This window comes from Rahnella sp. P4_A8, from assembly GCF_056402435.1.
On the sequence record NZ_JBFUHK010000003.1, the window covers coordinates 1 to 57,671 of the forward strand.

A 57,671-nucleotide genomic window follows, 5' to 3' on the forward strand; every position below is an offset into this window, starting at 1 on the left:
AACTACCTCTTTTATAGACTGACTATAACTGCAAATATTAAATACCAGAAACAAAGCATCACAGATATATCCGATAGCCAAATACGGTCATAATCATCTATTGTTGTTATGTATAGATAAAAGGAGCGTACATGACCACAGCACTGCTGATTTTAAATGGAAAAGGTGCAGCCATCGAAGAACTGCGCGAAGCGGTGAACGCGCTGCGTGCCGAAGGCGTGAAGCTGGAAGTACGGGTCACCTGGGAACACGGTGATGCGGCGCGTTATGTCGCTGAAGCCATAGAACTGGGCTGTGAAACCGTGATCGCCGGTGGAGGTGATGGCACCATTAACGAAGTGGCAGGTACGCTGGCGCAAATTGACGGTGTCAGACCGGTTCTGGGGATTGTGCCACTGGGGACGGCGAACGATTTCGCCACCGCCTGCGGTATTCCCCCGACGCCGGAACAGGCGTTACAACTGGCGGTAAAAGGCCGGGCCGTCGATATTGATCTGGCATGCGTCAACAGCCAGCATTTCTTCATCAACATGGCGACCGGCGGCTTTGGGACGCGTATCACTACGGAAACACCGGAAAAACTGAAAGCAGCTCTGGGTGGTGTTTCCTATTTCATCCACGGACTTTTACGCCTGGATACGCTCAAAGCTGACCGCTGCGAAATTAAAGGCCCTGATTTTCAGTGGGAAGGCGATGCGCTGGTTATCGGCATCGGTAACGGCCGACAGGCCGGTGGCGGGCAACAAATTTGCCCGGACGCGCTGATCAACGACGGCCTGTTGCAGCTACGCCTTCTGACATCAGAAGAGCTGCTGCCTTCATTCCTGCGCAGTCTGCTCAGCAATGAAGAAAATAAAAACATCCTTTCTGCCAGTCTGCCGTGGCTCGAAATCACCGCGCCGCACGACATGACCTTCAACCTCGACGGCGAACCGCTGACCGGCAAACAGTTCCGTATCGAAGTGTTGCCTGATGCCATCCAGTGCCGCTTACCCCCTCAGTGCGAACTGCTCGGCTGATATTATCCCTTCTCATTGTTCATTCTCTGTACTGTGATCCATCTTGCAGTACAGAGGAATTCTGCCCTTATTTTTGTGATCCCATCCGATAAAACCCACTTCACATACTTGTATGGTAGAGGTGCATTACCTAATTTTAATCTGCCGATGTCGCTGAATAATTCATTCATGAATTTTTTGCGGGCAAAAACGACGTATTTCTTTTTACGACTCTTATTTATCCGGTGACGGAATGCAGGGGTAGTATGATTAATCACGATAAAGAAAGACCGATATCGGTAAAAAATATGCTGGCTTACGGCGGAGGAGATTTCTTCGGCGGCGGTTGTTTTGCGGTTTTGGGTCTGTGGATAATGTTTTTCTATACTACCTATGCAGGATTAAGCCCCGCAGAGGCCGGTGCCGTTATTGCGACAGCACGTCTGCTGGATGCTTTTTTCGATCCGCTTATGGGGTATGTCACGGATAATTTCTATCGTAATCCGCTGGGTAAAAAATACGGCCGCCGCGGTTTCTTCTTCTTATTTGGTGCTCCGCTGATTATGGTGACCTACATTATTATGTGGGTCAGCGGCATGGGATTCTGGTACTACCTTTTCACTTATATTCTATTCTATGCTGCTTATACGCTGGCAATTGTGCCTTATGAAACACTGGCAGCGGAAATGACATCCAGTTTTAAAATGCGCACCAAACTGACTGGCGTCAGAATGTTCTTCTCTACCGGTGCCGCGATATTAGCGGCCTGGTTACCCGGCCGGATCATTGCCTATCTCGGTGAAGATTCATCGTCATCATTTCTGATTATGGGGGTGATTTTTGGCGTGCTGTTTGCCGTGGTGATCCTGATGCTTTACTTCTACACCTGGGAGCGTCCGATCCTGGTTGACGTCGCTGCGCCGAAACTTTCTTTCCGCCGTGACATGAAACATCTGTTTAAATCCCTGATTTCGACGATGAAAGTCCGCACCTTCCGTCAGCATGTCGGGATGTATCTTGGCGGTTATGTCGCCCTCGACGTGCTCGGTGCGGTGCTGGCCTACTACATTATTTTTGTCCTCGGGCAAAACGCCGTGACCGCGTCGAATGCCATGACGTTAATGACTCTGGTGCAGTTTGTCTGCGTCGCCTTGTTTATTTTCCTGTGTATGAAATTAGGCAACGGGGCTTCTTACCGCATCGCACAGCTATTTATGCTGGGCAGTGTCGGGTTATTTTTAGCCATTCATTTATTACAATTGCCTTTTAATATGGCGCTGCTTTATCTCTCCGTCATTTTAATGGGCGTTGGCCGTTCGGGTACCAGTTATGTTTGCTGGAATATCTACAGCTTTATTCCCGATGTGGATGAAATGCTGACCGGAAAACGGCGCGAAGGGATATTCGCCGGGGTAATGACATTTGTACGCAAAGCCGTTCAGGCGGTGGCGTTATTTGGAGTTGGCCTGTTATTACAGCATTACGGATTTACACCGAAAAGCGCAACGCAACCGGTCGAAGCTGTTTACGGCATCACGCTGGTATTTGGCGCAGGTTCCGTCATTTTCCTGCTGGTAGGGTTATACAGCTCAATGAAATTCCGTCTCACCCGACATAACCATGCGTTGCTGGTCAGTGAAATTGAGCGGCTGAAAGCCGGCGGCAGTAAATACGATGTTACACCAGAAGCCCGTTTAGTTGCCGAGCAACTTACCGGCTGGCCGTACGAAAAATGTTGGGGTGATAATAATATTCTTATCCAGACAGAAGAATTATCCCCTCTGACGCCTGATGATCTCTCAACCGGAGCCAACCATGCCAAGAATTGAATTCAGCATGATGCAACAGACCATCTTCCGCGCCCTGCAAAAAGCCGGTCTGGATGAAGAAAGCGCACATACCTGTGCACGAATCCACACAGAGTCCAGTTGCGACGGCATTTCATCCCATGGGCTGAACCGTGTGGCGCGCTTTGTCGATTACGTTAAAAAAGGCTGGATTGATATTCATGCCAAACCAGAGCTGGAAAAATCCCTTGGCGCCATCGCCATCTACAACGGTAACCGCGGGATCGGCATTACCAACGCCCTGTTTGCCGTCGAAAAAGCGGCGGAGATGGCAAAAGAATACGGCGTCGGCATTGTCGCACTGAAAAACAGCAGTCACTGGATGCGTGGCGGAAGTTATGGCTGGCATGCGGCAGAACAAGGCATGGCGGCGATTTGCTGGACGAATACTGAATCCTGTATGCCTGCGTGGGGCGGCAAAACCCCCCGTGTGGGCAACAACCCGTTCGTGATGGCCGTGCCCCGGGCCAAAGGCCCGATCGTGCTGGATATGGCGATGTCACAATATTCCTACGGTAAATTGCAGGTCACGCGGCTGAAAAAGGAAAAACTGCCGTTCCCCGGCGGCTACGATAAAGAGGGGAATCTCACAGACGATCCTGGCCCAATCGAGGCCTCCATGCGTATTTTACCGACGGGTTACTGGAAAGGCTCCGGCCTGGCAATTGTGCTCGATGCTATGGCCGCGCTGTTGTCTGCCGGATCGCCCACCAATGAGATCGACAAAATAGGCAAAGGCAGTTGTACCGGCGCCAGCCAGATTTTTATGGTGTTTGACCCGACACAACTCGGTGGTGCCGAATTCACCGAACGCATGGCCGACAGCGTTGCAGACTATGTGAATCAGTCCGACCCCGCCGAAAACAGCCGCGATGTCCGTTATCCGGGCCAGACTGCCGCTTCCAACCGCGAAGAAAACCGCCGTTTTGGCATCCCGGTCGATGAAGCCGTATGGGATGAAGTGGTACGGCTGGCGGAATAGTTGCCGCTCTTTCACGTTAAATCACGCCTGTTAATAGCAGGCGTTTTGTTTTTAATCCCCGCAACATTTCCCTCACAAAGTGTGATCCTCTCCGGCAAAAAACGATAAACATACTTGTATGGTAGTTAGGATGAGGCGTATTTATAACCACAGAAAATGCATCCTACTTTTACTGCAGAAGGTCGTAACCGATGAAAATCGTGAATGCTGAAGTTTTTGTCACTTGTCCGGGACGCAACTTTGTTACGTTGAAAATCACCACTGACAGCGGACTGACTGGCATTGGTGATGCCACGCTGAACGGCCGCGAGTTACCGGTCGCGTCATATCTGAAAGATCATGTGTGTCCGCAACTGATTGGCCGTGATGCGCATCAGATTGAAGACATCTGGCAGTTTTTCTACAAAGGCGCTTACTGGCGTCGCGGCCCGGTCACTATGTCGGCGATTTCTGCCGTGGACATGGCGTTATGGGACATCAAAGCCAAAGCCGCCAACATGCCGTTGTACCAGTTGCTCGGCGGTGCATCCCGCACCGGCGTCATGGTTTACTGCCACACCACCGGCCATTCCATTGATGAAGTGCTCGACGATTACGCCAAACATAAAGAGCTCGGTTTCAAGGCGATCCGCGCACAATGCGGTGTTCCGGGCATGAAAACGACTTACGGCATGGCGAAAGGCAAAGGTCTGGCCTACGAACCGGCGACGAAAGGTAACTGGCCGGAAGAGCAGTTGTGGTCGACGGAAAAATACCTCGATTTCACGCCAAAACTGTTCGAAGCCGTGCGTGATAAATTCGGTTTCGACGAACATCTGCTGCACGACATGCACCACCGTCTGACCCCCATCGAAGCAGCGCGCTTTGGCAAAAGCATCGAAGAATATCGCCTGTTCTGGATGGAGGATCCGACCCCCGCTGAGAATCAGGAATGCTTCCGTTTGATCCGCCAGCACACAGTGACCCCCATTGCGGTCGGCGAAGTGTTCAACAGCATCTGGGATTGCAAGCAGCTTATCGAAGAACAGCTTATCGACTATATCCGCACCACACTGACGCACGCTGGCGGTATCACCGGCATGCGCCGCATCGCTGATTTCGCTTCGTTGTATCAGGTGCGTACCGGTTCCCACGGCCCTTCTGACCTTTCGCCGATTTGTATGGCCGCAGCCCTGCACTTCGACCTGTGGGTGCCGAACTTCGGCGTGCAGGAATACATGGGTTATTCCGAGCAAATGCTGGAAGTCTTCCCGCATAACTGGACGTTCGACAACGGCTACATGCACCCGGGCGAAAAACCGGGGCTGGGCATTGAGTTTGACGAAAAGCTGGCCGCGAAATATCCGTACGAACCGGCGTATCTGCCGGTGGCCCGTCTGGAAGACGGCACTTTGTGGAACTGGTGAGGGAGCGAAAAATGAACAGTGTCGTTATTCAGAAACCTGGAAAGTTAGTCATCGAGCAACGTGCTTTGCCGGTACCTGCCGCCGGTGAGGTACGAGTTCGGGTCAGTCACGCGGGCATCTGTGGTTCAGATGTTCATATTTATCACGGTCACAATCCGTTTGCGAAATATCCACGGGTAATCGGCCATGAGTTTTTCGGCCACATCGACAGCGTCGGTGAAGACGTAGACGTCAAACGTATCGGCGAGCGCGTGGTTATCGATCCGGTCGTCAGCTGTGGACATTGTTATCCGTGCTCGATTGGCCGCCCGAATGTCTGTGCAGAACTGCAGGTTATCGGCGTCCACCGCGACGGCGGTTTCAGTGATTACGCCTGTGCGCCAGCGAAAAACGCTTATGTGGTGCCGGAAATAATCCCGGACAAACTCGCCAGTATGGTCGAGCCGTTTACTATTGCGGCCAATATCACGGCGTTTCTACAACCGACGCCGCAGGATACCGCGCTGATATACGGCGCCGGCCCGATGGGGCTGACGGTGATTCAGGTGCTGAAAGGCGTTTATGGTGTGCAGAAAGTGATTGTCGCTGACCGTATCGACGAACGGTTGCAGATGGCGCAGGCCAGCGGCGCAGACTGGATCATCAACAATAGCGAACGCAGCGTGGCTGATGAACTGGCCGCTGAAGGTGTGCGACCAACGCTCATCGTCGATGCCGCCTGCCATCCGGCGATTTTGCAGGAAGCTATTCTGCTGGCGTCTCCGGCAGCACGTATCGGTATGATGGGTTTCTCCGGCGAGCCCAGCCTGGTCACGCAGCAAAGCATTACCAGCAAAGAGATTTCACTGTTTTCTTCACGCCTGAACAGTCACCGGTTCCCCCAGGTGATTGAATGGATGGAGCAGGGAAAAATCGCACCCGAAAAACTGGTGACGCACTGGATGCCCGCCAGCGAAGTGGAAGCGGCATTAACGCTGTTTGAGAAAGATCAGCGTTCCTGCTGCAAGGTTTTACTGACATTCTGATTTTTTGATTTTTTTTATACAAGACGGGAAGATCTCAAATATCTTCCCGCCTCCCGTACCTCATATTCTACCTATAAAAACGCAACACTATTAAAACGACACCTACAAGTGGAGCATACATTTATGTTTAAGAACCTACGCTGGATCATCGTATTCTTGCTGTTCTTGGTTTACATGATCAATTACCTCGACCGCGTTGCGCTGTCGATTACTGTGCCTATGATAGAAAAAGAACTGACCATTAATCCCGAACAATTCGGCATGATATTTGGCAGCTTCTTCTTTGGTTACGCAATATTTAACTTTATCGGTGGCCTGGCCGTGGATAAATTCGGTCCGACGCTGGTAATGGGATTAGCCGTCGGCTTATGGTCAGTATTTTGCGGCATGACCGCTATCGCGACCGGTTTTTATTCCATGCTTATTTTACGGGTATTATTCGGCATGGCCGAAGGCCCGATCTGCGCCTCAGCAAATAAGATGATTAACGGCTGGTTCCCGAAGAAACAGGCGGCAACCGCGATGGGCTTGCTCAGCGCCGGTTCTCCCCTCGGCGGTGCAGTGGCCGGGCCGATTGTCGGGTATCTGGCGATTTCCTTCGGCTGGCGTCCGGCGTTTATGGTCATTGCCAGTATCGGGATCGTCTGGATGGTCGTGTGGTTCTTTACCGTTGCCGATAATCCGCTGAAAAGTAAACGCGTTTCACCGGAAGAATTGCGTTTAGTTGATGAAATGAAGAACGAGCATTTAAGCGAAGAAGAGAATATGGCGCAGGCCGCACATGGTCTGGGCTATTATTTACGTCAGCCGATTATTCTGGTTACGGCATTTGCGTTCTTCTGCTACAACTATATTTTATTTTTCTTCCTCAGCTGGTTCCCGGCTTACCTGGTTCAGGCACATGGCCTGAATATCAAAGAGATGAGTCTGACAACGGTTATTCCGTGGATTGTCGGTTTTGTCGGCCTGGCATTGGGCGGTTATATTTCTGATAAGATTTTCAATATTACCGGCCGTTTGTTATTGTCGCGTAAAATTATATTAGTGGTCAGCCTGTTAGCCGCGGCTATTTGTGTCGCCCTCGCCGGTATTGTCACCAGCGTGGTGCCAGCAGTCATTCTGATGTCAGTGTCTATTTTCTTCCTGTATACCACCGGTGCGATTTACTGGGCGATTATTCAGGATGTGGTGCATAAATCCCGCGTCGGCGGCACCAGCGGATTTATTCATCTGGTCGGCAGCGTCTCGGGCATCATTGGTCCGGTCGTGACGGGTTTCATTGTGCAAAACACCGGACGTTTTGACAGTGCCTTTATTCTCGCTGGCGGCGTCGCCGCACTGGGTGCAATGCTGGTGTTCTTCGTGATTAAACCGCCAAAACACCTGCCCGACTCCACTCTGTCTCACAACTGATATTCTGAATACCAATGCTGCTCCCTGCCACAGGGGAGCGGCATTTTTCCCTATTTGCTGATTGTAATCTTACATTAACGCGATGCTGTTCATTCCGGGAGCGCCCTTTCCGCCATCTGCACAATCTGTACCCGGTACGCCATGCTTGCCATACTGCCCATCACTCAAAAGCCGTCAGAGCACATTTCAGGCGTAATGCATGAATCTTTGTAACACTGCGGTATTATTTTGATGGCAAAGTAAATTCCTTATTCTTCCTGACGCAACTGAGGGTGTTATGGCTTATATCATGGTGTTTTTGTCTTCGTTATTTATGGTGGGCTCAGTTTATGCGGCATCGGTGCCGGCCACAGCGATCTCTTCTCTCACAACGGCGATGAACGAACGCATGGTGGATATGAAAGACGTGGCGGCTTATAAAGCGGCAAATCATTTACCGGTCGAAGATTTGGTGCGTGAAAAGAAGGTTCTCTCTCTCGCGCAGACTGAAGCGGAAGAGGCAGGACTTGACCCGCACTCGGTGCTTCCTTTTATTCAGGCGCAGATGGACGTCGCCAAAGCTATCCAGTACCGCTATTTTGCTGACTGGTTATCGCAGCCCGATATGGGGGACAAACCGAAAAGCCTCGATAGGGTCAGGGACTCCATCTCTGCACAGGATAAGCAAATTTTGAGCGCCATTAGTCAGCGCCTGTTGGCCGGCGGGTTCAGTGAGGAAGATAAATCAGAGATTATGATTCTGCTGCATGCGCCGCAGCTAACCGAAGTGGATAAAGCGCGTCTGGTCCAGGGGTTATCCGGGATCAGACGCGTGAAACAGGCTGAAGGATGACGGTTTTATTCGTCCACCCAAACCCGCATCTCTCCTTCCCCACGATTCGCCCAGGTAAAGTACGGCACAAAGGTTATGGTTTGCGGTACCGTTTGTTGCGCTGGCGGATTGTAACGATACAGTGGCTGCTGACTGGCCTGAACGGATGTCCGGCGTTCGCCCTGTGTCTGCAATAAGGTTTTACCGGCGAACAATCCGCTGCCGGAAATCAGACGGAATTGCGCATCACCCGGCAGGCGGATGTTATGCAGTTCACTGCCGTTGTCAGCCTGCTCAAGGCAATACACCAGCGGCCCGCGCTGCACTGCCACTTTCCCCGCAACATGCCGCAACAGCGCGTTGCCTTTCACCCGCATCACCGGCATCGGCAGCATCATTTCAATGCGATCGCCTTTCTGCCATTCCTGCGTCAAACGCAAATATCCACGTTGCGTCAGGCTGGTCAGTTCAAGCGGGTTGCCATTGAGCGTGACCTGCGGACTGGCGCACCAGTCAGGTAAACGCAGCGCCAGCGTGGCTTCCAGTGGCTGATCGGTATCGATTTCAATCAGCACGCCTTCTGCCCACGGATAACCGCCGGACTGTTTCAGTCGCAACGCCTTTCCGCCGATGGTCGCTTCGACATCACTGCCGATATACAGATTGATATCCACACCGTCCGGGCGCTGGGTATAGATATAATGGCCGAGCGACGCCAGCAGACGCGCAATATTCGGCGGACAGCAGGCACAGCCGAACCAGCGCTGACGTACCGGTTTTACGTGGTCATAAATATGGTTGAACGGAATGCTTTTCGGATGCACTTCCAGAGGATTCACATAAAAGAAATGTTTGCCGTCGAGCGCCATACCGGCCAGCACGGTGTTATAAAGCGCACGTTCCATCACATCGGCATAACGGCTGTCAGAATCCATCTGCAACATACGGTTGGCGAACATCATCAGGCCAATCGATGCGCAGGTTTCGGTGTAAGCCGTGTCGTTGGGTAAATCATAGTCGGAAGAAAACGCCTCACCGCTGCTTTGCGAGCCGATTGAACCGGTGATGTACATCTGCCGCTGGGTCATGTTTTCCCACAATCGCTGGCACACCTCGCGTTTTTCCTGATCCTGACTCAACCGCGCCAGATGCGCCACACCGGCATACAGATACACAAAACGCACCGCGTGCCCGATGGCCGTTGTCTGCAAAGCCACCGGTACATGCGCCTGACTGTAGGCCTTATCTTTCACCATCCACGCCGGACCGTAAGTATTCCAGTGCGAGGTTTTTCCACGTTTCTCATATTCGATATCGTAGAAATGCGGCTGTGTGCCGCGCTGTTCAACAAAATAGCGGGTCAGTTCGAGATATCGCGTTTCGGCAGTTTGTTCATACAAACGCATCAGCGCCAGTTCAATTTCCGGATGCCCCGGATAGCCATGCAGTTGCTGTTCGCCCGGCCCGAAAACGTCTGCAATGTGATCCGCCAGTTTGCAGACAATCTCGAGTAACCGGGTTTTGCCGGTCGCCTGCGCATAGGCCACACCCGCTTCAATCAGATGTCCGGCGCAGTAAAGCTCATGACATTCAGCCAGATTGGCCCAGCGTTGTTGTGGCTCTTTGACGGTGAAATACGTGTTCAGATAGCCGTCAGGTTGCTGCACCGCGCCGACCAGCTCGATCACCTGATCCGCCGTTGCTTCCAGCGCAGGATCCGGCGTTTTCGCCAGCAAATACCCCACCGCTTCCAGCCATTTAGCCACGTCGCTGTCCTGAAAAACCATGCCATAAAACTCGCCATCGCTTTGCCCGGCGGCAATCCGGAAATTTTCAATGGCATGGCTTGGTTCGGCGTCGGCGACGTCATCGTTGAGCGCTTTCCACTGATACGGCACCACCACATCTTTCACCAGTCGCTGATATTCCAGCCAGAACGCATCGGAAACATTCACTTTTTGCAAAGGCACTTCTAAAGAATCAACCGGAGAAAACGGCATACAACCTCCTGAAAAACAGTAAATTAGATTTTTGCGGCCAAATCGTGCGACATCCGCGACAGCAATTTGTTATCGAGTTTGCAAAACATCAGCGTTCCCGCCAGCAGCAGATGCATCGCCGCAGGCAACAATGTTTCCAGCAAAGTGATCCCGCCGAGCGACGCTGCAGTCTGATGCTCTGCGCCAGCCTGATAAGAGACCATAATGAAGACCAGGCTGATGATCCCGGCACTTGATGCCCAGGCCAGTTTGATAAAGAACAGATTGAAGGCAAAGTTCATGCCGGAGGAACGGATACCATTTTTCCAGTGCCCGTAATCGTCGGCGAACGCCATGATGGAAAAGTGCAGCGGCAAGGTGAACCCGAGGATCACACAGTGTACAAAGATGATACCCAGCCACAGCGTCTGATAATGTTCACCGGCAGGGACAAACCACAGCATCAGGGAAAACACCGCCAGTACCAGATTAGTCAACATATACAGCCGCACGCTGTCGATAAATTTGGTCAGCTGATTGACGATCACCGCGCCAAGAATGGATGCCAGCGTTACCATGCCGAAGAACATAGAGGCGTAGCCCGCCCCGCCTTTCAGCACATAAGTGATGAAATACATGTAGCCGCCGCCACGCAGATTGAACACGTTGATCAGCAGGAAAGACATCAGTAAAACCAGCAGCAACTGATCGTTTTTCAGCATCCCGCGAATGTGTTCCTTAACGCTGAATTGCCCGAGCAGTGCAAGGGGCAGGCGTTCGCGTACCGTGAAGAAGCACCACAGGAACATCACCACAGCAACCGCGCAAAGCAACCCTACGCCCTGCTGATATCCCACCGCCGCATTGCCTTTACCCAACACCTGCACCAGCCACGGCAGCCCGACGGAAACCATAAAGCCCGCCACGCCGCACAGTACAAAGCGCCACGACTGACAAGACATCACTTCGCGATGATCAGTGGTCATGGTGTTAATCAGCGCGCAGTACGGCACGTTGATTGCCGTATAGGACACGGAGAGCAGGAAATAGGTGAAGAAGGCGTAGGCAATTTTGGCATCGCCACTCAGGCCGGGTACCGTAAAAGTGAGAAATCCGACCACGCCAATAGGCAACGCGATCCATAACTGCCAGGGACGAAAACGTCCCCAGCGGCTTTGCGTGCGGTCAGCCAGAATGCCCATCAGCGGATCGGAAATCGCGTCAATCACACGCAGCGAAATAAACAGCGTACCGACAATCGCAGGTGTCAGCCCGAAAACATCGGTATAAAAGAATGTCAGAAAACTGGTGATAAGACAGGTAATTATCGTGCCACCGGCATCACCTAATCCATAACCGATTTTTTCACTGACAGAAAGTTTGGCATTAGCAGAAAGTATTCTGTCCTCACCGTTTACCGGTGCAGAACCTGTATTAACTGAATCTGTTGGCATTATCTTTCCTCGCTTTTATATCGTTATTTATAAGCTGTAGGAACACAATGAATAAGGCTAATTATTCGTATCAGCCCTGAGATGAAATAAGGTACGCCATAAATCTGGCATAGGGTTCTCATGCCAACAAGAGGAGAGAAAAGTAGTTAAACGGGACAATTCCGACTCACATCCAGAATCTGTGAAGCAGATCAAAACCTCTTCATGCCCGGCTGGTGGTGCACGTTTCCTGTGCTACTGTCAGGCAAAACTTGCCTGATGAGTGCCTTAAAATGCCTGAAATGCTTACGTTCTCCGTAAATTACCCGGTTAAAGTGCAAAACGGTGGCCTGTTCATTTCCAGAGGAATTGGCACACATCCGACCCGACGCCTGAGTTCGCACGAATTAATTTATGTCGTCCGTGGCTCGTTGTCTTTACAGGAAGAAAATACGCGTTTTGATTTGCATACAGGAGAAAGTTTACTGTTATTTCCCGGCAGGGAACATAAAGGCGTCACAACCTTTGATCCCGATTTAAAATTTTACTGGCTGCATTTTGATATTGTGGAAGATATAGCAATCATTAAACCACAGCAAAATAGTCCCTCTTTACAGCTAAATATTCCACAGCATTGTAAAGTCAGGGACAGTGAAACCCTGTTAACGCTGTTCAGATTATTTTTATATGAACAGGAACGCGGCGGTAATTCTCTTGAGCTGTTCCTGATTTTGCTGTTAGAGGAAGTCTCGCGCGCCTGGCCGGAGAATATCGAACCCGGCGGCCCCGGCGTGGCGCTGGCCTACAAAGCCCGTCAGCTGATCACCACACAGTTTCATCTGCCACTGGGGGCCTCTGAGCTGGCGCAGCGGCTGCACTGTAATGCCGATTATCTCGGGCGGGTTTTCCGCCTGACCTTTCAGATGACGCTGACGGATGCGCTGCATAAACAACGTGTCGCTGCAGCAGAAAAGCTGCTACTGGCCAATACCGGCAATGTGGCGGACGTGGCACGCCTGACGGGGTTTAACGATGTGGCGTATTTTCGCCGGGTATTTCGTAAACTGCTGGGTATCACACCCGCGGCCTATAAAAAGCTGTATTGCCGGGAGCATATAAACTCCCAATAATTTGATGAAAGCTTGCGCTAACAATCTCAAAAACATCAGAAAACTCATGTTAGTATTGTCGTTTCCCGACTTTAAAGACAACTTTTGCCCATGACAGACTCCTTTGAATTTCTCAGTAATGTGCCGGTTAATCAGCAGATTTATCGCACCTTGCGTCAGGACATCGTCACCTGTGCCATCGCGCCGGGGGCATTCCTGTCGGAGAAAGAGATTTCCACACGCTTTAATGTGTCCCGCCAGCCGGTTCGCGAAGCTTTTATCAAACTGGCCGAAGCCGGGCTGGTTCAGGTTTTACCGCAACGCGGCACCTATGTAATGAAAATTTCCTCCAAGCGGGTTGCCGACGGACGCTTCATTCGCGAAGCAGTCGAAACCGCCGTGGTACGCCGTGCAGCCATGGTCGCCACCGATAAAGATCTGGCCTTGCTCGAACATAATCTTGAGCGTCAGACGCTGGCGGCAAAGAGTCAGCAAACGCAGGAATTCCTGTTGCTGGATGATGAGTTCCACCGCACGATTGCGCAGATCATCGACTGCCGCCTGGCATGGGAAACCGTCGAGCACATCAAAGCGACAATGGATCGCGTGCGCTTTTTGACACTCAGTAAAGTGTCACCGCCGGAAAATCTGATTGCACAACATTATGCGATTTTTGACGGGCTGAAAGCGCATGACCCGGACGCCGCTGAAAAAGCTATCCGCATTCATTTGCAGGAAATGATTTCCACCATTACCCCGATTGCCGAACAGAACAGTGACTGGTTTGATGCCGAGTAAGTAAAAGGACGTTGTAATACACAAACAGTGAACGACAGCGATCAAATTTTGCGGGTTATCCCTAAAATCTGTATGACAACTTGGTGTAAGCTGTAAACCACATCAATATCGTGGATACTTTTATGCCAGCCGCAGCCGCCCTGAAAAAAAGCTACTACAGTGCCGATCAGTCACTGTCCCTCTCCCAGCTCGATAACGAGAAAATCACCCAGATAGTTCATGATCTGGACGTGGCAGAAAGCGAAAAAGAACATTACGTCACGGGCTGGATGGGACAGAACAGCGTGGTACTGGTGAGAAATTATCAGGACAAACGGGGCACTTCCAGCGGCCTGGTGATGTCACGTGGCAACCGTTACAAACTCACCGTTCAGGCCATCACTTTCCGCATCCCCAAAGTACTGCTGTGGGTCACATTCCGCCGTAAGCCCCGCACCATGACCGTTATTGCCTATAACAAGCTGGGTGATCAGGCGACCGGCCTGCAACAGTTCATGCATGTGCAGGATCCTGAACTCAGGGAGAAACTGGAACAGGACTGGCGTGAACTGAACGATTATCTCGGCATGGCCTGCTGGCAGATGGATAACAACCGCCCGCAGTGGCGCCAGTTGTATGCGGATATCACGCCGCAAGCCCTCCTGACGCTGGCTGAATCACCGTGGTTCAGTGGCAAAAAACTGCAAAAGGATGGCGAATTTGAAGGGCTGTGGTCACACGGACAATTTATTGGCCGCCGCAGCGGTGAGCATGCGGCATTGCTGCTGTCGTGGCAGGACGAGGAGAACGACGATATTGCCAGCTATCTGTTTGAACGGATGTCAGCAACTAAAATCCGCGTCATGCTGCGCCCGCGTAAAGAAGAAAAATTCTATCCGCTGAACCCGTTTGATGCCGTTCATTTGCAACAGGCGCTGACGAAATTTCATCAGGTTGAACAGGCGCTGAGCGAAACCCAGCACCAGGCATAATCCGCGGTTACCACCAGCGGTGGAAATGATGCACAGGCCCGATACCGTGGCCGACTTCCAGTGAGTCGGCCTGCATCAGCGCCTGCTGTAAATAGGCTTTGGCTTCGCGTACCGTATCGGCCCAGTTGTGATGACGCGGACGTAACGCGGCCAGCGCGGCCGACAGCGTGCAACCGGTGCCATGAGTATGTCGGGTATTCACACGCGGCGCAGTAAACCGCTCGCGGGAACCGGTCACAAACAACCAGTCAGGGCTTTCCTCATCACTCAGATGTCCCCCTTTCATCAGCACGGCACCACATCCCATCGCCAGTAAGGCTTCTCCCTGCTCACGCATTTCGGTTTCATTCGCCGCCACCGCACATTCCAGTAACGCCGCCGCTTCGGGCAGATTTGGCGTAATAATGGAAGCCTGCGGGATCAGCAAACGACGCACGGCATCCACGGCCTCCGGCAGCAGTAACGGATCGCCACTTTTCGCCAGCATCACGGTATCCAGCACCACAAACGGCGGCTGATAATGTCTGAGTCGCTCCGCAACCGCCTCCACAATCTGACTGTTCGCCAGCATGCCGATTTTCGCACTGTCGATCCGCACATCGCTCAGTACGGAATCGAGCTGCGCTGAAACGAAACCGGGCTCAATGTTATAGACCGACTGCACACCACGGGTGTTCTGCGCCACCAGCGCGGTGATCACACTGGTGCCGTACGCACCCAGCGCCGAGAAGGTTTTCAAATCCGCCTGGATCCCCGCCCCGCCACTCGGATCTGTGCCTGCAATCGTCAGTGCATTAATACGTTTCATTGTATTTCCTCGCCATTCAGCCATTCCTCGCCCATTAAATACAGATTATCGAGGTATTCAGGCGTGAAACTGCCCGGCCCCTTCACGACCGCACAGGCGCGCTCGCCGGCACAGGACATCACCCGGCAGGCGGCGGCCACGTTATCCAGGCGATCACCCGGCAAAGCCACAAAGGCCGCCACCACCGCAGATAATGCGCATCCGGTACCCACCACGCGGGTCATCATCGGATGTCCGCCAGCCACCGCCCAACTGCGCATCCCGTCGGTGACGTAATCGGTTTCACCCGTCACGGCCACTACCGCACCGGTCTCCCGCGCCAGTTGCTGTGCGGCAGGTAAGGCAGAAAGGGAATCATCACCGCTGTCCACGCCGCGCCCGGACGCACTGAGGCCGCTGAGAGCCAGGATTTCCGAGGCATTACCGCGGATTGCGGCAGGTTTAAGTGTGATGATTTCACGACAGAATTCTGTACGCCAGCTCAGACCGCCGACAGCAACCGGATCCAGCACCCAGGGCTTTCCGGCCTGAGTGGCTGCGTGAATAGCCGCCCGCATCGCATCGGCATGGGGATGTGTCAGCGTGCCGACGTTCACCAATAAGGCATCGGCAATGGCGCCAAATTGCGCCGCTTCGGCGGGATCAACCACCATCGCCGGAGATGCACCCAGCGCCAGCAGGACATTGGCGGTAAAAGATTGCACCACGTCGTTGGTCAGGCAATGAACCAGCGGCGCTGAAAGGCGGAGTTGTTTGAGAGAAGTGGCGGCTAAGGCGCCGGGCAAGAAGGTAGGTCGGGTATTCATAAATCTCCCCACCGGCACTCAGGAAGGCGGTATCAGGAGAGATACCTGACTTCCCTACGCTGGCATAATCCAGATCAGGTAATACGGGTAAAATCTCAGCCCTGCTTTGCAGCGGGCACCCCGAGTCAAGGGAACATTATTGGCGGCGGAGGTCAGAAGATCAATCAGGAAATGCGTTAAAAAAACCGATCAGCCAACGTAATTGAACTCACTCCGCTTCACTGGCAGTATCAGGAAACAGACATGAACAACACACGTTGATGAAAAATTTCCTCAGGAGTTTTACTTGTCCTCATCACTTATTGTCCGTCCTTATGAAGAAGCAGACCGTCCGTTTTTACGCACGTTGTATCTGGCCTCACGCAAGCATACCTGGACATGGCTGGAAGACGATTTTCAGCTGGAAGATTTTGACCGCGCAGTGATCGGCGAGACGATTCTGGTGGCAGAACGTGACGGACATTTACTGGGATTCGCCTCAATTTTCACTCAGGAAAATTTCCTGCATAACCTGTTTGTTGATCCGCAATATCAGGGAACCGGCGCAGGTTCAGCATTGCTTCAGGCTGCGGAAGAAACGTTTACCCGTCAGGGGTCGTTGAAATGTTTAGTAAAGAGTAAAAAATCAGTCGCTTTTTATCTGTCAAAAGGCTGGAACATCATCTCTACGGGGGACAGTCCAAAAGGTGAATACTATTTGTTTCATTCATCAAAAAAATAATTAAGGAAGAAATGATTACCTCACAGAACCGTATTTTCGCGATCCTGATGAATATCAATTTTTCTTTGTCGTTAAGAGGTTAAATTCCGCAGCGGTGCTATACATACTTGGTCTTCCTTAAAATATTTCGAGGGTACGAATGAAAACAATAAAACTGATGCAGATCGCCGCAGTGACTGGCGCACTGTTCCTGGCCGGTTGTACCAGCCACATTACCAAGACGGAAAAATACTCAGGTTTTTTAGGCGATTATTCCGGCCTTAAGGAAGTGAAAACGGCTGGGGGAAATCCGGTTCTGCGCTGGATCGATCCTTCGTTTAAGAAAGAAAATTATTCTTACATCAAATACGAACCGATTAAATTCTACCCGGAACCGCAGCCTACGGCGCAGATCGACAAAACCACCTTGCAGGGGGTGCTGGATTACGCCAACAGCCGCATGAAACCTGCACTGGCAGAGCGCCTGCCACTGACAGATCACGCAGGGCCGCGCACATTGATTTTCAAAGGTGCGATCACCGGTGTGAACACGTCGGCAGAAGGTTTGCAGTTCTATGAAGTCGTCCCGGTCGCGCTGGTTATTGCCGGAACTCAAACCGCGACAGGCCACCGCACGCGTGACACTGAAGTGTATTTCGAAGGTGAGCTGATCGACGCCAGTACTGGCAAACCGGTGATCAAAGTCGTGCGTAAAGGATTCGGTAAACAAGTTTCTAATGATAAACAGAAAGTTACCGCCAACGATTTAAAAGTTGTGGTAGATAGCCTGGCGAATGATACCAAGCTGTTCAACGAATAAGTTCCGGTTTTCCGCACCGTCAGACACAGGCAGTCGTAAGGCTGCCTTTTTTCAGACTGAATCAGCGATAAACTCACGCAGCCACTGATGTGCAGGATCACGATGAGCGCGCTCGTGCCAGACCATGTACATCTCGAACCCCGAAACATCCAGTGGCGGTGTAGTAACCTGCAAAGCAGGATTTCCACGTACCAGACGTTCCGGCAACATCGCCACCAGATCAGTGGTCATCAGCACCTGAACGACAAACAGGAAATGCGGCACTGACATGACGACGCGGCGCGATAATCCAGTGGCCGCCAGCGCGATGTCGGTATTGCCATAGAAACCCCCACCATCAGGTGAAACGATCACATGTTCCAGTGCGCAAAACGCTGAACGCGATATCTCGCCTTTAACCTGCGGATGTCTTTTTCTGCTCACCAAAACATAACGTTCAGCAAACAATAATCGGCTGTGCAGGCCATTCATCACCGCCTCGCCGGTATGGAATGCGAGATCCAGCGTACCCTGCTCCATTTTGCGGATAATCCGCGCAGGTGACGTTTCAAAAATAGCCAGCCGTGCAGAAGGTGCGGCTCTACGTAATGCCCGTAACGCGGGCAGCACAATGGTCGATTCGCCATAATCTGCCGCCCCCAGATTCCAGGTATTCTTTGCCGTCGAGGGGTCAAACACTTCACCCGCAGACACGGCCTGCTCCAGCGCGGCCAGTGCCCGTCGCAGCGGCTCACGTAATTCATCAGCACGCGCGGTCGGCCGCATCCCCCGTGGTCCCGGCAGCAGCAAAGGGTCATCAAAAAATTCCCGCAACTTCGCGAGCTGAACGCTGACTGAAGGTTGTGAAAGATTACGGCGTTGCGCCGTACGCGTGACGTTTTGCTCGGCGAGCAGGACATCCAGCGTCAGCAACAAATTGAGATCCAAACGGCCGAAATTACTCATCGCTATACCTGCTATATGATCAATTCATTTCAACTATACCTGACAACAACCTACTCTGCGTTTACCACTTAGCGGAGAATTCGTCATGAATGTATTGATCGTCTATGCCCACCCTGAATCACAATCACTGAACGGCTCGCTGAAAGATTTTGCGGTCAGTCATTTGCAGGCCGCCGGGCACAATGTGCAGATATCGGATTTGTATGCCATGCAATGGAAAGCCGCGCTGGATGCCGGAGATAACACCGAGCCTTCACCAGGGCCTTTTCAACCTTCGCAGGATTCACAGCGCGCTTACCAGAATGGCACGCAAAGCCATGACATTGCCGCCGAACAGGAAAAATTACAGTGGGCTGATACCGTGATATTTCAGTTCCCGCTATGGTGGTTTTCAATGCCCGCGATTATGAAAGGCTGGGTGGAACGCGTTTATGCCTACGGATTTGCTTACGGCGTCGGTGAACATTCCGACACGCACTGGGGCGACCGTTACGGAGAAGGCAAAATGGCCGGTAAACGCGCCATGCTGATGGTCACGACCGGTGGCTGGGAACCGCATTACAGTGCGCGTGGGATTAATGGCCCTATCGACGAGCTGCTGTTCCCGATCCATCACGGCATCCTGCACTATCCGGGCTTCAGCGTACTGCCGCCGCTGGTGTTCTACCGCACCGGACGCATGGATGAAACCCGCTATGCGCAAATTTGCGCGGAGATGTCTCACCGGCTGGATACATTAGAAAGCGCGACACCCATTTCATTCCGCCAGCAGAATGGCGGCGATTACGCTATTCCGTCACTGATATTGAAACCGGAAATTGCGCCGGAGAAAAATGGGTTTGCGGCGCATTTGAAATAACGATCTGAGAGAATTTCAGGCATAAAAAATGCCAGTGGATAATTTAATCACACTGGCGTTTTGTGGATTTTAAATAGCAGATGTCTCTAAAACTTATTCCCATTTGATCGCTATTTTCTCAATGCGCTTTGCCGTTTTTGGCTAAATACATGGCGTTGTCGGCATATTCGAGAAGCTGACGTTCATCGTTACCATGCTCCGGATAGAGTGCGATTCCGATACTGGGCGTGATGGTCAAACTGTGGCCTTCCAGGGTAAAAGGAGGATTGAAAGCGTCACGGATTTTTTCTGCTACCCGAGCAGACGCGGGTAAGGAAACCCCCTGAAGCAAAACCACAAACTCATCGCCGCCGACACGAGCGACGGTGTCCGATTCGCGCACACACAACTTCAGGCGCGCAGCGGCCCCCTGCAGCAGTAAATCCCCAATACCATGGCCAAGCGTATCGTTAACCTGTTTAAATTTGTCGAGATCAATGTACAACAGCGACAACTGACCTTGCTCCCGACGTGCTGTTGAGAGCGCGACTTTCAGGCGGTCATGTAAAAAACCCCGGTTCGGGAGGTCGGTCAGTGGATCATACTGCGCCATATACTGCAGCCGAGCCTGCATTTGCTGACGCTCAATGACAGTCGCAATTTGAGTCGAAACGAACTGCAGCAACTCCTGATCCTGTTCGTTGTAGCACACACCCCCCGGGTAGCTTTTGACCATAAGCACGCCAATCGTGCCCTTATGCGACTTGAGCGGAACACCCAGCCAGCAGAATGGATTCATGCCAAAAGAGACCCGCAATTCTTCCATGCGGGCAACCATCGTTTCAGGTGTGAGCAGCAGCGGCAGACCGGTATGAATAATCTCTGCGTAGAACGTACCTGGGATCAGGGTAAAGGGGTCTGGCCTCGGCAGAAACTGATCCACATGATAAGGGAAGCTAAGTTTACCGGTTTCATCATCGTAGAGCGTCACCGAGAAATTATCGACGGGCAGCAGCGTGCCGACGATCTCATGAATGCGCTGGAATAACTTGAGTAAATCTTCGGCGGTATGTGCAGCTTCAGAAATAGAATAAAGCGCAGACTGCAACAATTCGGATCGTTTGCGTTCGGTAATATCTCGGGCAACCCCAATGCGCAATTGATCAGCCGGTGACCAGCGTGCCGTCCACATGATGTTGACTACTTGTCCATTCTTATGAATGTAACGGTTCTCAAAATGAAACTGAGGATTGCCAGACATGATCCCCACCACCGAGTTTCGGGTTATTTCCCGATCTTCAGGCAGCATCATGTCAAACATGTTTTTGCCGATCATTTCTTTCGGCGTATAGCCAAAGATACGTTCGCATGATGCACTCGCAAAAACGATATTGGCATGGGCATCAACCGCAAAAACAGCATCCATCATGAGATCAATAAAACTGGCCAACGGCGCGTGAGGATTCGATTCCATAGAGAAACTATAAGGCCTGAATATAAGAGTGAGTACGACTACCTTTACGATAGATATCCGTCGTCCATTAGCACTGCATCGTTTTGCACCACCGGTTAAAGATAGTACAGGTACAGTTGAATAAACTCAGGAAAGAATCACATGATAAGGTTGAAACAGCCGTCTGATATCTGACAGATATCAAAAAGCCCGCATTTACGCGGGCTTAGAGGTGTTTATTGCTTTAACGTGCAGGCTGTTGCCAGACGCGAAATCATTCCCACTCAATCGTTGCCGGTGGTTTGCCCGAGATATCATAGACAACGCGGGAGATACCGTCGACTTCGTTGATGATGCGATTGGAGCAGCGGCCAAGGAAATCGTACGGCAGGTGTGCCCAGTGCGCGGTCATGAAATCGATGGTTTCTACTGCACGCAGGGAAACGACCCAGTCGTATTTACGGCCATCGCCCATCACACCAACGGAGCGGACAGGCAGGAAGACGGTGAAGGCCTGGCTGACTTTGTTATACAGGTCGGCTTTATGCAGTTCTTCGATGAAGATAGCATCGGCGCGACGCAGCAGGTCGCAGTATTCTTTCTTCACTTCGCCCAGCACGCGAACGCCCAGACCCGGGCCCGGGAACGGGTGACGGTAAAGCATGTCATACGGCAGGCCGAGTTCCAGACCGATTTTACGTACTTCGTCTTTGAACAGTTCTTTCAGCGGCTCAACCAGACCCAGTTTCATTTCTTTCGGCAAACCGCCCACGTTGTGATGCGATTTGATCACGTGCGCTTTACCGGTGGCCGAGGCTGCGGATTCAATCACGTCAGGGTAGATGGTGCCCTGCGCCAGCCATTTCACTTCATCCTGCTTGCAGGCTTCTTCATCGAACACTTCAACAAAGACGCGGCCGATGATTTTACGTTTGGCCTCAGGTTCATCAACGCCTGCCAGCGCAGACAGGAAGCGCTCTTCCGCAGCGACATGAACGATGTTCAGACCGAAACGGTCACCGAACATTTCCAGCACCTGATCTGCTTCGTTAAGACGCAGCAGACCGTTATCGACGAATACGCAAGTCAGACGGTCGCCAATGGCGCGGTGCAGCAACATGGCGGTCACGGAAGAGTCAACGCCACCGGACAGGCCGAGGATCACATGATCGTCGCCAATCTGCACACGCAGACGTTCAACGGCATCTTCAATGATTTTTGCTGGCGTCCACAGTGCTTCGCACTCGCAGATATCCATGATGAAACGTTCAAGCATACGCAGGCCCTGACGGGTATGCGTCACTTCCGGGTGGAACTGCACACCGTAGAAGCGTTTTTCTTCGTTGGCCATAATGGCAAACGGGCAAGTCTCAGTGCTGGCAACGGTCACAAAATCAGACGGGATGGCCGTCACTTTATCGCCGTGGCTCATCCAGACGTCGAGCAACGGTTTGTTGTTCTCGCTCAGGGCATCCTGAATGTCACGGATCAGCGCACTTTCAGTCTGAACTTCAACCTGCGCATAACCAAATTCGCGCTCGTTAGAGCCTTCAACATGGCCGCCTAACTGCATCGCCATGGTTTGCATGCCGTAGCAGACGCCCAGAACCGGTACACCGGCTTCGAAGACATAGTCTGGTGCACGCGGGCTGTCATGCTCGGTGGTACTTTCCGGGCCGCCGGACAGGATGATCCCGTTCGGATTGAATTCGCGGATTTGGGCTTCGGTTACGTCCCAGGCCCAGAGTTCGCAATAGACACCCAGTTCACGCACGCGGCGCGCAACAAGTTGGGTGTACTGGGAGCCGAAATCGAGGATCAGGATACGGTGCTTGTGAATATTTTCGCTCATGAGGGGGCGTTTTCCAGAAAGCAATAAAAGCGTTAAAACAACAGGTTAAATTTTCTAACAATCTTAAAAGCAGACAGCGAGCCTTTAGCTCGCTGTCTTTAGGGTCAGGATCCCATGCGGTAGTTCGGTGACTCTTTGGTAATCGTCACGTCATGTACGTGGCTTTCCTGGATCCCGGCACCGCTGATGCGGACAAACTCAGCCTTGGTGCGCAGGTCGTCGATGGTAGCACAACCGGTCAGCCCCATACAGGAGCGCAGACCGCCCATTTGCTGGTGGATGATCTCTTTCAGACGGCCTTTATACGCCACACGACCTTCAATACCTTCCGGTACCAGTTTGTCAGCAGCGTTATCAGTCTGGAAGTAACGGTCTGAAGAGCCTTTGGACATCGCGCCCAGAGAACCCATGCCGCGGTAAGATTTGTATGAACGGCCCTGATACAGCTCGATTTCGCCCGGAGATTCCTCAGTGCCCGCCAGCATCCCGCCGACCATCACACAGCTTGCGCCGGCAGCGATAGCTTTAGCGATGTCGCCGGAGAAGCGGATACCGCCGTCAGCGATAACCGGAATACCGGTGCCTTCCAGCGCTTCAACCGCGTCAGAAACGGCGGTAATTTGCGGAACACCCACGCCGGTCACGATACGGGTGGTACAGATGGAGCCAGGACCGATACCGACTTTCACCGCGCTCACGCCTGCTTTCGCCAATGCCAGAGCACCTGCGCCAGTCGCAACGTTACCGCCAATGATTTGCAGATCCGGGTATTTTGCGCGGGTTGCGCGGATACGTTCCAGAACGCCTTCGGAATGGCCGTGAGAAGAGTCGATCAGCAGAACGTCAACACCGGCAGCAACCAGCGCATCGATACGTTCTTCGTTGCCCGCACCTGCGCCAACCGCTGCACCGACGCGCAGGCTGCCCTGCTCATCTTTACAGGCATTCGGTTTACGTTCGGCTTTCTGGAAGTCTTTTACGGTGATCATACCGAGCAGATGGAATTGCGCGTCAACCACCAGCGCTTTCTCTACGCGTTTTTCGTGCATTTTTTGCAGCACGACTTCGCGGGCTTCGCCTTCTTTGACGGTGACCAGACGTTCTTTCGGCGTCATGACCGCAGTGACAGGCTGTTCCAGATCGGTCACGAAGCGCACGTCACGACCGGTAATAATACCGACCAGTTCGTTTTCTTCAGTCACGACCGGATAACCGGCAAAACCGTTAATTTCAGTGAGTTCTTTAACCTGACGCAAAGTGGTCGATGGCGTGACGGTTTTAGGGTCAGCAACAACGCCGCTTTCATGCTTCTTCACGCGACGGACTTCTTCCGCCTGACGCTCAATAGACATGTTCTTGTGAATGAATCCGAGGCCGCCTTCCTGCGCCAGAGCAATCGCCAGATTCGCTTCAGTCACGGTATCCATCGCTGCGGACAGCATAGGGATATTCAGACGGATTTTAGCGGTCAGTTGAGTACCGAGGTCGGCAGTATTAGGCAAAACTGTGGAGTGGGCTGGAACAAGGAGAACGTCGTCGAACGTTAGTGCTTCTTTTGCGATACGTAGCATGGGCAATATCTCACCAAGGTGGATGCGGAAAAGATAAAATATTGCAGCGGGAGTATACAGGTGAGTAGGCATTTCGACCAGAACTATTTCAAAAACTTCTTGATTACCTTTTGCGGGCATGTAGTATCGTTCGATTAAGTCTCTGTTTTTGAATTTGATCTGGATCACATGTCGCTACCTTCTTCGCCTCCTATTTTTACCGTAAGCCGCCTGAATCAGACGGTCCGACAGTTGCTGGAAAACGAAATGGGTCAGGTCTGGCTCTCCGGTGAGATTTCAAACTTCTCTCAGCCGTCCTCCGGCCACTGGTATTTTACGCTCAAAGATGACCGCGCTCAGGTCAAATGTGCCATGTTCCGCAACACGAATCGCCGCACAACGTTCCGCCCGCAAAATGGCCAGCAGGTATTAGTCCGCGCGACCATTACGCTGTATGAGCCACGTGGCGATTATCAGCTGATTGCCGAAAGTATGCAGGAAGCTGGCGACGGTTTATTGCAGCAAAAATTCGATCTGCTGAAACAGCAACTGGCCGCCGAAGGTCTGTTTGATGCACAGTTTAAACAACCGCTGCCCTCGCCTGCTAAATGCGTGGGTGTGATTACTTCCGCCAGCGGCGCCGCGCTGCATGACGTGTTAAATGTCTTAAAGCGTCGCGACCCGTCGTTACCCGTCATTATTTATCCGACGTCAGTTCAGGGCGCGGATGCGCCGGGGCAAATCGTCCGCGCCATTGAGCTGGCTAACGCTCGGGAAGAAGTCGATGTCCTGATTGTCGGGCGCGGTGGCGGTTCGCTGGAAGATTTATGGAGCTTTAACGATGAGCGCGTGGCACGGGCGATTTTTGCCAGCCGCATTCCGATCGTCAGCGCCGTCGGCCACGAAACCGATGTGACGATTGCCGATTTTGTTGCTGATTTACGTGCGCCGACGCCATCTGCTGCTGCCGAACTGATCAGCCGCAATCAGCTGGAATTGCTGCGCCAGATCCAGTCGCAGCAGCAGCGCCTCGAAATGGCGATGGATTATTATCTCGCACAACTGACGCAGCGCTTCACGCGTCTGAATCACCGCCTGCAACAGCAGCATCCACATTTACGTCTGGCGCGTCAGCAAACCGCCTTGTTCAAACTGCGCCGTCGTCTTGATGAAGCCATGCAAAACCAGCTGCGTCAGATGCTGCGCCGCACCGACCGTTTGCAGCAACGCCTCACACAACAGCAACCGCAGCCGCGCATTCACCGCGCCCAGCAGCGGGTTCAGCAGCTTCAGTACCGGCTGCAACAGGCGATGTCATCGCAACTGACCGAAAGCCGTCAGCGTTTCGGTACTGCCTGTACGCAACTGGAAGGGGTCAGTCCGCTGGCGACACTCGCCCGCGGCTATAGCGTGACGACCACGCCGCAAGGCGCGTTGCTGAAGAAAACCACGCAGACTGCACCGGGCGATACACTGAAAACACGTCTGGCCGATGGCTGGATTGAAAGTGAAGTGAAATCGATTGTGGTAGAGAAGAAGGTGCGTAAACGTGCGGTTAAATAAGCGTTAGGTTTCCCCCATCCTCCCCCTTCGCAGGGGGAGGAGATTGAAAAGCTTACAGATTATAGTTATTTGTCTTCACGCCATTCACCCAAACTTCACGCGGTTCGCTTTGCGGCAGCACAATGCTCAGGGTTTTCCACGCCGGTTTGAAATCGCCGCGCTGCGTCAGCGTGATGTTGATTCGCTGATCGTCACTGGCGATATCCCAGTTCAGCCACAGCGCATGATTCTGCTCCCAGCGATGGCTTTCGCCGTCATCTTCAAACAGCATGCCTGACGATGTCACCTGACCCGGTGCCGGATACACATGCAATTCACGCAGCATATCTTTACTGGCCTCAACATGCGCCAGACGGCAAGATTGCGGCAATGCAGCACCGGCGCGCACCAGCAGCGGCAATCTGTCCAGCGGTGCGTCGAGGGTGATTGTCTGCCCGCCCGCAAACCATTCGCCGGTATAGAAATCGCACCAGCCCATTCCGTTATCAGGCAGATAAACATTACGCTCACGCTGCCCCTCATCCACCACGCTGGCGACCAGCAAATCACGTCCCATCAGGAAGTCATCGGTTTCCGCGAAGGTGTTTTTGTCGTGCTCGTGGTCGAGGAATGTCGGGCGCAGCATCGGCTCGTCATCCGCATGAGCCTGCCACAGCAAGGTGTAGAAATAAGGCAATAAGCGATAACGCAGACGGATGGCATCACGAATAAGCGGCGTCACCTGCGGATACATCCACGGCTCATTCACCGTGTGATCATCATTCCAGGAATGAATGGTGAAACGTGGATGCATCACGCCGTTTTGCACCCAGCGGACAAACAGTTCGGCATCCGGCTTATCCCCTGAGAATCCGCCGACGTCGTGCCCGACGTTATACAAACCGGATAAACTCATGCCGATGCCCATGCGGGTGTTGTAGCGCAGCGTCTGCCAGTTAGTGCGGTTATCACCGCTCCACGTTTGCACGTAACGCTGCATGCCGGAACAACCTGAGCGGGAAATCAGATACGGCCGGATTTCCGGCGCAAAGTTTTGCTGTGCTTCAAACGACGCACGCATCATCAGCAGCGGCATCACCGGACGGATATGTTTGATGGCGATGGATTTGCCGAAACCGTGGCAGCGCGCATCGCTGTCCCAGACTTCATACTCGTTGTTGTCATTCCACGTCGAGCCGATGCCTTTTTCAAGCAGCTGTTGTGTCACGCCTTTCTGCCACCAGCGCACAGCGGCCGGATGAGTGAAATCGAGGTGGGAACCTTCGTCATCCCAGAATACTGAGCGTTCCGGCACGTCGCTTTCGCTGTCACGGATAAATAAACCCTGCTCAGCAACCTGTTCATATTGCGGGTGATCCTGCAACAGGCAAGGTTTGATATTGGCCGCCAGACGGATACCAGCGTCAAGAAACGCTTTCGACATCACTTCCGGCTCAGGCACTTTGTCGTAGTTCCAGTTAAAGACGTAGCGCTTGTTGCCGATCGAGGTGTAACCCGATGATAACTGGAATGAATCACACGGAATTTCATGCTGTTCGCACAGCGTGATGAATTTCATCAGCTGTTGCTGGGCATCCGGCGCATCGGTGTAATACATGGTCGAGCCACTGTAACCGAGACTCCATTTCGGCCCAAAGGTAGTTTTACCGGTCAGGCGCACCAGCTTTTTGGTGACGTCGAGTGACGTCGGGCCGACAAACAGGTAGTAATCCAGATCGCCCGCTTCGGCACTGAAACGACGGTAAGGCAGATGGTAATTATCCAGTTCATTGCCGAGATCAAGCCAGACATTGCTGAGATTGTCGTAGAAAACGCCAAAACTGACACCATTGCGCCGCGTCAGGGTAAACGGGATATGCTTATACAGCGGATCGGTGCTGGCGGCGTTATAACCCATCGCATCCAGATTACGCATTTCAAAGCGGCGGCCGCTACGGTTGAGATCACCGGCTTTCTCGCCCAGTCCGTACACGCCATCCTGCACCTCACGCAGCTGATAGTGCGCCGATGCTTCGTTTTTCACGCCGAGCATATACGCACCGGTTTTCCGATCTTTTACCAGCGGCTGCCAGACACCGGCCTCATTTTTATATTCCCACTCCAGCCACAACGGCTGATGCACCGTGACGCGCAGCGCCTCAGTGGTCAGTGTCAGTGTCAGGCAATCGTCGCCCTGTTCGAGCTGATAACCCGGCACTGAAAAACCTTCGTTGCTCAGACGGTCACGCCCTTCCCATGGTGCATCATTTTGTGGTGCGATACTCCAGGTACGATCCAGCGCAAGCTCGCCGTTTCGCTGGATGAATACGCGGATTAAACCCTGTTCCAGCACACGCAGAGAAAACAGATGTTTACCATCAACCCGCAAATCCACGCCTGCTTCATCCTGCCCGGCAAGCTCCCAGTGTTTTAACGTCTTCATAGACTCTCCCTTTTTGCCGGATTGCGGCGTTCAGCGATCAGAGCAACCAGGAAGACTGCGCCGATCAAATCAAAGAAACCCATCGCGATAAACAGCGGATTGAAACCCATTTTGTCGGCAACGGCGCCGATCAGCAGTGAAAACAGGAAACTGGCGATCCACGCCGAAGAACCGCGCATGCCGTTAACTGTCGCCACCTGGCTCTTATCGAATGTCTCCACCACGACGGCACTCAGCATGCAGGAAATCACCTGATGACCGAAACCGCCGATGGAAATCAGGGCGATGGCGGCATACGGGCTTTGCGTCAAGGCGACCAGCGCCAGCGACAGCATCATAAATGCGCCGGTGACGGAGCTGGCGACGATGGAGTTAATGCGGGTGCAGCCAAACACTTTGCGGTACAGCGTAGTGAGATAGCCGCTGGCAATACTGCCGAGGTCRGCGGCCAGGAACGGCAGCCAGGCAAACATCACAATGTGTTTTAAATCCATCCCACGTTCATTGGCGAGATACAACGGCACCCAGAAACTGAACACCGCCCACGCAGGCTCAGCCAGAAATGCCGGAATGGCGATACCGTAGAATTTCTTGTTTTTACAGACAATTTTCAGCGATTTGATAAACGGCAGACGCGTTTGTTGCGGCTCGTTATCTGAACGGATCAGCGCCAGTTCATCTTTGCTCAGGTTCGGATGCGTTTCCGGTGAATGGTAGAACTTCCACCACAGCAGAACCCACAGCATCGACAGCACGCCGCAGAACAGGAACGCACCACGCCAGCCAAATGACACGTGCGCGACCAGGATAATCGGCGGGGCCAGCATGGCACCAATCGAGAAGCCTACGCCTGCCCAGCCCGCGGCAACCGGACGCTCTTTACGCGGGAACCAGTCGGAAATCGCTTTGGCGTTGGCCGGAGTCGCCGCCGCTTCGGCACTGCCCATAAAGAAGCGCAGAACGGCGAGTTGGATCCAACTGCCCGCCCCTGCATGCAGCATACAAACCACCGCCCAGATTGAGGCGCAGATCAGAAAGCCCAGCTTCAGGCCAATTACATCAATCAGCCAGCCGCACAACGGCTGGAAAATGGTGTACGCCGCCTGAAACGCCGCGACGATGTAAGAATATTGTTCCGTGGTCATGTTCAGGCTGGTTTTCAGTTCAGCCGCCAGTAACCCCAGAGAATTTCGGGTGACGTAGTTGACCGTCACGCCGAGCAGAAACAGCGCCAGCATCCACCAGCGTAAAGCCTTTATCTTTCTGCGTCCTGCAACCGCAGCTGTCCCGGTATTTATTTGAATTGTCATGTCCGTTCTCCCACCCGTCGGCCTGGCCGCAGATGATGTGTCATGTGAGGTACTTCTGCAGAGTAGGCAGCCGGATTTGTGAGGGAAACGTGATTTTTTGCAAAAGCTTTCACGCTATAACTGGACGGGGAAGTCAGGGAGGATAAAAGCTCACGGGAAGCACATCTTCTGATATGAAAATTTTTGCATGGACGATTTTGAAGGAGATCACAGTTTGAAAGGAAAGTTAAATATCCAGCAAATTGCCGACCAGACAGGGTTGTCGATCAGTACCGTTTCACGGGTTTTAGCCGGAAAAAATAACACCAGCAGCAAGGCGCGCGACAGCGTGCTTGAGTGTGCCAAATCTCAGGGCGTTCTCGATGGCCTTTCCACCGGCAGGCTGATGCTCAACAACATTTTGATTTTCGCTCCCGCCCGCGCCTTTGATGTGCGCAGCGATATTTTTTACTACAAGGTGATCCAGGGCATTCTGGCTGCCACCGCCCATCATGAAGTGCGCGTCCGTTATTGTGCGATGGAAGAAGAAAACGCCGATGCTGCGCTGTTCATCGCCAAAATGACCGATCCGCAAACCGAAGCCGTATTACTGGTCGGTATCGACGATCCTCACATTCATCAATTGGCCGCTGACATGGGCAAGCCCTGCGTGCTGGTCAATTGCCATGACCGGCATATGCGCCATGACAGTGTCAGCCCCGATCATCAGACGATGGGCGATTTCGCCTGCGACTATCTCTTTTCTCAGGGCCACACACATATCGTGACCGTGCAGTGCCTGCGACGTCATACGATGGAACTTCGGCTCACGGGGATTAAACAGGCGTTCACGCGCCATCATCAGGTTTTCAGTGACAGCCAGCATTTGCTGAATACCTCAGGATTCGGTGCCCAGGAAAGCGAACAGGCGCTGCTGGAATTTCTGGATGCCTTGCCGCCCGGCCAGCCGCTGCCGACCGCAATCCTGGCCGGTGGCGATTTTATGGCTTCCGGCGCGGTAGCAGCGCTGGCTAAACGCGGCTTTTCCGTGCCCGGGGATATCAGCGTTATCAGCACTGACGGATTCAATCTTGCAGAAATTCACGATGTGCCGCTGACAGCGGTGCATGTGCCGCGCGATGAACTCGGTGCCGAAGCGATTTCCCTGTTGCAACGGCGCATGCTGCGCCCCGATGCGCCTCACACAACGCAGCTGTTGCAGGGAAAACTGGTGGTGCGCGAATCGGTCAGAAAAGCCAGCGGACGCGCTGTGATTTGTCATTCGCATACGTTGTATGACCCGCAGCCGGACAGATAAATCTCATCTTTAACAGGCTTAACGCTCAGCAGTCCTATACTGACGGTGATGACTATTCATTAGCCGGCTTTCAGTATCAGACGGTCAGAACACCTTGTTTTCACCTTCGGGTGACTCTTGATAAGGAGATTCATGATGAATCACAGTTCAGCAAAGCGTTACAACAGCGTTATCCCGCCCTACATGCTTAACCGTATTATTGAACACGGTTCAGAGCCCCAGCGCAGATGTGCCAGACAGACGCTGGTACATGTGAATACCCTGATGGCACAGCCCTACGCCAAACCGCAGAAGATCGTGACAGCCAAAGCGGGTCAGGTTGAGCGTGATATTTATGACGCCAAAAATACCACCCGACTACCGGGGGAATCCGTGCGTAAGGAAGGTCAGCCAAGTAACGGCGATGTGTCGGTGGATGAAGCCTATGATTATCTTGGCGTGACCTATGATTTCTTCTGGCAGGCCTATCAGCGAAATTCCCTTGATAACAAAGGGCTGGCGCTTCTCGGCACGGTGCATTATGACAAAGGCTATCAGAATGCCTTCTGGAACGGGCAGCAGATGGTGTTTGGTGACGGTGACGGCGAAATCTTTAACCGCTTCACGATTGCTATCGACGTTGTCGGGCACGAGCTTTCCCACGGGGTCACCGAAACGGAAGCAGGTCTGGAATATAACGGCCAGTCCGGCGCGCTGAACGAATCGATGTCGGATGTGTTTGGTTCGCTGGTGAAACAATTCCACCTGAAACAAACTGCCGATAAAGCCGACTGGATTATTGGTGAAGGCTTGCTGGCGAAAGGCATTAACGGTTCCGGCCTGCGTTCTATGTCTCATCCCGGCACCGCTTACGATGACCCGCTGCTGGGTAAAGATCCGCAACCGGCAGACATGAAGGGTTATGTGAATACCCGCGATGACAACGGCGGTGTGCACATTAATTCAGGCATACCTAACCGCGCGTTCTATCTGGCAGCGACTAAACTGGGTGGTAACGCGTGGAAACGTGCAGGTTACGTCTGGTATGACACGGTTTGTGATGAATCCCTGCCCAAGAATGCAGACTTTGTCACGTTCGCCCAACTGACGATTCAGCATGCGGAAAAACGCTTTGACGCTTCCGTTGCACAAGCGGTTCGTGAAGCCTGGGAGCAGGTCGGAGTGATGTAAATGAAACCTTTAGATTCGCTGGAAAGTAATGCGGTCATTGAGATTTACCGCGAAGGCGGCATTGCGTTTATCCCGAAACTCAGCGGGCCGCGACGGGTCGAACTTTCAGGTATGAGTGATGATAAGCGGCGGGAAATTTGCCAGCTCATCAACAAAGCCCTGCCCTATGCTCAGGAAAAAGAAAACGCCGGTCATGGCGACCAGCGTTATTTCCGGCTGGAGATTTACTATGCATCGGAAGCGCATTCGGCCAGCCTGGTGGTGATTATTCCTGAAACCGAAACGCCCGAGGAACTGGTGAATTTATGGAAGCAGGCTCCCCCTGACGATCACTCTGCGGAATAAGGCGAATACGTAAACTGTACCCTTTTTTTAGAAATCATCCCGTGCCCGTTTTGGCAGAAGTAATCTACCGCGCCGCAGGCTTTCAGCTCCTGCAACGGTTGCTGGCAATCCGGGCATAATGCGATTTGCTGATAGTCGCCATGGCCGGCGTCACAATGAAAGTGACCACTTACCCAGCTCATCGGCTGGCTGCAAACCGGACAAAGTGCATCCATCGTCTATCCCTCTAAATAACACCCAGCGTCCGCAGTAAATACAGACCCAGTGCGGTAGTGAAAAATGATCCGAGCGTGGTGACGGCAATAATATTCGCCGCCAGCGTCGCGTTGCCGCCCATTGCACGGGTCATCACGTAGCTGCCCGCTGCGGTCGGTGTGCAGGAAAAGAGAAATATAACGCCGAGCGCCGCGTCGCGAAAGCCAAACAGCCATGCCCCGAAGGTCATCAGCGCAGGCACAAATATCACACGTGACGCGGAAGACCAGGCTGCCACGTGAGAACTGCGGAACATCGCCTTCACGTCAAGACTGGCACCGGCACATAACATTGCCAGCGGCAGCGCCATCCCTGAAATAAACTCACCGGTGCTGGCAATGGTCGCTGGCATCGGTAAATGGCTGTACTTAAACGCCAGCCCGAGCACCAGACCAATAATCAGCGGATTGGTGATAATACCGCGCAGAATCGGCTTCAGCCCGATGCTATTCCCCTGCCCGCCTTTCAGGCTACGGGTTAGCGTAATCACGGAAAGCACGTTGAAGAGGATCACTGTGACCGCCAGATACATCGACCCCAGCGCAATACCTTCGCTGCCAAAGGCCAGCGAGGCATAAGCAAGACCCGCGATGCCGGTATTGGCGCGGAATCCTCCCTGAACAAAAATACCGCGCTCACGCGGGTCTTTCACCAGTTTTATCGCCACCAGTTCCAGCAACAGAAATGAAGCGACGGTGCCAAGGCCACCATAAATGGCGAGCGGCAGATTTGAGCCTGAGGAATCATGCCCTTGCGCCACGCTGAAAAAAAGCAGGCAAGGTAAGGCGATATTGAACACCAGCCGGCTGGCTTTCTCGTTAAAACTGTCGTCCATCAGGCCAGTGCGGCGCAAAAACACGCCCAGCAGCAAGATCAATAAATTGGGAACCGTAACGCCAAACGCAAAACTCCAGGTCTGCCAGAACATCCAGCCAGCTCCTTGCGGGGAAATTAAGACGAAAAAAAGGGGTACATTTTCATGCACCCCATTCGTTTAGGATTTGTTTTTCAGGTGCTGCATCAGACGTCGGCGCTTGCGCTGCTGGTGAGGAGAAAGCGAGTTTTTCTTGCCTTCATACGGGTTCTCACCTTCTTTGAACTGAATGCGGATTGGCGTTCCCATCACTTTCAGTGAACGACGGAAATAGTTCATCAGATAGCGTTTATAGGAATCAGCCAGGTCTTTCACCTGATTACCGTGAATCACCACGATTGGCGGGTTATAACCCCCGGCGTGAGCATATTTCAGTTTCACGCGGCGACCATTGACCAGCGGTGGCTGGTGATCGTCAGCCGCCATTTGCATGATACGGGTCAGTAAGGAAGTGCTCACACGCGTGGTTGCACAGGTGTACGCTTCGTTTACTGACTCAAACAGGTTACCAACGCCGCTGCCGTGCAGGGCAGAGATGAAGTGAATGCGGGCAAAATCAACGAAACCAAGACGCAGATCCAGCTGATCTTTAACCTGAGCACGTGCTTCTTCGCTCATGCCATCCCACTTGTTGACCACGATAACCAGCGAGCGCCCGCTGTTGAGGATAAAGCCTAACAGCGAGAGATCCTGATCGGAAATGCCTTCGCGGGCATCGATAACCAGCATCACTACGTTGGCATCTTCAATCGCCTGCAGGGTTTTGATTACCGAGAATTTCTCCACGGTTTCAGTCACTTTGCCGCGCTTACGCACACCGGCGGTGTCGATCAGAACGTATTCACGCTCGTCACGCACCATCGGGATATAAATACTGTCGCGGGTGGTGCCCGGCATGTCATAAACCACGACGCGCTCTTCACCCAGAATACGGTTAGTCAGTGTGGACTTACCTACATTCGGACGTCCGACGATAGCCAGTTTGATTGGCAGAGACTGCGGGTCGAAATTATCTTCTTCGTCTTCAGGGATTTCATCACCGGTGGCTTCCTGCTCGGCCCAGTAAGCTGCGTTAGCTTCTTCCTCGGTCAGTTCGACTTCTTCCGGCTTTTCACCCACGAACGGGATCAGTACGTGTTCGATCAGTTGCGTCACGCCACGGCCGTGTGAAGCCGCGATAGCATACACATCGCCCAAACCGAGTGAGTAGAAATCACCGGTTGCGCTGTCCGGATCCAGCCCGTCAGTTTTGTTGGCGACCAGGAAAGTGGCTTTTTCACGGCTGCGAAGATGCTGGGCAATGCCCTGATCGGCAGGCATCAGGCCCGCGCGCGCATCCACCATGAACAGCACGATATCCGCTTCTTCGATAGCCAGCAGAGATTGCCCTGCCATGCGGGTTTCAACGCCATCTTCGGTACCGTCAATACCGCCGGTATCCACGATGATGAATTCATTACCCTCAATTTCGGCACGACCATACTTGCGGTCACGCGTAAGCCCCGGGAAATCCGCCACCAGCGCATCACGCGTCTTGGTTAAACGGTTAAATAAAGTGGATTTACCCACATTCGGGCGCCCAACAAGCGCAACGACAGGTATCATTTTGAAGCCTCAGTGTTTTTATAGGTGGTGCTAAACGCAAATAGCTGGCCTGCTGAATTTCATTGCAAACCACTATAATTCAATTTGTTACAGCGCAATCTCTCATTTGGGATTACGCGGATTTCAGAATACGAAACGGCCCCTGAGCAATTCAGGAGCCGTTTTAAAGCCCGGGGTCAACCGACCTCAGGGCCAGATGCCGGTCGCAGTATTAGCGGGTGAAGGAGTAAACCTCGCCACCTTTCGCCTGCACAACCAGCTTGTCGCTTGCCACAATCGGCGCACTCAGGAAGCCATCGCTGTCGACTTTCTGCTGAGCAACAAAACGACCATCAGTGGTGTTGATCCAGTGCAGATAGCCTTCGGAATCGCCGACCACAATGTAACCATTATACAGCACCGGTGCCGTCAGGTTACGGTGCAGCAACTCACTTTGGCGCCACACGCTGACACCACCCTGAGTATCGAGCGCCATCACGCGGTCATCCTGGTCAACCATATAGATATGGCCTGCGTCGACAATGATGTCATTCACAGAACCAACATCACGTTTCCACATAATCTGACCAGAACGCAGATCCATCGCCACCAGATTGCCATTGTATGCCAGCGTATAAACAACGCCATCAACGATAACCGGCGTGGTATCCACATCGCTCAGACGGTCGATTTCAGTCGTACCGGTAGTCTGAGAAATACGTTGTTGCCAGATCAGCTGACCTTCTTTCATCAGTACAGCACTGACGCGGCCATTATCACCACCGACGATTGCAGCACCAAAGGCTACTGCAGGCGCTGATTCACCACGCAGAGACAGCGTTGGCATATCGAGGTTAGCGGTCCATTGAATGGTACCGTCGGATTCATTCAGACCCTGCAACATACCATTGCCGGTGTGAACCAGAACCAGACCATCGCTGACAACCGGACGGGACAATGCTTCCCCCGCCACTTTGGTCTGCCAGGCGATTTTACCATCAGTGGTGTTCAATGCATAAACGATAGCTTTTTCACTGCCAACGTAAACGTGATCACCTGAAACTGTCAGGCCGCCAGACAGCTGTGCAGAAATATTTCGGGAGAGGAAGCCGGTCTTTTCAGACAGGTTGACGCTCCATTTTTCTTTACCACTGTCAGCGTCGAGTGCTTTAACCAGACCAAAACGGTCAGCCGCAAAAATGGTGCTGTCCTGCCAGGCCGGACGCAGATTGGAGTAGAATTCGCCAATGCCGTCGCCTACGGATTTGCTCCACACTTGCGTCGGTGTGAATTGGTTCTCAACTTTTGGCAGAGGAGACATTTTGACCACGTCTTCTTCGCTGTTAAACAATGAACAGCCACTTAGCAGGGCAACAGAAACCCATCCTACCAAGAGTGTTTTACGCAATTGCATCGGGGTTCCCCTTAGCTGGCTAAGTTGTTCAATTTCATACGCAGCACGGTTTGCAGCGTTTGAGAGGGTTTAGAATCAAGTCCTTTGCTGTAGGCTTCACGAGCACCTTTTGCATCGCCTTTGGCAAGCAAAACATCACCACGGATGCCTTGTTGCATAGCCGTCCAGCCTTCACCCTTCACGCCGTCTAACGTTTTGAGTGCATCATCAAATTTGCCTTGCTGCATCTGGACACGCGCCAGACGTAAGTTCACCAGCGAACGTAAATTATCTTCTTTGGCCTGACCTTGCGCCTGCACTAATTGCTTTTCAGCATTGGCGAAATCACTGGTTCCGACAAAATGATCAGCCAGTTGCAGGGCGGCAAATACGCCGTAATTATTGTCATTGCTCTGAGCAAATTTTTCGAGATCAGCCACGCCTTTCGCGTTATTGCTGGTCAGCGACTGATTAGCTTGCTGGAAAGACGCAGAAGCTTCCGTCAGGGCAGAGTCCTGGTGACTCTGCCAGAAACGCCAGCCGCCCAGGGCTGCAATACCCAGAACAACGCCGATGGCCAGCGCTTTACCGTTTTCGGCAAAGAAGCGACGTACAGCATCAACCTGTTCATTCTCAGTGGTATAGACTTCCACAGTGTCCTTCTCCTTAACCCAACATCGAAGCCAGACGCGCGACGATTTCGCTTTGCGCCAGCGTTTCTTGCGTTCCACTCTGCAGGTCTTTTACGACGACCTGCTGGTTAGCGACTTCAGTTTCGCCTAGTACCAGGGCAACACGCGCACCCCATTTATCAGCACGGGCGAACTGTTTCTTGAAATTGCCGCCACCGTAGTTAGTCATAACTTTCAGCTCAGGCAGCGCATCACGCAGTGTTTCAGCCAGTTGCATAGCCACGCTTTGCGTGCCAGCACCGGATGAGATCACGTAGGTGTCGACGGTTGCCGGTGCTTTGAAGTCCGGGTTTACGGCCTGAACCAGTAATACCAAACGTTCCAGCCCCATGGCGAAACCGACACCCGGTGTTGCACGACCGCCCAGTTGTTCGACCAGACCGTCGTAGCGGCCACCCGCACACACAGTACCTTGTGAGCCTAAGCTGCTGGTTACCCATTCGAACACGGTGCGGTTGTAATAATCCAGACCGCGCACAAGTCGCTGATTAACCGTATATGGGATACCAGACTGCTCTAAAAGTTCACACAGACCTGCAAAGTGTTCTCTTGATTCTTCATCAAGATAATCACCCAGTTCCGGTGCATCATTTAATAACGTCTGAATATCGGGATTTTTGGAGTCCAGAACACGCAGCGGATTGCTGTACATGCGACGTTTACAGTCTTCATCCAGCTTGTCTTTATGTTGCTCCAGGAAAGCCACCAGCGCATCACGATAGTTCGCGCGGGCTTCCAGTGAACCGATAGAGTTCAGTTCCAGCGCCACGTGCTCAGAAATCCCCAGCGCGCGCCACCAGCGGGCGGTCAGCAGAATTAATTCGGCATCAACGTCCGGCCCTTGCAGACCAAAGACTTCTACACCCAACTGATTGAACTGACGATAGCGACCTTTTTGCGGGCGTTCGTAACGGAACATCGGACCGATGTACCACAGACGTTGTTCCTGATTGTACAGCAGACCATGTTCAATACCGGCGCGCACGCAGCCCGCCGTACCTTCCGGACGCAGCGTCAGGCTTTCGCCGTTGCGGTCTTCAAAGGTATACATTTCTTTTTCCACGACATCAGTCACTTCACCGATAGCGCGTTTAAACAATGGGGTCTGCTCTACAATCGGCATACGGATTTCACTGTAGCCGTAACTGCCAAGCACTTGTTTCAACGATCCTTCAATACGTTGCCACAGGGCTGTGTCTTCTGGCAGGTAGTCGTTCATGCCGCGAATGGCCTGGATATTCTTTGCCACGTCAGTTCTCTATCGTTTTATAAAAAATGAACCCGATTATAGGGGCTTTGTGGCTTGTGGTTCAACGCACAGACGCCATTACCCCAGTCGGGTTCAATATAATAATGCAGATGTACGCTGACACCTGCAACCGATGTTACTTTTCAAGATGATTGATAACGATACGTTTACTCTCATCCATAATCGCCGCTTTGGCGCGAATTTTTGCTTCTAACTGGTCGATCATATCATTGTTATCAAAACGCTCTCTCTGACGGACACCATCTTCATAGAAACCGCTTTTGTTATGACCGCCGGTGACGCCCATGGTAGAAACCAGCGCTTCGCCCGGACCGTTAACCACACAACCAATGATCGAAACGTCCATTGGCGTGATGATATCTTCCAGACGTTGTTCCAGCGCATTCACGGTACCGATGACATCAAACTCCTGACGCGAACAAGTCGGACAGGCAATAAAGTTGATACCACGGGAACGGATACGCAGTGATTTGAGGATATCGAATCCGACTTTGACTTCTTCAACCGGATCGGCCGCCAGCGAAATACGCAGCGTGTCGCCGATACCTTCTGAGAGCAGCAGGCCCAGACCAATGGCTGATTTAACGGAACCTGCACGCAGGCCACCGGCTTCGGTAATTCCCAGATGCAGAGGCTGAACAATTTGCTTAGCCAGCAGACGGTAGGACTCAACAGCCAGGAAAACGTCAGAGGCTTTCACGCTGACTTTGAACTGGTCGAAGTTAAGACGGTCAAGAATATCAACGTGGCGCATCGCCGATTCCAGCAACGCTTGCGGCGTAGGTTCGCCGTACTTTTCCTGAATATCTTTTTCCAGGGAGCCACCGTTCACACCGATACGGATAGGAATATTTTTGTCGCGTGCGCAATCCACCACGGAGCGGATGCGGGATTCGTTACCGATGTTACCTGGATTAATACGCAGGCAATCTACGCCGTATTCTGCAACCTGCAGGGCGATGCGGTAATCGAAATGAATATCAGCGACCAGCGGGACATTAACCTGCTGTTTGATAAGTTTGAATGCTTCTGCCGCATCCATGGTTGGCACAGAAACGCGAACAATGTCGACACCGACGCGTTCCAGTGATTTGATCTGTGCGACTGTCGCCGCGACATCTGTGGTGCGAGTGTTGGTCATCGATTGCACCGCAATCGGTGCTCCGTCACCTACAGGCACCTTGCCGACATAAATCCGGGTTGATTTGCGACGGGTAATGGGTGCTTGGTTATGCATTACTTCACTCTCCATCGTTGCAATCGTCTGACAAACTGCCGATTACTCGGCAGCTAAGGTCAGGCGCGCAACACGGCTTGATTTTACAAAACGACTTAAATCAACCAGCTTGCCCTGGAATTGGATATCCACCGCCCCCGGCGCACCGATTTTCAGTTTATACGGCGCAGTGCCCTTCACGCTGAAGGTCTCTCCGCCTTTCTTCATGCCGCTGAACAGGGTTTTCCCTGATGCGTCATCAATCTGGAACCAGCAGTCAGCTTTAAAGGTAAAGGTCACCGCTTGTGGATCCGCACCTGCTGCCGCAGTTTGTGCATCACCGGTTGGTAGACCGTTTTCAGCAGTTGCAGGCTGACTGGTTGAAACAGCGGCAGGCGCTTGCTCCGCTGGCGTACCTGATGCTGCCGGTGCGTTGCTTGCTGCTGCGCCCGGTGCGGTATTCAGCGGGATAGAATTCTGCGGCTGTGTTGTGTTTGCAGCAGGAGCCGGGTCAGAAGAAGTATCTTCTGTTGTCGGTGCAGAATTCGCATTGTCGCCCAGAGGAATAGTTTGCCCCTGGCCGTTATCCTGATTCAGTTGTGCCGATGATTGATCGGCCATTGTTGCGATTTCCTGCTGTTGCGCCTGATGATTTTGCCACCACCACGCACCGGTCAGGCCAATCACCACAAACACCACCAGCCAGGTAAAGCCCATCAGCCAGCCATCGCGTTTTTTGCGAGACTTACCGAGAGAGAATCCCTGCATTGAAGCCACTTTAGGCACTTTAATCGGCGCTTGTTTACCGATCAGACCTAATAATTCTTCTTCCGGGACATGAACCAGTTTTGCATAGGAACGGAGGTAACCACGCAGGAAAGTCGGCGCAAGATCGGCCGGCGTCGTTTCTTCTTCGATTTGGCGAATAGTTGAGACTTTCAGACACAGGCGTTCTGCAACAGCCTGATGACTAAGACCTAACTGTTCACGAGCCTGACGCAGACGTTCGCCTGTAGTCAGTTTTGCATTATTTTCTTGAGGGGCTTCAGTATTCATTGGCTAAGAACTGCTGGTACTGTTTAGATTGTGGATAACTACGCGCAAGTTGCTTACCGTAGCGTTGAACGCTATCCGGGTTGCCCGCTAACGCAGCGAATCGAATTTGTAACATGAGGCTGTCGGCAGTGGCTGGCAGAACATGTTGATATACATCCAGTAATAGTTTCGCCTGAGCGCGGTTCCCTTCCCCAAATTCTTTGGTTGCCTCAGTCAGCAAGGGTGCGCCTTTATCGGGATCCACTTTCAATGCCCGGCTTAGTAACACTCGCGCTTCCTCATTCTGATTGGCCTTCAGAAAACAGTAGCCTGCATTTTCCAGACTGTCAGCAACCTGACCGTAATCAGGCGCATTAGCTGCGGCGCTAAACTGCTGTTGTGCGGGTACATACTGCCCTAAACTACACAAAAACGCACCGTAATTATTTAAGACCGTCCCATTTTGCGGCGCCAGCTGCAACGCTTGCTGGTAGCGGCTTTCCGCTGCTTTCTGATTGCCGTTTTTTTGCTCGTAAAGCGCCATGCCAAGCTGTGTCCGATAATCCTGCGGCGCACCGTCAACGGCTTTCTGCAGATTCTGCCTGGCCGCCTCCATGTTCCCCTGATTCAGGTACGCCATGCCAAGTTCGAGACGCGTTTGTGCTGCGCCGCTGGCCTGTTGCGTTTCTTTCGGTGAACTGGAACATCCCGCCAGTAAAGCCACAGTCATGCCTGCGGCGATCAGCATTTTCACACTGCCCTTCATTGTCATGCTTAATTCCCTTTACCCTGCCAGCGACAATAAAACAGCGGGCTTCGACGGAACACTGTAGCGAAGCCCATTGGGATCAGACGGCTTTTACGGAAATCTGTTGCTCGCCTGCCATTTTTTTCTTCAACGTACGTTTGGTACGGTCGATAACATCACCGGCCAGCTGACCACACGCGGCATCAATGTCATCACCACGGGTTTTGCGCACGATAACTGTAAAGCCATAATCCATCAGCACTTTAGAGAAACGATCAATACGGCTGTTCGAGCTGCGGCCATACGGCGCGCCCGGGAACGGGTTCCATGGGATCAGGTTGATTTTACATGGCGTATTCTTCAGACGCTCAGCCAGTTCATGCGCATGCTCGGTGCCATCATTGATGTGATCCAGCATAACGTATTCGATGGTAACGCGGCCCTGATTGGCGTTGGATTTGCTAATATAACGCTCAACAGCGGCCAGGAAGGTATCGATATTGTACTTGCGGTTGATCGGCACAATTTCGTCACGAATGGCGTCGTTAGGTGCGTGCAGGGAAATCGCCAGCGCGACATCAATCATATCGCCCAGCTTGTCCAGCGCAGGGACGACACCCGATGTGGAAAGCGTCACGCGACGTTTTGACAAACCGAAACCGAAATCGTCGAGCATGATTTCCATGGCCGGAACCACGTTATTGAGGTTCAGCAAAGGTTCGCCCATGCCCATCATCACCACGTTGGTGATGGGGCGCGTACCGGCCACTTTCGCCGCACCGATAATTTTTGCCGCACGCCATACCTGACCGATAATTTCGGACACACGCAGGTTACGGTTAAAGCCCTGTTGCGCCGTGGAACAGAAAGTACATTCCAGTGCACAGCCGACCTGAGAGGAAACGCAAAGCGTCGCACGGTCGCCGTCCGGGATATACACGGTTTCAACTAGTTGTCCGCCCACCTGAATCGCCCACTTGATGGTGCCGTCAGTTGAACGTTGTTCTGACGCGACTTCCGGTGCACGAATTTCTGCAACGCGGGCCAGCTTTTCACGCAGCGCCTTATTGATATCGGTCATTTGCTCGAAATCATCGCTGCAGTAGTGATACATCCACTTCATGACCTGATCAGCACGGAACGGTTTTTCGCCCATGTTGATGAAGAACTCACGCATTTGCTTGCGGTTAAGGTCAAGAAGGTTAATTTTTGCGGCAGCAGGCACGACAGTATTCACGGCTTCTGCGGAAACAGCGTTATTTTCAGACAAAATTGGCTCGGACGTGTTGGATTCTAACATGATGAAAATGGCCTCGTTGTTACACGTTATGGCGTATTGGAAGTGCAGAGCCTGGCCCGAAAGGTAACGGCTGGCCTGCAAATAAAATTGCGCCCCGAAGAGGCTGGCTCATTCGGGGCGCAACATTGTACAAATTTTAGGGCACGGTTGCCATGTTTGGAAAGTACAGTTACAAAATTCTTGTGAATTTGCGGCTTATCTTCCAGCAACGGTGACTCAAAAATCTTAACGCGGGCAGATTTCGCTTTCGGTAAAGAAGTAAGCGATTTCGCGTTGTGCAGATTCTACAGCATCAGAACCGTGAACCGCGTTAGCAGTGAAGCTATCCGCGAAGTCTGCACGCAGTGTGCCAGCCAGTGCGTTGTCCGGGTTAGTGGCGCCCATGATGTCACGGTTACGCTGAACCGCGTTTTCACCTTCCAGAACCTGAACCATGATCGGGCCAGAGGTCATGAACTCAACCAGACCGTCGAAGAACGGACGGCCTTTGTGTTCTGCGTAGAAGCCTTCAGCTTGTTCTTTCGTCAGTTTCAGCATTTTAGACGCGATGATGGTGAAGCCAGCGCGTTCGAAACGTGCGTAGATAGCACCGATGTCGTTGTTAGCTACGGAGTTTGGCTTGATGATGGAAAAAGTGCGTTCGATAGTCATGAAAAAACCTCTGTCTGACTTTTATAGGTAGGGCCGGTTAATTTAATGTTATACCTGCCGTAAAATGGCGGTGATTATAGGGAGCGAAGTTACGATTGCCTACCCGAATCACAACATTTAATTAAAAAAATGTGTGATTAATTCACTATCGAACCTAAACCACCTATTTCCCGCAAACAAAACAGGGGCAAAACGGTGCTTTCCCCTGGTGTCCTCTCACTTTTATGCCTGTCCTGACGAAGGAATAATATTGCGCAACCAGCTTCCCCACTTGCGCTGATAGAACGGCTGGGTGTGGCTGATCAGATAATGGCTGATGCCACGCTCTTTTTCAGAAACGATACAGAAATCCACCGGACGCTCGTCGGGAGAGGTTTCACTCGCCACATTCCCTGCCTCGCGGATCAGCGCGTCAATCTCCTGCTCATCACCGTCCGCTTCGACGCCAATCAGCAGGTTTGGCTGTTCATCCACGGCTTTATCGTGGATCAGCGCCATAAATGCACGGCGCACCGGTTTCTTCTGAGTGAAAAGCGTGGTGAGCGCGTCGATCATGGCGGAAGGATACTCCTCCGGCTGGCCGATCAGCAGCTGACTTTCTTTATCCAGCACCAGCTCAGACGGCGCATTTAACCCGCCATTGCTCAGCAACAGCGTGACCTCGTTCGGGGTGAATTCCTTGCCGTACTCCGACTTCGGATTCAGAAACAACTCCTCCCCTTGTGTCATTTCAAACAACACGCGGGCAGGCAGCGCGACAAACGCCTGCTCATCCGGGCTTTCGCCGGCACTGGCTTTTTCCAGAACCTCCACAGAGGAAAAGAAAGGAATGATCGAGCTGCCGTCCTGTTTTTCCCAGTGCAAAACATTCAGTTCACTGCCTGCGGTAATCGCCACACTGCCCTGCTTTTCAGCGTCATCCTGCCCTGCATCACCGAGCACAAACACGGTGGACTCCAGCAAAGTTTGATAAAACGCCGGACGCCAGGCAGGCGCGGTGACAGACAGGCGGAGCAGGCGCTCCAGCTCGTTTTCACCGTCGGTCGCCGCCGCGCTGGCAGGGAGATGATCGTGTGGGACACTCATGGTTCTTAACTCCGCTAGTGGTATAAAACGGGGCGCTGTTAAGCGCCCCGTTGTGCTTCATGCATGCATTGCTTTCTAAAACTTACTTCGCCTTGGCTAACAGCAGGTTGGCGACGGTACGCACCCCCAGACCTGTCGCACCGGCAGACCACTGATCCGCTGCGCTTTTGCGGTACGTTGCGGAACAGTCGATGTGCAGCCAGCCTTTCTTATAGTCAGTGACGAAATGAGACAAGAACGCAGCGGCTGTGCTTGCGCCCGCAGTGTGTGCAGGACCGGCAATGTTGTTCAGTTCAGCAAAGTTAGATGGCAGATGAGAACGGTGGAATTCTTCCAGTGGCAGACGCCAGAACGGTTCGTGTTCGGCTTTCGCGCTTTCCAGCAGTTCGCCTGCCAGTGCATCGTCAAAGCTGAACAGTGCGTGATAATCGTTACCCAGCGCAGTTTTCGCCGCGCCGGTCAGCGTGGCCGCATCAATGATCAGTTCGGGTTTTTGCGCAGAAGCGTCGATCAGGCCATCAGCCAGCACCAGACGGCCTTCGGCGTCGGTGTTCATCACTTCAACGGTTTTACCGTTGCGGTAGCGGATAATGTCGCCCAGTTTCAGTGCATTGCCGCTGACCATGTTATCCGCGCAGCACAGATACAGTTTCACACGTTTATTCAGACCGTTCGCCGCTGCCAGCGCCAGTGCGCCGGTCAGCGTGGCCGCGCCGCCCATATCCGCTTTCATGGAATCCATTGACGCACTTGGCTTCAGGCTGTAACCGCCGGTATCAAAAGTGATACCTTTGCCGACCAGACAGGCGTAAACCGGTGCATCTGCGTCGCCGCCCGGGTTGTAATCCAGCGCCAGTAATACCGGCGGACGGTCAGAACCGCGGCCCACGGTGTGGATACCCATATAACTTTGCTGACGCAGGTCGTCGCCTTTGGTGATGCGGTAGCTGACTTTTTCATTACCGAATTCACACATCAGATCAACCGCGCGGGTCGCCAGTTGTTCAGGGGACAAATCCTCTGCCGGGGTATTAATGGTATTACGTACCCAGTCGATGATTTTCAGCCGTTTTTTAAGCGTGTTGGCGTCATCTTCGGACAATTCTGCCCATTCAACGTTGCGTGTGCCTTTCGGGCCACGGAAGCCTTGCCAGAATGCCCAGCTATTTTCGAGATCCCAGCCTTCACCCGCCAGTTTAACATTTTTAACACCCTGACCGTCGATACGACGCGCGGCACGGGCAATGACCGTCAGCACATCGCCGCCATTCAAATGAATGGTCATACCGGCGGAATCGGTGCTCAGTGTGACTTTTTCGCCCCAGCGCGCATCAGCAGGCTGGGAAGAAAGGAATACGGACATTGCTTCATTGGTCGTGACTTCGGAACTCATAACAGCACTCCTGATGTTTTTTATCTTCAATGAATATTCATTTTCAATGACAGGCAAATCACCCTTTCATCGGGTGGCACTTCATTTCGTATAAACAGGTGGCAACTCACGCAGGCGGCGGACAGATTTCACCACCAGCGCAATCGCATAATCAATTTCTTCTTCCGTTGTCCAGCGCCCCAGCGAGAAGCGAAGGGAGCTGTGCGCCAGTTCTTCACTTAATCCCAGAGCACGCAGAACATAGGAAGGCTCAAGGCTGGCAGACGTACAAGCCGAACCTGACGATACCGCCAGATCTTTCAACGCCATGATCAGAGACTCCCCTTCTACACCGGCAAAACTGACGTTGAGAATATTCGGTGCCGCATGCTTCGGCGTGCCGTTCAGAAACACCTGATCCAGCGCCTGAATGCCTTTCCACAGGCGATCGCGCAGTTCAGTCAGACGCGCTACTTCGGCGGTCATTTCTTCTTTGGCGATACGATAAGCCTCGCCCATCCCGACAATCTGATGCACCGGCAATGTACCGGAACGCATGCCGCGTTCATGACCGCCGCCGTGGATTTGCGCATCAATCCGCACTTTCGGTTTACGACTCACGTACAGCGCGCCGATGCCTTTCGGGCCGTAAATCTTATGCGCGGAAAACGACATCAGATCAACCTGCAACTCGCTGAGATCAATCGCAATCTTGCCCACACTTTGGGTCGCATCCACATGGAAAAGGATGCCCCGACTGCGGCACAGTTCGCCGATGGTCGCAATATCCTGTACCACGCCGATTTCATTATTCACCTGCATGATGGACACCAGAATGGTGTCCGGGCGCAGCGCCGCTTCAATCGCCGCTGGCGGAATAAAACCATCTGCCTGCGGCGCCAGATAGGTGACGTCGAAGCCTTCCGATTCCAGCTGTGCACAGGTGTCTAACACCGCTTTATGCTCAGTCTGGCTGGTAATAATGTGTCTGCCTTTCGCGCTGTGCGCGTGGGCGGCACCTTTAATCGCCAGATTGTCAGATTCGGTGGCGCCCGACGTGAAGACGATTTCACGCGGATCGGCATTAATCAGCTCGGCAATCAGGTTACGCGCTACATCCACCGCCTCTTCAGCCTGCCAGCCGAAACGGTGAGAACGGGAAGCCGGATTACCGAAAGTACCGTCCAGTGTTAAACACTGCATCATTTTCTGTGCAACACGCGGATCAACCGGCGTGGTGGCAGAGTAATCAAGATAAATAGGTATTTTCATGGCAGGTAGGCTCCGGACTGCGCGTTCGGCTTCGAACGAAAGAATTAAAAAACGACATCCAGTTTAAAACGGGTTCACGGCTTCTTAAAAGGGAAATGACGCTTTGCGGGCACTAATCGGTAAGAATTGACGTCAGAAAAGCAAAAGCCCGCGGAAATGTGCATTTCCGCGGGCTTTTAGTAACGTAAGAATTCGCATGCATCCCCTAAATCATTCGTGTCGCATCAAGGCGGCAACGGAGCAAACCCCGAGGCGGCGCGAAGGATGACGGGGATTAGGCTCGAAGATTGACGTTGATAGTTTCCATCTGGCGGCCATTCGGCTGACGACGGGTTTCACCGTTCTGACGGTCAGCCACTTCCAGGATTTCCTGATTATTGACCAGCTCTGCCAGCGTAATATTGTTCAGGAAGCCGCTGATGCGTTCGCTCAGATCACGCCATAAGGTGTGAGTCAGGCAACGTTCGCCATTCTGGCAGCCTTCTTTACCCTGGCAACGGGTCGCATCGACAGATTCGTCAACGGCAGTAATCACTGCGCCAACGGCAATATCACCAGAATCTTTACCTAACAGATAACCACCGCCCGGACCACGAACACTGGCAACCAGACCATTTTTGCGTAAGCGCGAGAAAAGCTGCTCCAGGTAAGAAAGGGAAATACCCTGACGCTCAGAAATGTCAGCCAGTGGTACTGGTCCTTCCTGGGAATGCAGTGCAACGTCGAGCATAGCGGTCACGGCATAACGGCCTTTGGATGTCAGTCTCATAGCATGGTTACCTGTTTAAATGACTTAGAAATTCAATAGTGCGGAACATGCAAACGAGTCTGCCATTCCCGAGTAAAACAGTCAACTATTTAACCTAGTAATTTACTCAAGTATTACAGTGCGGGCAGAACCGCACTATTGCTGTCATTTACTGATAATCGACAACACTTTGATAAAAAACAAAAAACTGGTTTTTTATAATCAAATTTCGATACTTATTCTTTGTTGCTATGAGTCTTTTCAATCGACGTCAGGATACCGCGCAGGATGTTTAATTCCTGAGATTCAGGTCGTGCACGGGTAAACAGACGGCGTAATTTGCTCATCACCTGCCCCGGATGTGCCTGACGAATAAAGCCGGTTTCCAGCAAGGTTTTTTCCAGATGCTGATAGAAACGTTCGAGATCGTCGACCAGCGGATACGGCGTTTCTTCGTATTCGATTTGCGGTTTTGCCGCTTCCAGCAAGGCCAGATGTGCGACGCGTACTTCATAGGCAATAATCTGCACAGCCATCGCCAGATTCAGCGAGCTGTATTCAGGGTTTGCCGGAATGCACACGTGATAGTTACATTTTTGCAGTTCTTCGTTGGTCAGCCCGACGCGTTCGCGGCCAAACACCAGCGCCACCGGCGCGGTTTGTGCGGCTTTCGCACTGTGCTCACCGCACTCGCGCGGTTCAAGCATCGGCCAAGGCAGTGTGCGGGAACGTGCGCTGGTACCGATCACCAGACTACAGCCAGCCAGCGCTTCATCAAGCGTATCAACAATTGTCGCGTTACCGATGACATCACTGGCTCCGGCAGACAAAGAGATAGCCTGCGAGTCAGGTTTTACCAGCGGATTCACCAGATAAAGGCTTGATAAACCCATGGTTTTCATAGCACGGGCGGTAGAGCCCATATTGCCAGTGTGGGACGTTTCTACTAATACAATGCGGATATTGGGCAGCATAGGAACTCTTAACCAGACGGAAAATCACAACAGCCTAACACAACGGTAGTTAATTTTCAGAACCCCTGCTATACTGCGCGCCGTTTCCCGTATTCCCGTTCTTTAACATCCTAGTTGGAAGATATCCATGCATCCGATGCTCACCATCGCCGTGCGCGCTGCGCGCAAGGCCGGTAACCTGATTGCCAAACATTACGAAACGCCAGACTCTGTAGAATCTACACAAAAAGGTACCAACGATTTTGTTACCAACGTAGACCGCGATGCAGAACACATGATTATCGATGTTATTCGCAAATCCTATCCAAAACACACCATCATCAGTGAAGAGTGTGGCGAGCTGGAAGGCGAAGACAAAGACGTACAATGGATTATCGACCCGCTGGATGGCACCACCAACTTCGTTAAACGCTTCCCACATTTCGCTGTTTCTATCGCCGTGCGCATCAAAGGCCGCACTGAAGTCGCGGTAGTTTACGATCCCATGCGTAACGAGCTGTTCACCGCAAGCCGTGGTCAGGGCGCACAGTTGAACGGTTACCGTCTGCGCGGTACTAACGCGAAAGATCTCGACGGCACCATTCTGGCGACCGGCTTCCCGTTCAAAGCAAAACAACACGCAACCAGCTACATGAATGTGGTTGGCAAACTGTTCACCGAATGTGCAGACTTCCGTCGCACCGGTTCTGCTGCGCTGGATCTGGCCTACGTGGCTGCTGGCCGCGTTGACGGTTTCTTCGAAATCGCCCTCAAGCCCTGGGATTTCGCTGGCGGCGAACTGCTGGTTCGTGAATCCGGCGGCGTGGTGACTGACTTTGTTGGCGGCCACAACCACTTCTCGTCAGGCAACATCGTTGCCGGCAACCCACGCGTCGTTAAAGGTATTCTTATGACCATGCGTGATGAACTGAGCGAAGCGCTGAAGCGTTAATTCCGCTGAGTATCAGTTAAAAAAACGGACGTCCTTTCGGGCGTCCGTTTTTTTATGTCTGTTGTTTATGTACAGGAGGTTATCCCCTGAATGGCCCGCCGGTTATCGGCGAAACATCACCGCCGCCCGTGCTGAAGAGCAAAATGCCCGCCACCAGCAGCACAATTCCGCCGGTCAGCGCCAGCAGCGACCAGGTGATCCGCTGCCACGCCGCAGGCGTGCGGGTTGCGCTTAGTTTCACCGCCAGCGCACGGCTGTAAAACACCAGTACGCCAATCAGGGAGACGGTCAGCGACGTGCCGATGGCCATCGTAATGGCTGAAATCACGCCCCAGCTGTAGACGCCAATCACCTTGGAAAACAGCAATACCATGATCGCGCCGGAACACGGGCGCAATCCCATCGCCAGCACAATCGCCACCTGCGTGCGCAAATCTCCGCCCGCCTGAAGCTGCTGATCGTTTGGCACATGCTGATGGCCGCAACCGCAATGTTCGTCGTGGACATGCGTTTCATTGCCCATCGGCGACAGGCTGTGGATTTTCATGGCGTGAACCGGACGCAAACTGTTGATGGTTTGCCACATCCGTTTAAGCGCCCGCCAGCACAACAGCAACCCCAGCAACATCACCAGAATGAAACTGCCCCGCTCCATCCAGAAACTGCTCTGATGCAGCTGACGCGAAGACAGTTGCAGCACGCCGAGCACCACACTGACCAATAATATTGCCACCAGCCCCTGCACAATCGCCGACGCGAAGGTCAGCTTCAGGCTGTTTTTCAGTCGCGAAGGATGCGTCGCCAGATAGGTGGTGATAACGATTTTGCCGTGCCCCGGCCCGATGGCGTGGATCACGCCATAAATCAGGCTAAAACCGGCCAGCGTCATACCCGCCTGCATCGGATTTTCTTTCACCTGCCGCAGCAGACCCGCCAGTTCCTGATGTAACTCCCGCTGCCAGATAATGCTGCTGAGCAAAATACGCGGCCAGTAATGGATTAACAGGGAAGCGCCGCCCGCCAGCAGCAACAGAAATACTGCCAGCGGCCAGAGATCGCGCCAGGACAGGGTTTTCGATGGCGTGGAGATTAATGACATTCCAGCGTGACCTTCTGAGCAAATTGCTGACCAAGATCCATGTCTTCCGGCGGGGCATCAGCCTTATCGAGTGACAGGGCATAATTTTGCAGCGAGGCATCCGGCTTCGGCGTAAACAGTGCCAGCGTACAGCGTTTTTCCAGCGCCGGTGGCAGATGCAACGCGGTTTTGTCTTTATAGGTCATATCGACAAAATACGAAGGATCAAAAGTGGAGAATTCCATCGGTTTGCCTTCCAGCCCTTGCGGTTTGGCCAGCGGCAGGACGAATTCCAGCACTGCCTGATCGCCCTTACGGGAAAGCTGATACTCACTGGGCAGATCCAGATATTTCACCGGTTTTCCGTCACGATAGAAATCTGTGAAGTAATGCTGACTCAGCACCCGCGCCATGACTTCGGCCGCCAGTTTCTTCCAGATATCAGACCCCGGCTTGGCGTTCTGTGCGTCGTACAACAAATCTGCCGAGGTGATTTCATCCATCGTCCAGACCATTTTCAGCCCGGTCAGCGAGGTTTCATTCGCCACGAGCGTGGTCTGCATATCAATAAAACTGTGCGGGTGCGCCAGCACCGTTGCGGGCAGACAGAACAGCGCAACGCCCAGCCATTTGGCGTAACGGGAGAAAGGCCGGTTCCGGGCCTGGTGTAACGTCATTTCCATATCAGGCGCCATTATATTGTTACTAAGTAACAGTATTTTGCTGTGCATTTAACCGGTCGTCAAAAATATCTGTGATCTGAGTTGTAAGCCGGAGTAAAAGCCAATCCCCGCGCCTTATTGCGGGCATTCGCTTTGCTATGCTTGACTAATAATTTCAGGCGATACCTTTTCGGCAGGTGATATGAATCCAGAAAAACAGCCCTCCCCTGCGCTTTCCGCTACGCAACGCCGTTGCCACGTGTTGCTGATGCTGTACGCGCCGCTGACGGCGGTTCAGCTGGAGATCATCAGCGAAATTAACGGCGTCGGGCTAGACATGACGTGGGAAGATCTGGCGGAAGTGACCTGCGAAATTCAGCGGATCCACCAGCTTGATGTGCTGCAGTACAGCGAAAAAGAATGCCGCATTCAGGGCGATACGCTCGCTCAAAGGCTGTGTTTATTTCAGGGCTTGCGCCGTACATTGCGCATTTCACCGGACTTCGTTTCCCGCCATTTTATTCCCTGGCTGCATATTGCCTTCGAAGGCCAGGCCTGCCCGAAGGCTGCTCTGCGCACCGACATTCTTGGCATGATGCTGGAAGACTGCGGCGCGTTATTACCCAAACCCCTGAGCGGACACGACCGCCAGCTGATGCTCATCTGCCTGCAATACTGTCTGTGGCAAAACAATGGCCCGACCGGCTTACGCTTCACCGAACAACAGCGTCGCTGGCTGCGCGAAAAGCCCGAATATCCTGCCGCCCGCGAACTGTTTATTCAGTTACAGGAACTCAGCAACGGCCGGCTGGATGAGTGCGAATGTGAGTTTTTCACCCTGATGTTACGTATGCTGAAAATCCACAGTTATCAGAGTTCCGGTTCGACGGAAGATCAGCGGCTGTTATTAGAAATTGAAAATATGGTGGCGCGTTTTCAGGATATCGCCGGGATGAAATTCAGCAGTTACGAAGGGCTGGTCGGCCAGCTTTTCGCCCATCTGGGCCCGGCGATCGAACGCTGTCATTTTGGCATCGGCATCGACAATCTGATGCAGGAAGAAGTGAACCGCATGTATCCGCGTCTGGTGCGAACCACCCGCGAGGCGTTGCAGGGTTTCGAACACGAATATCTGATTACGCTTTCTGAGGATGAAATCGGGCTGGTGGCGATCACTTTCGGCGCGTGGCTGATGCAGGGTAATGCCTTGCAGGAAAAACAAATTTTGCTGCTGACGCACGACAATCCGCAGCTGGAAGAAGCGGTCGAGCAGCAAATTCGCGAAGCGACGCTGCTGCCGCTGAACATTAAATATCAGACGCTGGCGGATTTCTATAAATTTGGTGCGCCGAGTGGCGTAGCGCTGATTGTCACCCCTTACGCCACCCGCAGCACCGACGCCGACCCGCTGGTGATCCACACGCAACTACCGCTGGCCAAAGAGCAGCGTAAACGTATCCGCTCGCTGCTCGAAGCCCCCTAACGGGCTGACGTCACCGGCGCTGACGGCGTAACCACCGGACGCAGGAAAATCGCCGGCACCGCCAGCAGCGCCATCACCCAGAACAATCCGGCATGCAGATGTTCGAACAGGAAACCGGATACCATGGTCATCACGGCCACGCCGCCCCCCATCGCCAGTGCGGAATACACCGATTGCAGGCGGATCACCTGATCACGTGGTCGTGCAGCGATAAATCGCATGCCCGCCAGATGGCAAACCGTAAACGTGCCACAGTGCAGAATCTGCATCACAATCAGCCACGGCAACGCGGTAAACGCCCCCATCATTCCCCAGCGCACCACGCCACACACGGCCGAAAGCAGCAGCAGATCCCGCGCTGACCAGCGGCTGAACAGCTGTTTGCTAAAGGTAAAGACCAGCACTTCCGCCACGACGCCCAGCGACCACAAATAGCCGATGGTCGTGGAAGAATAGCCCACGTCCTGCCAGTAAATTGCACTGAAACCGTAATACGCCGCATGGGCGCCCTGCAACAGCGTCACACATAACAGGAAACGCCAGACTGGTTTTTCGCCAAGCAACGCTTTCCACGAAATACCCGGCGCACCGCTGGTACGCGGCTCTCCCACCGGCTTCACGCTCGGGCGCAGCAACATGCCGAGCAACATCGCGGCCACGCCTGCGGTCAGTGTGTACAAAATCGCCTTATGACCGTAGACCTCAACCAGCTTGCCGGTCACCGCCGATCCAATCACGAAGGCAATGGAGCCCCAGACACGCACCTTGCCGTAATCCATATTGATCTGGCGTTGCAACGTGCCTGCCAGCGCATCGGTCAGCGGCACCAGCGGACCGAAAAACAGACTGAAACCGGCAATGTTGATCATCAGCCACGCCCAGCCGTTGCCAAACCAGAACCCGACGGCAAACGCCAGCGTGAGCAACGCGAGGATGCGTAAACCGGTGATGAGGTAAGACGGGTCTTTGATGGACGGAGAAATGATTAACGTGCCGAGAAAACGGGCGACCAGACCAGCACCCAGCAACAAGCCGATGCTTTCGGAGGAGATCCCCTCACCTTTAAGCCACAGGCCCCAGAAAGGAAGAAAAATACCGTAACTGAAAAAATAGGTGAAATAACTGAGTGCAAGCCAGCGCGTGGAACGCAATTCCATAAATCCTCCGGTGTGAGGCCAATACTTTGACAAAGCTCACAATCGCTAGCAATCCGCAGACGCTTTCATACTCCCGTAATGTCTGCCAGCTCACAAATTCTGATACATGCCCATAAAAAAACCCGCCGTAGCGGGTTTTAGCAGCTTAACGGCTTCGCAAATATTACGCGTAAACCGGGAAACGTGCACAGATGTCGAGAACTTTCTGTTTAACGCGTTCGATCGTTGCTTCGTCGTTCACGTTGTCCAGCACGTCACAGATCCAGCCAGCCAGTTCGCGCACTTCAGCTTCTTTGAAACCACGACGGGTCACAGCCGGGGTACCGATACGCACACCAGAGGTCACAAACGGGCTCTTCGGATCGTTAGGTACGCTGTTTTTGTTCACAGTGATGTTAGCGCGACCCAGAGCGGCATCGGCTTCTTTACCGGTCAGATTCTTATCGACCAGATCCATCAGGAACAGGTGGTTGTGCGTACCGCCGGAAACCACTTTGTAGCCGCGTTCCAGAACTACAGCCACCATTGCCTGTGCGTTTTTAGCCACCTGCTGTTGGTAAGCTTTGAACTCAGGTTCCATCGCTTCTTTCAGTGCTACCGCTTTACCGGCAATCACGTGCATCAGCGGGCCGCCCTGACCACCCGGGAAGACAGCAGAGTTCAGTTTTTTGTAGAACTCTTCGTCGCCGCCTTTCGCCAGAATCAGACCGCCGCGTGGGCCAGCCAGCGTTTTGTGCGTGGTGGTGGTCACGATGTGTGCGTGTGGAACCGGGTTCGGGTAAACGCCCGCAGCAATCAGACCGGCAACGTGTGCCATGTCAACGAAGAAGTAAGCGCCAACGCTGTCGGCGATTTCACGCATTTTTGCCCAGTCAACGATACCGGAGAATGCAGAGAAGCCGCCGATGATCATTTTTGGTTTGTGCAGTTCGGCCTGACGTTTCACGTCTTCGTAATCGATGTCGCCGCTTTCGTCGATACCATAAGGCACCACGTTATACAGTTTACCGGAAAGGTTAACCGGTGAACCGTGCGTCAGGTGACCGCCATGGCCAAGGTTCATCCCCAGAATGGTGTCGCCCGGTTGCAGCAGTGCGGTATACACCGCGAAGTTTGCCTGTGAGCCGGAGTGCGGCTGAACGTTGGCGAAATCTGCACCGAACAATTCTTTTGCACGGTCGATAGCCAGTTGTTCAACGATGTCGACGTACTCACAGCCACCGTAATAACGTTTGCCCGGGTAGCCTTCTGCATATTTGTTGGTCAGTTGCGAACCCTGAGCCTGCATGACACGCGGGCTGGTATAGTTTTCTGACGCAATCAGCTCGATATGTTCTTCCTGACGAACAACTTCTTTTTCCATTGCTGCCCACAGCTCAGCATCATAATCGGCAATGTTCATTTCACGCTTTAACATCCGCATCTCCTGACTCAACAAACTAAAAATAAACGCCCCTTCCGGGTTCTGCGCCACAGTGTAAATGTTTAAGCGGCCTTCGGATAGGGTCAGTTTGAGGTTTTTAGGCAAACGATTGGCTCCAGATACAGCAAGGCTTTGATCTGCGAACATCTGTCCATAATCAAGGGATAAATATTCACCTGAACATGTACAAATTTCAGCTTTGTGACTCAGCCCCTGTCGGGAAAAGCCCTTACCCCTTTAGGGGGTGTTTACAGAAATAGTGGGTTTATATAAGATTCATTTAAAATACATGTTTAAATAAAATCATCACAGACAAGGTGTTCACCATGCTTGATTCAGCCACTATCGCCACCGTTAAATCCACTATTCCTTTGCTCGCTGCGACCGGTCCGAAACTGACCGCACACTTTTATGACCGTATGTTTGCGCATAATCCCGAACTGAAAGACATCTTCAATATGAGCAACCAGCGCAACGGCGATCAGCGTCAGGCGCTGTTTGATGCCATCTGCGCTTATGCCGCTAATATTGAAAATCTGGCGGCGCTGCTGCCTGCAGTGGAACGCATCGCGCAAAAACACACCAGCTTCACCATCCAGCCTGAGCAATACAATATTGTCGGCGCTCACCTGCTGGCAACGCTGGATGAAATGTTCAGTCCGGGTCAGGAAGTGCTGGATGCATGGGGCAAAGCCTATGGCGTGCTGGCGAATGTGTTTATTAACCGTGAAACCGAGATTTATCAGGACAGCGCAGAAAAAACGGGTGGCTGGCGCGGCACGCGTGAATTCCGCATCGCCGAAAAACAACCGCAGAGTGAGCTGATTACCTCTTTCCTGCTGGAACCTGTCGACGGTAAACCGGTGGCCGACTTCCAGCCGGGGCAATATCTGGCGGTATATATCCGCGATGCCTCACTGGAAAATCAGGAAATCCGCCAGTATTCCCTGACCCAGGCACCGAACGGCAAAACCTACCGCATCGCGGTAAAACGCGAAGGGCAAGGTGCCGTATCCAACTTCCTGCATAATTTTGCGCAGCCGGGCGACATCATTCATCTTGCTGCCCCTCACGGTGATTTCTTTATGGATATCAGCGATACCACGCCGGTGGCGCTGATTTCTGCAGGTGTTGGTCAGACGCCGATGTTGGGTATGCTCAATACGCTGGCAGAACGCGGACATCATGCGCCGGTACAATGGCTGCACGCGGCTGAAAACGGTGCCGTGCACGCATTTGCCGGTGAAGTGACAAGCGCGCAGAAAAACCTGCCGCAACTGGAAAGCCATGTCTGGTATAACCGGCCACAGGCGAATGATTTACCCGGTGAAGATTTTCAGTATGAAGGGCTGATGGATCTGAGCAAAGTCAGCGCACAGCTGAGCGATCCGGCGATGCATTTCTACCTGTGCGGTCCGGTCGGCTTTATGCAGTTTGCAGCGAAACAACTGCTGGCGATGAACATCAGCGAAGCCAACATTCATTACGAATGTTTCGGTCCGCACAAAGTCCTTTAATCCCTGCACGAAAAGAAAAGGCTGACACAGAATGTCAGCCTTTTTTATTGCTGTTCAGTACAGATTAATGACGACGTCGGCGACGTACAAAGAACAGCGCAATCAGCAGGATAACCACCAGTCCCGCAATGCCCATGCCCCAGTGCGCCAGTTCAAGCAACGGCGAAGGTTTGCCACCTGCACGCAATTCTTTCACGCGGTCAGATGTCACTTTCGCCTGATCGTTACCAAACTGCCGCAACAACTGATTGCTCAGCGTAGCGACCTGCGTATCCGACAGTAAATGCTCAAACGCTGGC

At 52.8% G+C, this 57,671-nt stretch carries 51 protein-coding genes and 1 riboswitch (1 of these 52 running past the window's edge); of the genes, 20 read left to right on the forward strand and 31 right to left on the reverse strand.

The genetic code is table 11. From position 1 onward, the window contains the following. Nucleotides 1–131 precede the first annotated feature (131 nt). From yegS to AC1DUO_RS02430, 7 genes are all read left to right on the forward strand, one after another. Nucleotides 132–1,019 (forward strand): lipid kinase YegS, encoded by an 888-nt coding sequence (gene yegS / locus AC1DUO_RS02400; protein ID WP_354566632.1) that lies wholly within the window; start codon nucleotides 132–134, stop codon nucleotides 1,017–1,019. A 245-nt stretch (nucleotides 1,020–1,264) separates the two neighbouring features. Further along, a complete protein-coding gene (locus tag AC1DUO_RS02405; protein WP_112151273.1) occupies nucleotides 1,265–2,827 on the forward strand; it encodes an MFS transporter in 1,563 nt (520 codons plus the stop codon). After that, complete coding sequence (gene yiaK, locus AC1DUO_RS02410) at nucleotides 2,814–3,827, forward strand: 3-dehydro-L-gulonate 2-dehydrogenase (RefSeq protein ID WP_449632214.1); 1,014 nt, start codon at nucleotides 2,814–2,816, stop codon at nucleotides 3,825–3,827. The genes AC1DUO_RS02405 and yiaK overlap by 14 nt, the downstream gene beginning before the upstream one ends. A 191-nt stretch (nucleotides 3,828–4,018) precedes the next feature. After that, the gene (gene manD, locus AC1DUO_RS02415; protein WP_013574401.1) at nucleotides 4,019–5,233 is read left to right on the forward strand and encodes a D-mannonate dehydratase ManD; all 1,215 of its coding nucleotides are present in this window, start codon (nucleotides 4,019–4,021) and stop codon (nucleotides 5,231–5,233) included. Between the two features lie 11 nt (nucleotides 5,234–5,244). Continuing rightward, nucleotides 5,245–6,258, forward strand: coding sequence for a Zn-dependent oxidoreductase (locus AC1DUO_RS02420; protein WP_119261354.1), 1,014 nt, complete (start codon nucleotides 5,245–5,247; stop codon nucleotides 6,256–6,258). 123 nt (nucleotides 6,259–6,381) lie between these two features. Beyond that, nucleotides 6,382–7,671 (forward strand): MFS transporter, encoded by a 1,290-nt coding sequence (locus tag AC1DUO_RS02425; protein WP_015689485.1) that lies wholly within the window; start codon nucleotides 6,382–6,384, stop codon nucleotides 7,669–7,671. 277 nt (nucleotides 7,672–7,948) lie between these two features. Beyond that, nucleotides 7,949–8,503: a chorismate mutase gene (locus AC1DUO_RS02430; protein WP_013574398.1), complete on the forward strand. Its 555-nt coding sequence runs from the start codon at nucleotides 7,949–7,951 to the stop codon at nucleotides 8,501–8,503. Between the two features lie 5 nt (nucleotides 8,504–8,508). On the opposite strand, the gene AC1DUO_RS02435 is transcribed toward AC1DUO_RS02430, so the two are convergent. Both AC1DUO_RS02435 and AC1DUO_RS02440 read right to left on the reverse strand, forming a co-directional pair. Further along, nucleotides 8,509–10,482, reverse strand: coding sequence for a glycoside hydrolase family 127 protein (locus AC1DUO_RS02435; RefSeq protein WP_166859956.1), 1,974 nt, complete (start codon nucleotides 10,480–10,482; stop codon nucleotides 8,509–8,511). Nucleotides 10,483–10,505: 23 nt separating this feature from the next. Next, on the reverse strand, nucleotides 10,506–11,915 hold the full coding sequence (locus AC1DUO_RS02440) for an MFS transporter (protein ID WP_013574396.1): 1,410 nt from the start codon (nucleotides 11,913–11,915) through the stop codon (nucleotides 10,506–10,508). Nucleotides 11,916–12,196: 281 nt separating this feature from the next. On the opposite strand from AC1DUO_RS02440, the gene AC1DUO_RS02445 reads away from it, so the two are divergent. The 3 genes from AC1DUO_RS02445 to AC1DUO_RS02455 all read left to right on the forward strand — a co-directional run bounded on the left by AC1DUO_RS02445 (nucleotide 12,197) and on the right by AC1DUO_RS02455 (nucleotide 14,772). Next, on the forward strand, nucleotides 12,197–13,024 hold the full coding sequence (locus tag AC1DUO_RS02445) for an AraC family transcriptional regulator (RefSeq protein ID WP_199533867.1): 828 nt from the start codon (nucleotides 12,197–12,199) through the stop codon (nucleotides 13,022–13,024). A gap of 90 nt (nucleotides 13,025–13,114) precedes the next feature. Beyond that, nucleotides 13,115–13,801 carry a GntR family transcriptional regulator gene (locus tag AC1DUO_RS02450; protein WP_013574394.1) on the forward strand — a complete coding sequence of 229 codons (687 nt, stop codon included), beginning with the start codon at nucleotides 13,115–13,117 and terminating at the stop codon, nucleotides 13,799–13,801. A 122-nt stretch (nucleotides 13,802–13,923) separates the two neighbouring features. Beyond that, complete coding sequence (locus tag AC1DUO_RS02455) at nucleotides 13,924–14,772, forward strand: hypothetical protein (RefSeq protein WP_119261351.1); 849 nt, start codon at nucleotides 13,924–13,926, stop codon at nucleotides 14,770–14,772. 7 nt (nucleotides 14,773–14,779) lie between these two features. On the opposite strand, the gene thiD is transcribed toward AC1DUO_RS02455, so the two are convergent. Next, nucleotides 14,780–15,580: a bifunctional hydroxymethylpyrimidine kinase/phosphomethylpyrimidine kinase gene (thiD, locus tag AC1DUO_RS02460; protein WP_112151281.1), complete on the reverse strand. Its 801-nt coding sequence runs from the start codon at nucleotides 15,578–15,580 to the stop codon at nucleotides 14,780–14,782. Further along, nucleotides 15,577–16,386 (reverse strand): hydroxyethylthiazole kinase, encoded by an 810-nt coding sequence (thiM, locus tag AC1DUO_RS02465; RefSeq protein WP_112197188.1) that lies wholly within the window; start codon nucleotides 16,384–16,386, stop codon nucleotides 15,577–15,579. The genes thiD and thiM overlap by 4 nt, the downstream gene beginning before the upstream one ends. Before the next feature lie 34 nt (nucleotides 16,387–16,420). Continuing rightward, a riboswitch (TPP riboswitch) is annotated at nucleotides 16,421–16,519 on the reverse strand. 153 nt (nucleotides 16,520–16,672) lie between these two features. Between thiM and AC1DUO_RS02470 the strand changes: the two genes are divergently transcribed. Both AC1DUO_RS02470 and AC1DUO_RS02475 read left to right on the forward strand, forming a co-directional pair. Continuing rightward, the gene (locus tag AC1DUO_RS02470; protein ID WP_013574390.1) at nucleotides 16,673–17,107 is read left to right on the forward strand and encodes a GNAT family N-acetyltransferase; all 435 of its coding nucleotides are present in this window, start codon (nucleotides 16,673–16,675) and stop codon (nucleotides 17,105–17,107) included. Between the two features lie 139 nt (nucleotides 17,108–17,246). Next, nucleotides 17,247–17,906: a DUF3313 domain-containing protein gene (locus tag AC1DUO_RS02475; protein ID WP_013574389.1), complete on the forward strand. Its 660-nt coding sequence runs from the start codon at nucleotides 17,247–17,249 to the stop codon at nucleotides 17,904–17,906. Between the two features lie 51 nt (nucleotides 17,907–17,957). On the opposite strand, the gene AC1DUO_RS02480 is transcribed toward AC1DUO_RS02475, so the two are convergent. Further along, complete coding sequence (locus tag AC1DUO_RS02480; RefSeq protein ID WP_013574388.1) at nucleotides 17,958–18,851, reverse strand: LysR family transcriptional regulator; 894 nt, start codon at nucleotides 18,849–18,851, stop codon at nucleotides 17,958–17,960. 85 nt (nucleotides 18,852–18,936) lie between these two features. Here AC1DUO_RS02480 and AC1DUO_RS02485 point away from each other — a divergent pair, with 85 nt between their 5' ends. Beyond that, on the forward strand, nucleotides 18,937–19,710 hold the full coding sequence (locus tag AC1DUO_RS02485) for an NAD(P)H-dependent oxidoreductase (protein ID WP_013574387.1): 774 nt from the start codon (nucleotides 18,937–18,939) through the stop codon (nucleotides 19,708–19,710). 118 nt (nucleotides 19,711–19,828) lie between these two features. On the opposite strand, the gene AC1DUO_RS02490 is transcribed toward AC1DUO_RS02485, so the two are convergent. From AC1DUO_RS02490 to guaB, 3 genes are all read right to left on the reverse strand, one after another. Further along, complete coding sequence (locus AC1DUO_RS02490; RefSeq protein ID WP_013574386.1) at nucleotides 19,829–21,163, reverse strand: sensor domain-containing protein; 1,335 nt, start codon at nucleotides 21,161–21,163, stop codon at nucleotides 19,829–19,831. Nucleotides 21,164–21,416: 253 nt separating this feature from the next. Next, nucleotides 21,417–22,994 (reverse strand): glutamine-hydrolyzing GMP synthase, encoded by a 1,578-nt coding sequence (gene guaA / locus AC1DUO_RS02495; protein ID WP_013574385.1) that lies wholly within the window; start codon nucleotides 22,992–22,994, stop codon nucleotides 21,417–21,419. A gap of 104 nt (nucleotides 22,995–23,098) precedes the next feature. Then, complete coding sequence (gene guaB, locus AC1DUO_RS02500) at nucleotides 23,099–24,565, reverse strand: IMP dehydrogenase (protein WP_015689478.1); 1,467 nt, start codon at nucleotides 24,563–24,565, stop codon at nucleotides 23,099–23,101. 168 nt (nucleotides 24,566–24,733) lie between these two features. Between guaB and xseA the strand changes: the two genes are divergently transcribed. Beyond that, the gene (gene xseA, locus AC1DUO_RS02505; RefSeq protein WP_013574383.1) at nucleotides 24,734–26,107 is read left to right on the forward strand and encodes an exodeoxyribonuclease VII large subunit; all 1,374 of its coding nucleotides are present in this window, start codon (nucleotides 24,734–24,736) and stop codon (nucleotides 26,105–26,107) included. Nucleotides 26,108–26,159: 52 nt separating this feature from the next. Here xseA and AC1DUO_RS02510 read toward each other — a convergent pair whose 3' ends face one another. Further along, nucleotides 26,160–28,529: a glycoside hydrolase family 31 protein gene (locus AC1DUO_RS02510; protein ID WP_477986413.1), complete on the reverse strand. Its 2,370-nt coding sequence runs from the start codon at nucleotides 28,527–28,529 to the stop codon at nucleotides 26,160–26,162. After that, entirely contained in the window at nucleotides 28,526–29,839 is a 1,314-nt protein-coding gene (locus AC1DUO_RS02515; protein WP_013574381.1) for an MFS transporter, read from the reverse strand. The genes AC1DUO_RS02510 and AC1DUO_RS02515 overlap by 4 nt, the downstream gene beginning before the upstream one ends. A 214-nt stretch (nucleotides 29,840–30,053) precedes the next feature. Between AC1DUO_RS02515 and AC1DUO_RS02520 the strand changes: the two genes are divergently transcribed. The 3 genes from AC1DUO_RS02520 (at nucleotide 30,054) to AC1DUO_RS02530 (ending at nucleotide 32,651) form a co-directional block, all read left to right on the forward strand. Then, nucleotides 30,054–31,136: a LacI family DNA-binding transcriptional regulator gene (locus AC1DUO_RS02520; RefSeq protein ID WP_477986415.1), complete on the forward strand. Its 1,083-nt coding sequence runs from the start codon at nucleotides 30,054–30,056 to the stop codon at nucleotides 31,134–31,136. A gap of 135 nt (nucleotides 31,137–31,271) precedes the next feature. Continuing rightward, nucleotides 31,272–32,306, forward strand: coding sequence for a M4 family metallopeptidase (locus tag AC1DUO_RS02525; protein ID WP_449632298.1), 1,035 nt, complete (start codon nucleotides 31,272–31,274; stop codon nucleotides 32,304–32,306). Beyond that, complete coding sequence (locus AC1DUO_RS02530; protein ID WP_037036404.1) at nucleotides 32,307–32,651, forward strand: protealysin inhibitor emfourin; 345 nt, start codon at nucleotides 32,307–32,309, stop codon at nucleotides 32,649–32,651. Here AC1DUO_RS02530 and AC1DUO_RS02535 read toward each other — a convergent pair. The 16 genes from AC1DUO_RS02535 to trmJ all read right to left on the reverse strand — a co-directional run bounded on the left by AC1DUO_RS02535 (nucleotide 32,636) and on the right by trmJ (nucleotide 49,121). Beyond that, the gene (locus AC1DUO_RS02535) at nucleotides 32,636–32,866 is read right to left on the reverse strand and encodes a zinc ribbon domain-containing protein (RefSeq protein WP_134705517.1); all 231 of its coding nucleotides are present in this window, start codon (nucleotides 32,864–32,866) and stop codon (nucleotides 32,636–32,638) included. The two genes, AC1DUO_RS02530 and AC1DUO_RS02535, sit on opposite strands and share 16 nt — an antisense overlap. A gap of 11 nt (nucleotides 32,867–32,877) precedes the next feature. Beyond that, nucleotides 32,878–33,834: an AEC family transporter gene (locus AC1DUO_RS02540; RefSeq protein ID WP_013574376.1), complete on the reverse strand. Its 957-nt coding sequence runs from the start codon at nucleotides 33,832–33,834 to the stop codon at nucleotides 32,878–32,880. A gap of 66 nt (nucleotides 33,835–33,900) precedes the next feature. Next, nucleotides 33,901–35,385, reverse strand: coding sequence for a ribosome biogenesis GTPase Der (der, locus tag AC1DUO_RS02545; protein WP_013574375.1), 1,485 nt, complete (start codon nucleotides 35,383–35,385; stop codon nucleotides 33,901–33,903). Nucleotides 35,386–35,596: 211 nt separating this feature from the next. Beyond that, the gene (gene bamB / locus AC1DUO_RS02550; protein WP_013574374.1) at nucleotides 35,597–36,778 is read right to left on the reverse strand and encodes an outer membrane protein assembly factor BamB; all 1,182 of its coding nucleotides are present in this window, start codon (nucleotides 36,776–36,778) and stop codon (nucleotides 35,597–35,599) included. An 11-nt stretch (nucleotides 36,779–36,789) separates the two neighbouring features. Further along, the gene (locus AC1DUO_RS02555) at nucleotides 36,790–37,410 is read right to left on the reverse strand and encodes a YfgM family protein (protein WP_013574373.1); all 621 of its coding nucleotides are present in this window, start codon (nucleotides 37,408–37,410) and stop codon (nucleotides 36,790–36,792) included. A gap of 13 nt (nucleotides 37,411–37,423) precedes the next feature. Beyond that, entirely contained in the window at nucleotides 37,424–38,698 is a 1,275-nt protein-coding gene (gene hisS, locus AC1DUO_RS02560) for a histidine--tRNA ligase (protein ID WP_126124671.1), read from the reverse strand. A 136-nt stretch (nucleotides 38,699–38,834) separates the two neighbouring features. Continuing rightward, complete coding sequence (ispG, locus tag AC1DUO_RS02565; protein WP_013574371.1) at nucleotides 38,835–39,956, reverse strand: flavodoxin-dependent (E)-4-hydroxy-3-methylbut-2-enyl-diphosphate synthase; 1,122 nt, start codon at nucleotides 39,954–39,956, stop codon at nucleotides 38,835–38,837. 42 nt (nucleotides 39,957–39,998) lie between these two features. Next, nucleotides 39,999–40,991: a cytoskeleton protein RodZ gene (gene rodZ, locus AC1DUO_RS02570; protein ID WP_443567998.1), complete on the reverse strand. Its 993-nt coding sequence runs from the start codon at nucleotides 40,989–40,991 to the stop codon at nucleotides 39,999–40,001. Then, nucleotides 40,981–41,718 carry a type IV pilus biogenesis/stability protein PilW gene (gene pilW, locus AC1DUO_RS02575; protein ID WP_041673193.1) on the reverse strand — a complete coding sequence of 246 codons (738 nt, stop codon included), beginning with the start codon at nucleotides 41,716–41,718 and terminating at the stop codon, nucleotides 40,981–40,983. Before pilW ends, rodZ begins: the two co-directional genes overlap by 11 nt. Before the next feature lie 100 nt (nucleotides 41,719–41,818). Further along, entirely contained in the window at nucleotides 41,819–43,018 is a 1,200-nt protein-coding gene (gene rlmN, locus AC1DUO_RS02580; protein ID WP_013574368.1) for a dual-specificity RNA methyltransferase RlmN, read from the reverse strand. A gap of 225 nt (nucleotides 43,019–43,243) precedes the next feature. Then, nucleotides 43,244–43,669: a nucleoside-diphosphate kinase gene (gene ndk / locus AC1DUO_RS02585; protein WP_013574367.1), complete on the reverse strand. Its 426-nt coding sequence runs from the start codon at nucleotides 43,667–43,669 to the stop codon at nucleotides 43,244–43,246. 222 nt (nucleotides 43,670–43,891) lie between these two features. Continuing rightward, a complete protein-coding gene (sseB, locus tag AC1DUO_RS02590; RefSeq protein ID WP_013574366.1) occupies nucleotides 43,892–44,755 on the reverse strand; it encodes an enhanced serine sensitivity protein SseB in 864 nt (287 codons plus the stop codon). An 82-nt stretch (nucleotides 44,756–44,837) separates the two neighbouring features. After that, nucleotides 44,838–46,148 (reverse strand): aminopeptidase PepB, encoded by a 1,311-nt coding sequence (gene pepB, locus AC1DUO_RS02595; RefSeq protein WP_449632210.1) that lies wholly within the window; start codon nucleotides 46,146–46,148, stop codon nucleotides 44,838–44,840. 81 nt (nucleotides 46,149–46,229) lie between these two features. Beyond that, nucleotides 46,230–47,399, reverse strand: coding sequence for an IscS subfamily cysteine desulfurase (locus AC1DUO_RS02600; protein ID WP_314523439.1), 1,170 nt, complete (start codon nucleotides 47,397–47,399; stop codon nucleotides 46,230–46,232). 274 nt (nucleotides 47,400–47,673) lie between these two features. Beyond that, nucleotides 47,674–48,168 (reverse strand): Fe-S cluster assembly transcriptional regulator IscR, encoded by a 495-nt coding sequence (iscR, locus tag AC1DUO_RS02605; protein WP_013574363.1) that lies wholly within the window; start codon nucleotides 48,166–48,168, stop codon nucleotides 47,674–47,676. 215 nt (nucleotides 48,169–48,383) lie between these two features. After that, nucleotides 48,384–49,121, reverse strand: coding sequence for a tRNA (cytosine(32)/uridine(32)-2'-O)-methyltransferase TrmJ (gene trmJ, locus AC1DUO_RS02610; protein ID WP_013574362.1), 738 nt, complete (start codon nucleotides 49,119–49,121; stop codon nucleotides 48,384–48,386). A gap of 127 nt (nucleotides 49,122–49,248) precedes the next feature. Here trmJ and suhB point away from each other — a divergent pair, with 127 nt between their 5' ends. Then, nucleotides 49,249–50,052: an inositol-1-monophosphatase gene (suhB, locus tag AC1DUO_RS02615; protein WP_013574361.1), complete on the forward strand. Its 804-nt coding sequence runs from the start codon at nucleotides 49,249–49,251 to the stop codon at nucleotides 50,050–50,052. Between the two features lie 79 nt (nucleotides 50,053–50,131). Here the strand turns inward: suhB and AC1DUO_RS02620 are convergent, their stop codons facing one another. Continuing rightward, the gene (locus AC1DUO_RS02620) at nucleotides 50,132–51,151 is read right to left on the reverse strand and encodes a nickel/cobalt transporter (protein ID WP_449632209.1); all 1,020 of its coding nucleotides are present in this window, start codon (nucleotides 51,149–51,151) and stop codon (nucleotides 50,132–50,134) included. Then, nucleotides 51,142–51,807 carry a DUF1007 family protein gene (locus AC1DUO_RS02625; RefSeq protein WP_223509731.1) on the reverse strand — a complete coding sequence of 222 codons (666 nt, stop codon included), beginning with the start codon at nucleotides 51,805–51,807 and terminating at the stop codon, nucleotides 51,142–51,144. Before AC1DUO_RS02625 ends, AC1DUO_RS02620 begins: the two co-directional genes overlap by 10 nt. Before the next feature lie 187 nt (nucleotides 51,808–51,994). Here AC1DUO_RS02625 and csiE point away from each other — a divergent pair, with 187 nt between their 5' ends. Further along, entirely contained in the window at nucleotides 51,995–53,275 is a 1,281-nt protein-coding gene (csiE, locus tag AC1DUO_RS02630; RefSeq protein WP_013574358.1) for a stationary phase inducible protein CsiE, read from the forward strand. Here csiE and AC1DUO_RS02635 read toward each other — a convergent pair. Next, a complete protein-coding gene (locus tag AC1DUO_RS02635) occupies nucleotides 53,272–54,432 on the reverse strand; it encodes a 3-phenylpropionate MFS transporter (RefSeq protein ID WP_013574357.1) in 1,161 nt (386 codons plus the stop codon). The genes csiE and AC1DUO_RS02635 overlap by 4 nt on opposite strands. Before the next feature lie 163 nt (nucleotides 54,433–54,595). Beyond that, on the reverse strand, nucleotides 54,596–55,849 hold the full coding sequence (glyA, locus tag AC1DUO_RS02640; RefSeq protein ID WP_015689472.1) for a serine hydroxymethyltransferase: 1,254 nt from the start codon (nucleotides 55,847–55,849) through the stop codon (nucleotides 54,596–54,598). 332 nt (nucleotides 55,850–56,181) lie between these two features. Between glyA and hmpA the strand changes: the two genes are divergently transcribed. Beyond that, on the forward strand, nucleotides 56,182–57,372 hold the full coding sequence (gene hmpA / locus AC1DUO_RS02645; protein WP_153374834.1) for an NO-inducible flavohemoprotein: 1,191 nt from the start codon (nucleotides 56,182–56,184) through the stop codon (nucleotides 57,370–57,372). Between the two features lie 64 nt (nucleotides 57,373–57,436). Here hmpA and AC1DUO_RS02650 read toward each other — a convergent pair whose 3' ends face one another. Continuing rightward, a protein-coding gene (locus AC1DUO_RS02650; protein ID WP_119261338.1) for a cytochrome c crosses the window boundary here: on the reverse strand, nucleotides 57,437–57,671 show its 3' end. Its footprint extends 1,169 nt past the window's final position; only the last 235 of its 1,404 coding nucleotides appear in the window; the start codon falls outside the window, past its right edge — the gene reads right to left on this strand; its stop codon occupies nucleotides 57,437–57,439.

What these genes read in the sequence shown, in the direction of transcription:
- AC1DUO_RS02480 (WP_013574388.1), bottom strand. Translation starts at nt 18,851, where the DNA reads ATGAGTAATTTCGGCCGTTTGGATCTCAATTTGTTGCTGACGCTGGAT.
- AC1DUO_RS02450 (WP_013574394.1), top strand. Translation starts at nt 13,115, where the DNA reads ATGACAGACTCCTTTGAATTTCTCAGTAATGTGCCGGTTAATCAGCAG.
- AC1DUO_RS02420 (WP_119261354.1), top strand. Translation starts at nt 5,245, where the DNA reads ATGAACAGTGTCGTTATTCAGAAACCTGGAAAGTTAGTCATCGAGCAA.
- AC1DUO_RS02620 (WP_449632209.1), bottom strand. Translation starts at nt 51,151, where the DNA reads ATGTCATTAATCTCCACGCCATCGAAAACCCTGTCCTGGCGCGATCTC.
- AC1DUO_RS02425 (WP_015689485.1), top strand. Translation starts at nt 6,382, where the DNA reads ATGTTTAAGAACCTACGCTGGATCATCGTATTCTTGCTGTTCTTGGTT.
- rlmN (WP_013574368.1), bottom strand. Translation starts at nt 43,018, where the DNA reads ATGTTAGAATCCAACACGTCCGAGCCAATTTTGTCTGAAAATAACGCT.
- AC1DUO_RS02525 (WP_449632298.1), top strand. Translation starts at nt 31,272, where the DNA reads ATGAATCACAGTTCAGCAAAGCGTTACAACAGCGTTATCCCGCCCTAC.
- der (WP_013574375.1), bottom strand. Translation starts at nt 35,385, where the DNA reads ATGATACCTGTCGTTGCGCTTGTTGGGCGCCCGAATGTGGGTAAATCC.
- AC1DUO_RS02485 (WP_013574387.1), top strand. Translation starts at nt 18,937, where the DNA reads ATGAATGTATTGATCGTCTATGCCCACCCTGAATCACAATCACTGAAC.
- AC1DUO_RS02475 (WP_013574389.1), top strand. Translation starts at nt 17,247, where the DNA reads ATGAAAACAATAAAACTGATGCAGATCGCCGCAGTGACTGGCGCACTG.
- ndk (WP_013574367.1), bottom strand. Translation starts at nt 43,669, where the DNA reads ATGACTATCGAACGCACTTTTTCCATCATCAAGCCAAACTCCGTAGCT.
- csiE (WP_013574358.1), top strand. Translation starts at nt 51,995, where the DNA reads ATGAATCCAGAAAAACAGCCCTCCCCTGCGCTTTCCGCTACGCAACGC.
- hmpA (WP_153374834.1), top strand. Translation starts at nt 56,182, where the DNA reads ATGCTTGATTCAGCCACTATCGCCACCGTTAAATCCACTATTCCTTTG.
- AC1DUO_RS02445 (WP_199533867.1), top strand. Translation starts at nt 12,197, where the DNA reads ATGCTTACGTTCTCCGTAAATTACCCGGTTAAAGTGCAAAACGGTGGC.
- AC1DUO_RS02440 (WP_013574396.1), bottom strand. Translation starts at nt 11,915, where the DNA reads ATGCCAACAGATTCAGTTAATACAGGTTCTGCACCGGTAAACGGTGAG.
- glyA (WP_015689472.1), bottom strand. Translation starts at nt 55,849, where the DNA reads ATGTTAAAGCGTGAAATGAACATTGCCGATTATGATGCTGAGCTGTGG.
- AC1DUO_RS02600 (WP_314523439.1), bottom strand. Translation starts at nt 47,399, where the DNA reads ATGAAAATACCTATTTATCTTGATTACTCTGCCACCACGCCGGTTGAT.
- AC1DUO_RS02455 (WP_119261351.1), top strand. Translation starts at nt 13,924, where the DNA reads ATGCCAGCCGCAGCCGCCCTGAAAAAAAGCTACTACAGTGCCGATCAG.
- AC1DUO_RS02490 (WP_013574386.1), bottom strand. Translation starts at nt 21,163, where the DNA reads ATGGAATCGAATCCTCACGCGCCGTTGGCCAGTTTTATTGATCTCATG.
- rodZ (WP_443567998.1), bottom strand. Translation starts at nt 40,991, where the DNA reads ATGAATACTGAAGCCCCTCAAGAAAATAATGCAAAACTGACTACAGGC.
- guaB (WP_015689478.1), bottom strand. Translation starts at nt 24,565, where the DNA reads ATGCTACGTATCGCAAAAGAAGCACTAACGTTCGACGACGTTCTCCTT.
- AC1DUO_RS02405 (WP_112151273.1), top strand. Translation starts at nt 1,265, where the DNA reads ATGATTAATCACGATAAAGAAAGACCGATATCGGTAAAAAATATGCTG.
- ispG (WP_013574371.1), bottom strand. Translation starts at nt 39,956, where the DNA reads ATGCATAACCAAGCACCCATTACCCGTCGCAAATCAACCCGGATTTAT.
- yegS (WP_354566632.1), top strand. Translation starts at nt 132, where the DNA reads ATGACCACAGCACTGCTGATTTTAAATGGAAAAGGTGCAGCCATCGAA.
- AC1DUO_RS02535 (WP_134705517.1), bottom strand. Translation starts at nt 32,866, where the DNA reads ATGGATGCACTTTGTCCGGTTTGCAGCCAGCCGATGAGCTGGGTAAGT.
- AC1DUO_RS02530 (WP_037036404.1), top strand. Translation starts at nt 32,307, where the DNA reads ATGAAACCTTTAGATTCGCTGGAAAGTAATGCGGTCATTGAGATTTAC.
- pepB (WP_449632210.1), bottom strand. Translation starts at nt 46,148, where the DNA reads ATGAGTTCCGAAGTCACGACCAATGAAGCAATGTCCGTATTCCTTTCT.
- AC1DUO_RS02635 (WP_013574357.1), bottom strand. Translation starts at nt 54,432, where the DNA reads ATGGAATTGCGTTCCACGCGCTGGCTTGCACTCAGTTATTTCACCTAT.
- thiD (WP_112151281.1), bottom strand. Translation starts at nt 15,580, where the DNA reads ATGAAACGTATTAATGCACTGACGATTGCAGGCACAGATCCGAGTGGC.
- bamB (WP_013574374.1), bottom strand. Translation starts at nt 36,778, where the DNA reads ATGCAATTGCGTAAAACACTCTTGGTAGGATGGGTTTCTGTTGCCCTG.
- AC1DUO_RS02540 (WP_013574376.1), bottom strand. Translation starts at nt 33,834, where the DNA reads ATGTTCTGGCAGACCTGGAGTTTTGCGTTTGGCGTTACGGTTCCCAAT.
- pilW (WP_041673193.1), bottom strand. Translation starts at nt 41,718, where the DNA reads ATGCTGATCGCCGCAGGCATGACTGTGGCTTTACTGGCGGGATGTTCC.
- suhB (WP_013574361.1), top strand. Translation starts at nt 49,249, where the DNA reads ATGCATCCGATGCTCACCATCGCCGTGCGCGCTGCGCGCAAGGCCGGT.
- AC1DUO_RS02430 (WP_013574398.1), top strand. Translation starts at nt 7,949, where the DNA reads ATGGCTTATATCATGGTGTTTTTGTCTTCGTTATTTATGGTGGGCTCA.
- AC1DUO_RS02435 (WP_166859956.1), bottom strand. Translation starts at nt 10,482, where the DNA reads ATGCCGTTTTCTCCGGTTGATTCTTTAGAAGTGCCTTTGCAAAAAGTG.
- AC1DUO_RS02625 (WP_223509731.1), bottom strand. Translation starts at nt 51,807, where the DNA reads ATGACGTTACACCAGGCCCGGAACCGGCCTTTCTCCCGTTACGCCAAA.
- AC1DUO_RS02510 (WP_477986413.1), bottom strand. Translation starts at nt 28,529, where the DNA reads ATGAAGACGTTAAAACACTGGGAGCTTGCCGGGCAGGATGAAGCAGGC.
- trmJ (WP_013574362.1), bottom strand. Translation starts at nt 49,121, where the DNA reads ATGCTGCCCAATATCCGCATTGTATTAGTAGAAACGTCCCACACTGGC.
- yiaK (WP_449632214.1), top strand. Translation starts at nt 2,814, where the DNA reads ATGCCAAGAATTGAATTCAGCATGATGCAACAGACCATCTTCCGCGCC.
- iscR (WP_013574363.1), bottom strand. Translation starts at nt 48,168, where the DNA reads ATGAGACTGACATCCAAAGGCCGTTATGCCGTGACCGCTATGCTCGAC.
- manD (WP_013574401.1), top strand. Translation starts at nt 4,019, where the DNA reads ATGAAAATCGTGAATGCTGAAGTTTTTGTCACTTGTCCGGGACGCAAC.
- thiM (WP_112197188.1), bottom strand. Translation starts at nt 16,386, where the DNA reads ATGAATACCCGACCTACCTTCTTGCCCGGCGCCTTAGCCGCCACTTCT.
- guaA (WP_013574385.1), bottom strand. Translation starts at nt 22,994, where the DNA reads ATGAGCGAAAATATTCACAAGCACCGTATCCTGATCCTCGATTTCGGC.
- xseA (WP_013574383.1), top strand. Translation starts at nt 24,734, where the DNA reads ATGTCGCTACCTTCTTCGCCTCCTATTTTTACCGTAAGCCGCCTGAAT.
- sseB (WP_013574366.1), bottom strand. Translation starts at nt 44,755, where the DNA reads ATGAGTGTCCCACACGATCATCTCCCTGCCAGCGCGGCGGCGACCGAC.